Below are 55,133 nucleotides of genomic sequence, written 5' to 3'. Positions count from 1 at the left end.
CTCATTCCGCAGATCGGTCTCGGCCCGGATCCCGGCCTTGCGCAGTGTCTCGGCGACCTCCAGCGCGTAATCGTCAGCGTCCGAGATGATCGTGGTCACCACAACCTGACGCGGGGCGAGCCAGAGGGGCAGGCGTCCGGCGCTGTCCTCGATCAGGATGCCGAGGAACCGCTCGAACGACCCGAGGATCGCGCGGTGCAGCATCACCGGGCGGTGCTTCGCGCTGTCGGCGCCCACATAGGTGGCATCGAGGCGCTCGGGCAGGACGAAATCGACCTGAAGGGTGCCGCATTGCCAGTCACGGCCGATGGCGTCGGTCAGCACGAATTCCAGCTTCGGCCCGTAAAACGCGCCTTCGCCAGGGTTCAGCTCAAAGTCGTAGCCCGCGGCCTCGGTTGCGAGGCGCAGCGCCGATTCGGCCTTGTCCCAGGTCTCATCCGTACCCGCGCGCATCTCAGGGCGGTCGGAAAATTTCACCCGAAAGCTCTCGAATCCCAGATCGCGATAGACCGCTGCGAGCATCTCGATGAATTTCTTCGTCTCAGCCTCGATCTCGGTCTCTTCGCAGAAGATATGCGCGTCATCCTGGGTGAACCCGCGCACCCGCATGATGCCGTGCAGCGCGCCGGAGGGCTCGTACCGATTACACGCGCCAAATTCCGCCATCCTGATCGGCAGGTCGCGATAGGATTTCAGGCCCTGATTATAGACCTGCACGTGGCAAGGACAGTTCATGGGCTTGAGCGCATTTACCGCCTTTTCGCGGGCATGGTCTTCGTCCACTTCGACGATGAACATGTGCTCCTGATACTTTTCCCAGTGGCCGGAGGCTTCCCAGAGCTTGCGGTCCACGACCTGCGGGGTGTTCACCTCCACATAGCCATGGGCACGCTGCTGGCGGCGCATATAATCCTGAAGCGCGGTGTAGATGGTCCAGCCATTCGGGTGCCAGAAGATCTGCCCGGGTGCCTCTTCCTGCATGTGGAACAGGTCCATCTCACGGCCCAGACGCCGGTGGTCGCGCTTGGCGGCCTCTTCCAGCATGGTCAGATGGGCGTTCAGTTCCTTCTTGTTCTTGAACGCGACGCCATAGATCCGCTGGAGCATGGCCCGGTCGCTGTCGCCGCGCCAGTAGGCACCCGCGACGGACATAAGCTTGAACGCGTCCGGCTGGACCTGACCCGTGTGCTGGAGATGCGGCCCGCGGCAGAGATCCTGCCATTCGCCGTGCCAGTACATGCGCAGAGGCTCGTCGCCGGGGATCGCGTCGATAAGTTCGACCTTATAGGGTTCCCCATTGGCCTCGTAATGGGCGATGGCGCGGTCGCGCTCCCAGACCTCGGTGCGGACGGGGTCGCGGGCGGCGATGATCTCTTTCATCTTCGCCTCGATCTGTCCCAGATCCTCGGGGGTGAAGGGCTCTTGCCGGTCGAAATCATAGTACCAGCCATCCTTGATCACCGGGCCGATGGTGACCTTCACGTCGGGCCAGATTTCCTGCACGGCGCGGGCCATGATGTGGGCGAGATCGTGGCGGATAAGCTCATAGGCCTGCGCGTCATCATCCATGGTGTGGATGGCAATCTGAGCATCGCGCTCTATCGGCCATTGCAAGTCCCAGTGGGCGCCATCGACCGTGGCCGAGATCGCCTTTTTAGACAGGGACTTGGAGATAGATTCTGCGACCTCGGCAGGGGTCACGCCGGCATCAAAGCTGCGCGCATTGCCGTCGGGAAGGGTCAGGGAAATCTGGGCCATGGGCCATCTCCTCGTCTGTTTGGCGCCTACGAAACGCCCGGTTGCAAGATATGGAGATGCATTGGCGTGCGCGCGCGGAGGTGTCAACCGCGCATTGGCGTCCGGCCCGCCTGTGCTATCTGCTGGGCGGGGGAGGCGTCGAAATGGCGGTAACGCAAACAGATAAAGCGATATTCGGGCGGCTGACGCGGGGCAGCACGGGGCCGGGCGGGCTGAGCCCGGCAGCCGCCAGGGTCGAGCCTGCGTCATTCACACGGCACGTGACGTCCCTGACGATGACAAAGGTCGCAGACGGGTTGCTGGACCCCAAGCTGGTCCTGTCCTGGCTGCTGACTCATTTGGGGGCCGGTGCAGGATTTGTCGGGTTGCTGGTTCCGATTCGCGAGAGCCTCGCGCTCTTGCCGCAACTCTTCACCGCGCCTCTGATCCACGGGATGTCCGAGCGCAAATGGGCCTGGGCGCTGGGATCCATCGTTCAGGGGCTGGCTTGCCTCGTCATCGTTCTGGCGGCGCTGACCACGTCCGGAGCCACGGCAGGTGTGCTGATCTGCGGGGCGCTGGCGGTGCTGGCCACCGCGCGCTCGGTTTGTTCGGTCAGCTATAAGGACGTGCTGGGCAAGACCGTCGGCCAGTCGCGGCGCGGTGCCGTGACCGGCAGCGCCGCCTCGGTCGCCTCTGTGGGCGTCATCGTCTTTGCGTTAATGCTGACGGTGGCAGGAGAGGGACGTGCGGCGTTGGTCATCGGCGCGATTGCGCTGGCCGGGGTCCTGTGGATCGGCGCGGGGGCGATCTTTCTCACCATCGCCGAAGACCCGGAACCCGGCACCGCCGCGAAAACACCGTGGCAGCAATTGCGCCTCCTGACCGAAGACCGGCAGCTTCGGCTCTTTATCTGGACGCGGGGCCTCCTGACAGCGACCGCGCTGGCGCCGCCCTACCTGCTGGTGCTCACCCCCGCTGGTGGTGCGTTTTCGCATCTCGGGTCGCTGGTGCTGGCATCGGCCGCCGCTTCCTTCCTCAGCTCATACGTCTGGGGGCGGATGTCGGACCGCTCGTCGCGTCGGGTTCTCATTCTGTCGGGGGTTTCCGGTGCGCTCGCTCTGGCGGTCGCCCTGATCCTCCACGCGCTTGGTCTCACGCAGAGCTGGTGGGCGCTGCCGTTTGTGCTGTTCGCGCTGATGATTGCCTATCACGGGGTGCGACAAGGGCGCTCGACCTATCTGGTGGATATGGCTCCCGGGGATCAGCGTGCAGCATACACGGCGGTGTCGAATACGGTGATCGGCGTTGTGCTTATGGCCTCAGGCCTGTTCGGTGCCTTGGCGGCGTTGTTCGGACCGGCGGTGACCATCGCCGCGTTCACGCTCATGTCAGGTGCCGCGGCGTTCGTCGCCACGCGGCTTGACGAGGTCGAGTAGGCGCGAATAACTCGCCTTATGGCAGATTTCATCGAGACGAGCGCCGGACGGCGCATCGCGTATCACCGCAGCGAAGGGCAAGGCCCGTGGGTTGTGTTTCTGGGCGGCTTCAAGTCCGATATGACAGGCACCAAGGCCGTCCATCTGGAGGGCTGGGCGAGATCGCGCGGACAGGCTTTCCTGCGCTTCGACTATTCGGGGCATGGACAAAGCTCGGAGCGGTTCGAGGACGGCTGCATCGGCGATTGGGCCGAGGACGCGGTTGAGGCGATCAAGGCGCTGACCGAAGGGCCAGTGGTGCTGGTGGGGTCCTCCATGGGCGGCTGGATTTCGCTTCTCGCGCTGCGTCAGATTGACCGTGTGGTGGGGCTCGTGGGCATCGCAGCGGCGCCGGATTTCACCGAGGACAGCATCTGGCCGCGATTATCGGACGCCCAGCGTGCGACGGTCGAGCAGGAAGGCCAGATTGCCGTGCCGTCCGACTATGGTGAACCGATCATCATCACCCGGCACCTTATTGAAGATGGCCGCGAGAACCTCGTTCTGCGCAGCCCCGTGCGCGAGGTCGGGCCGGTGCGGCTCCTGCAAGGCACGGCGGATGCGGACGTATCGCGTGAAACGGCGCTGAAGCTCCTTGACCATCTGACCGGCGATGTGCGCCTGACGCTGGTCAAAGATGCCGATCACAGCTTCTCCTCGCCCGAGTGCCTCTCGATTATCGAGACCACCATCGAAGAGGTTCTGTCATGCGCTTGATCCGCCGGGTTTTGCTGCTTCTGATCGTTCTTGGTGCGGTCGCGTGGTTCGTACTTCCGCGCCCAACCATGGGACCAATTCCGGATCCAAATGGGATCGAACTGGCCTCGGATCTCGACAGCTACCTGGCGCAGGAAGAGCGGCGATATGATGACATGATCGGTGGCGTCTCCAAACGGATCCTCTGGGCCGAGGGGACGGGGAAAAAGACCGACTGGGCGGTCATCTATCTCCATGGCTTTTCGGCCACGTCTGAGGAGATCCGCCCGGTGCCAGACCGTGTCGCGCAAAATCTGAGAGCGAACCTCTATTATGCGCGGCTGCGGGGGCATGGCCGCGACGGCGACGCCATGGCAGAGGCAACGGCGGATGATTGGGGGCGCGACGTGGCTGAAGCTCTGGCTGTCGGACGGCGGATTGGCGAGAGGGTGGCGGTGATTTCCACCTCGACCGGCGGCACGCTGGCGGCCATCGCGGCGACCGAAGCCCCCAGCGCCGAGTTTCTCGACGCGCTGGTTATGGTCTCGCCCAATTTCAAACCGCAGAATCCTGTCGCTGCGCTCCTCACCTGGCCACTGTCCCATCTTTGGCTCTCGCTCATTGCGGGGGAAGAGCGCTCTTTCGAGCCGGTCAACGCGGCCCAAGGCCGTTACTGGACCGAGCGCTACCCGACCGTGGCAGCGATCCCGATGCAGGCGAGCGTCGATCGTCTGGCTAGGGCTGATCTGTCGAAGGCAAACATTCCCGCACTGGTCATCTACTCCTCGGCCGATGAAGTCGTGCGGTCCGATGTGATGCGCGACCGGATGACCGATTGGGGCGGAGAGATCGATTATATGCGGATCGCGCCGGGCAAGAACATCGATCCTTACAACCACGTTCTGGCCGGGGATATTCTTAGCCCGGATGAATCCTATCGGGTCGGTGAGCGCATCTCCGACTGGCTGAAGGGGCTGTAACGCCCCTTCGTTCGGCCTCCATCAGACTGGAATGGTGATCATGCCGCCAGACGGTTTTCTCGGCGTCTCGTTGTGGTTGCGCTTACCTTCACGGACGTGGCTTGAGCGATCCTTGTGGGCGCGACCCGCCGCATCATCCATGAAGTCGAGAACCAGAGGCCGGATGTTGTTCCGCCACGCTTTGCCAGCAAAGATACCGTAGTGACCGGCGCCTGGCTCCAGATGCACGCGCTTGTGCTTTTCCGGGAGATTTGACAGCAAGTCGATGGCGGCAACACATTGGCCAGGCGCGGAAATATCGTCCTTTTCGCCTTCGACAATCATCGTGCCGACGCTGGTCACCTTGGACATGTCTACGGGCTTGCCGTCGATGCTGAAGACGTTGCGGGCGATTTCACGGTTCTTGAAGATCCGCTCGACCGTCGAGAGGTAGAATTCCGCCGTCATGTCCATTACGGCCAGATATTCATCATAAAAGCGGTTGTGCTTATCGTGATCGCCGCCTTCACCCTTGGCCACGCGCAGGATCTGATCGGCAAACGCCTTGGCGTGCATTTCGGCGTTCATGGAGATGAAGGACGAGAGTTGCAGCAGCCCCGGATAAACCACCCGGCCTGCGCCCGCATATTTGAAGCCGACCCGCTGGATCACAAGTTTCTCCAGCTGGCCCATGGTCACGCGGCGACCGAAATCGGTGACCTCCGTGGGTTCGGCGTCGGGGTCCACCGGGCCGCCGATGAGAGTCATGGATTTCGGCTGCGACTCGGGCTCATACTGGGCGAGCCAGGAGACAGCCGCCAGCGTCAGAGGCACCGGCTGACACACCGCCAACACGTTGGTTTCAGGCCCAAGTTCGCGCATGAAATCGATGAGGTATCGCGCGTAATCCTCGATATCGAATTTGCCGGCGGAGACAGGAATGTCTCGGGCGTTATGCCAGTCGGTTATCCAGACCTCGCAGTCCGTTAGAAGCGACGCGACGGTGGTCCGCAGCAGCGTCGCATAATGGCCGGACATGGGGGCAACGATCAGAACCCGGCGTTCTTTCTCGGGACGCCCCAGCACCTTGAAACGGATCAGGTCGCCAAAGTCGCGTTCGACCACCTTTTCGATCTGGACCACGTGGTCACGCCCATCCTCGGCGACGACCGTGTTAATGTTCCAGTCCGGCTTGGCGACCATGCGACCATAAGCGCGCTCTGCCACCTCACCCCACGCAGAAATCATTTGAAATGCTGGATTTGCGACCAGCCCGTGAACCGGATAGGCGCCAAACGCCTTGGCCGACGCGCCGAGCCATTGATTGGTCACACGGAACGTTTCCATGAAATCATAGGCGAACATATTGTGCATGGGGGCCCTTTCCTCATGCCCCGGTTTTTTTTCCGGTGACATTCCGTTACGTTAAACCCAAAGAAAGAAGGTCGTTTCGCCTTCTTGCAGTTGCAGCATCACGCTGCCTTGCAGCATAAAATACACTCTGGAGATAACCATGGCAATAAAAGAAAACAAAAAAGCCTCTGATGTGGCAGGATGTTCCGAGGCCATGGTTCAGAATCTCTCAAAGCTTGAGTCGCTTTCGGCCCGACTCGCCGCAGTATTCGCCGCCAAGCGCGCCGTGCCGCAGGCGCTGCAAGGTCCGAGTCACGATCTCTATGTCAAGGCCGGGACCGCCTATCTGAGCGAGGCGATGACCAATCCCGGCAAGATTTTGCAGTCGCAGATCGATTTCTGGAGCAAGACGCTCACCCATTACGTGGAGGCACAGCAGAAGCTGTTGCAGGGGGATCTCGGCGCTGCGGCGGGCGCTGGCGTGGAGAATTGGGCGAACCATCCGCTGTTCGGGTTTCTGAAGGAGCAATATGTCCTTAATGCTGAACTCGTTCGCGAGGCGGTCGAGGGCATCGAAGGGCTTGATCCGAAGGACAAGAAGCGGCTGCAATTTTTCAGCCAGCAAATCGTTGATATGATGAGCCCGACCAATTTCCTTGGCACGAACCCGGAAGCGCTCGCCCGCGCGGTGGAAACGGACGGGCAAAGCCTTGTAGACGGGTTGGAAAATCTCGTCCGCGATCTGGAGCGGAACAAGGGCGAGCTGGTGGTGACCCTTGCGGATCCCGAGGCGTTCAAGGTCGGCAGCAACATCGCGACCACCCCCGGCAAGGTGGTGTATCGCAACCATCTCTTCGAGCTGATCCAGTACACGCCGATGACCGAGACGGTTCACACGACGCCGCTGGTGATCTTCCCGCCCTGGATCAACAAGTTCTACATCATGGACCTGAAGGAGAAGAACAGCCTGATCCGCTGGATCGTGGAGCAGGGCTTTACGTTGTTTGTCGTCAGCTGGAAGAACCCGGATGCGTCCTATGCCGGGATCGGCATGGATGACTATGTGCAAGACGGCTATCTGGAAGCGATCGCGCAGGTCAAAGAGATCACCGGCGAAAAGCAGGTCAACGCGGTGGGCTATTGTATCGCCGGGACGACCTTGTCTCTGGCGCTGGGTTTGCTGGAGAAGCGCGGCGATAAATCCATCAAATCCGCCACATTTTTCACGACTTTGACCGATTTTTCGGATCGCGGGGAGGTTGGCGTCTTCCTGGAAGATGATTTCGTCGACGGGATCGAGGCGGAAATTCAGCGTAAGGGGCTGCTTGAGAGCTTCTACATGAGCCGTACCTTCTCCTATCTGCGGGCCAATGACCTGATCTACAAGCCGGCCGTGCGGAGCTACATGATGGGCGAGACGCCGCCGGCCTTCGATCTGCTGTTCTGGAACGGCGACAGCACGAACCTGCCGGGAAAGATGGCCGTCGAATATCTCCGGGGACTGTGTCAGGAGGACAAGCTGCCGAATGAGGGCTTCACGATCTGCGGTGAGACGGTGACACTGAAGGATGTAAAGGTGCCGCTGATGGCGATTGCCTGCGAGACCGACCATATCGCGGCGTGGAAGTCGTCCTATCGGGGTGTGCAGCAGATGGGGTCGCGCTCAAAGACCTTCGTCCTCTCCGAATCGGGGCATATCGCCGGGATCATCAATCCACCGAGCAAAAAGAAATACGGCCATTACACGAATACCTCGTGGAAAGGCTCGCCTGAGGAATGGCAGGCCGAGGCTGATTTCCACGAAGGCAGTTGGTGGGGCCGTTGGGGCGACTGGCTGGCGAAGCGGTCTGGTAAACAGGTGTCCGCGCGTGAACCCGGCGCGAATCGCGAAATCCTTGGCGATGCTCCCGGGGCTTATGTGATCGAAAAGCCCGCTGTTTAGGTGCAATCAGGGCGGCGTTGCGCCGCCCTATTGTCTTCTTTAGGTTGAATTTTTCGCTCGGATGACGCCATGTGCGGTTTTCTGGCAATTTCTTTCCGACCCAGCGTCCCTGAAAATTATGCCGCAGTGCAGCAGAAATAAGTTGAAATGCTGCGACGCAGCAGCCATATAGGTGGTGTCGAAGGGGCACGCAGCACTCTGCGACCCAGTCAACACAGAATTTCAAGGAGTGCCATCATGGCCACGAAAACCAACACCGCCACCGACTACACCCAGATGTTCCAGGACATGCTGTCGAACCTTCCCATGGACATGGGCGGCATGCAGGACAGCCTGAAATCCTACGCTGCTTTCGGCGAGAAGATGTCGAAGGTGATGCTGGAAGCCGCCGAGAAGTCCACCGACATATCCGCCAAGTACACCAAAGACACCCTTGCCAAGCTGTCCGATGTGGCTGCCGTGCGTGAGGACATGTCCGAGTACTCCAAAGTGATCTCCGACTTCGCCACCGCCCAGTCCGAAGCCACCGCCGAGACCCTCGCCGCCTACGCCGAAGTGGCGAAGAAGGTGCAGATGGAAACCGTCGAGCTGATGCTGGCCGCCGGCAAGGACGTGTCCGAGGACCTGACCGCCGCTGCGAAGAAGGCCGCCAACGACGCGACCGCCGCCACCAAGCGTGCTGCGTCTGCGAAGTAATTCGTCGAATACCTACGTCGCTCACTCCTCCCTGGCGGCGTAAACACTGGGTGGGCCTTGGCCCACCCTTTCTTTTTCTGCACTGCGCGCATAGGCTGACCTCAGGCTGGTCATCTGGTGGAGGGTCGCATGGCTGAAGAAGAGAAACCGTTGCTGATCAAGCGCTACGCGAGCCGACGTCTCTACAACACGGAGACGAGCGATTATGTGACGCTCGAAGATATCTCGGGCTTTATTCGTGAGGGTCGCGAGGTGAAAATCGTCGATCTGAAATCCGGCGACGATCTGACCCGGCAATACCTCTTACAGATTGTCGCGGAACACGAATCTAAGGGCGAGAGCGTCCTGCCGGTGGGGGTTCTGACGGATCTCGTCAGATCCTACACGACGAAGGCCCAATCCTACATGCCGCAATTCCTGCAAATGAGTTTCGACATGTGGCGTGACAGTCAGGGCAAGATGATGGGCGCGGCTCTGAACCCGCTGAACCCGATGACGGCCATGCCCGGCTACGAGGCTTTGCGTGCGCAGCAAGAGGCGTTCCTGAAGGCTATGTGGGGTGGAGGCAAGACAGGCGCGCCTGCTGCCAAATCGGCCGCTCCGGAGGAGGCTGGCGCTGATCTCGACGACATCCGCAAGCAATTGGCCGAGATGCAGGCCAAACTGAACAAGATGGGCGGCTGAGGCGCTAGCGTTTCCGTTTGGGCAGAGACAGCATCCCGGCCGCCCAATCCAGCGCCTCATCTGCGTGGGACTGGCGCGTCGGAGGGATATGCTCTGGCTCGTTCAGCGTCGCCGTATGGAAATGTGTCTCTCCGGGCAGATCGGTGGTCTGATAGGCCAGCGGCGTGCCGCATGTCGTGCAGAAATAGCGTGTGACCCCCGTGGAGGAGGCATAACGCCCCGGCACCTGTCCGCGCCAGCGCCAGGCCGTATCGGGAAGAGCAAAGCTCGCGACCAGAGGTGCGCCGGTGGCGCGGCGGCAGCTCTCACAGTGACAGATATCCGAGTCGAAAACCCGCTCCAGATCGATATGGAAATGCGTTGCGCCGCAGAGGCAATGCCCATAGGTCGCCATCCCTCGCCTCCTCAGTCGCCCTCGAACGCGCAGAGCGCCTCGACCCGCAGCCCCATATCTTCGAGCCGCTTTCGGCCGCCCAGATCGGGCAGATCGATGATGAACGCGCAGCCAACGATCTCGGCCCCGAGCCGGCGGCAGAGCTTGACCCCGGCCTCTGCCGTGCCGCCGGTCGCCAGCAGGTCATCGACGATCAGTACCCGATCGCCCGGCTTCAGCGCGTCGGTATGAATCTCCATCACCGCCTCGCCATATTCGAGCTGATATTCCTCGTGGAGCGTCTCGCCGGGCAGCTTGCCCTTCTTGCGGATCGGGATGAAGCCCACGTTCAGCTGGTGCGCAATCGCCCCGCCCATGATGAATCCCCGGCTTTCCAGCGCCGCCACATGGTCAAAGCGCTGATCGGCGAAGGGATGCAGAAGCTGGTCGATGCACATGCGAAAGCCGCGCGGGTCGGCAAATAGCGTGGTCACATCTCGGAACATGATCCCCGGCTTTGGAAAGTCGGGGATGGTGCGGATGCAGTCGCGGACGGTTTTCTGGGCGTTGGGCACGGTCATCTCCGGTGTCATCTTTGCGGGCTGTCCTATCATGGATCTCGCGGGGGAACAGGGGATCAGAGGACCCGTCCCGCCACCGCGTCGAGTTTCGCCTCCAACGCTTGGTCGCGTTTGTCCGGGGCCGTCATGATGGCGAATTCCAGCGCCCGGTCGCAGCCATTGGGGCAATCCGGGTGCGCACCTGCCAGCGCGCGGGCCGTAGCGGCGACGAGGCGGCGGGCCTTTTCGGCGTTGCCTTTCAGCGTGGCGATGATTTCAGAGATATCGACGGAGCCGTGGTCGGGGTGCCAGCTGTCGTAATCGGTGATCATCGCGACCGAGGCGTAGCAGATCTCGGCTTCGCGCGCGAGCTTGGCTTCGGGCATGTTGGTCATGCCGATCACATCCGCCCCCCAGACCTCGCGATACATCTTCGACTCGGCGAGGCTGGAGAATTGAGGGCCCTCCATGGCCAGATAGGTGCCACCATCATGCACGGTGATCCCGAGCCCTGCGGAGGCCGAACCCACCGCCTGCCGCAGCCGGTCGCAGATCGGGTGGGCGACGGAGACATGGGCGACGCAGCCCGTGCCAAAAAACGACTTTTCGCGGGCGAAGGTGCGGTCGATGAACTGGTCGACCAGAACGAAATCCCCCGGCGCCATCTCCTCGCGGAAGGAACCGCAGGCGGAGACCGACAGGATGTCGGTGACGCCCAGCCGCTTCAGCGCGTCGATATTGGCGCGATAGGGGACCGTGGTGGGGCTGTGGACATGGCCGCGTCCGTGGCGGGGCAGGAATGCCATTTCGCAATCGCCCAGCCGCCCGGTGAGGACCTCATCCGAAGGATTGCCCCAGGGGCTGTCGACTTTTTGCCAGCGTGCGTCCTCCAGCCCATCGATCTCGTAGATGCCCGATCCGCCGATGATTCCCAGTCGCATGTGCCGCTCCGCCCTGCCGTAATGATCCGCACCAAAGGACCAGAACTTGGCGCCAAAGGAAAGGCTCGCGGGCGGGCAAACGCGCCATTTGCGCAACGCTCATGGCAGATATGCGCCGGGGCGGGTGGCACTTTGAGCGCTATCATGACACATGGGCGCGCAATCAAGACATTCGCGCGTCGCCCGACATGCGTCTCCCATCGCGGGACGCAGGACCGATCAGGCGTTGCGACCGAGGAGGAAACCGATGGCAAAAGCTCTGATGGCCATGCTTGGCGACACCATCCGGGGGCGCGGGATGACCAACGCCACCACCCCCCAACAAATGAAGACCGAACTCCTGTCGGGCCTCACCGTGGCGCTGGCACTGGTGCCCGAAGCAGTGGCCTTCGCCTTCGTTGCCGGGGTGGAGCCACTCGTTGGGCTTTACGCGGCCTTCATTGTCGGCCTGATCACCGCCGTCTTCGGCGGTCGTCCGGGGATGATCTCGGGCGCGACCGGGGCGCTGGCCGTGGTCATGGTCAGCCTCGTGGCCGAGCATGGGGTCGAGTATCTCTTTGCCACGGTGGTGCTGATGGGGATCATCCAGATCGCCGTCGGGATCCTGCGCTGGGGCAAGTTCATCCGCCTCGTGCCGCACCCTGTTATGCTGGGCTTTGTGAACGGTCTGGCGATCGTGATTTTCCTCGCTCAGCTCGGCCAGTTCAAGGTGCCGGGCACCGTCGAGGTCTCCGGTCACGGGGCAGGGGGTGGCGAATGGCTGCCCGCGCCTGAGCTGACGCTGATGCTGGTCCTCGTGGCGCTGACAATGGCGGTGATCTGGGGGCTGCCGAAGCTAACCCGCGCCATTCCGGCACCGCTGGCTGGCATCATGGTGACCGCCGCGCTGGTGATGATACTTGGCCTGAATACACCGGTTGTGGGCGATCTTGCCTCCATCGAAGGCGGCCTGCCGCAGTTCCACATTCCCATGGTTCCGCTGAACTGGGAGACCTTTCAGATCATCCTGCCCTATGCGGTCATCCTGTCGGCCATCGGCCTGATCGAAAGCCTCCTGACCCTGAACCTCGTCGGCGAAATCACCGGCGAGAGTGGTGGGGCCAGCCGCGAATGTGTGGCGCAGGGCATGGCCAACACCGTGACCGGGTTCTTCGGCGGCATGGGCGGCTGTGCGATGATCGGCCAGTCGATGATCAACGTGAAATCCGGTGGTCGCACGCGCTTGTCCGGGATCTCGGCGGCGCTGTTCCTGCTCCTGTTCATCGTCGTCGCAGCTCCGATCATCGAGTTGGTCCCGCTGGCTGCGCTGGTCGGCGTCATGTTCATGGTGGTGATCGGCACATTCGCCTGGAACTCGCTGAAGATCCTCTTCCGCGTGCCCCTCGTGGATGCGGCTGTAATCGTCATCGTGACCGGCGTGACCGTGGCCTACGACCTCGCGACTGCCGTTGTCGTCGGCGTCATCGTCTCGGCGCTGGAATATGCCTGGCAGAACGCCAAGCGCATCCACGCCCGCACCGAGATCAAGGAGGATGGCACCAAGGTCTATGCTGTCGAAGGGCCGCTCTTCTTCGGCTCCGCTGACGGGTTCGTCGAGCTTTTTGACCCTGCCAGCGATCCCGAGCGCGTGGTGGTGGATTTCGCGGGCAGCCGCGTCGCTGACCAGTCTGCCCTGACCGCTATCGAGAGCGTGGCCGCCAAGTACGAGGCAGCGGGCAAGGTGCTGGAGCTGCGCCATCTGAGCCGCGACTGCCACCGCCTCCTGAGCCGTGCGGGCCAGTTGGTCACCGATGCCGAGGACGATCCGGAATACGGTCTTGCCGTGGATTACGGTGTGCGCACCGGGATTCTCGCGGGCGGTCACTGACGCCTCAAGAGAAGGGCGGGATCCCATTGGAATTCCGCCCATTTTCAATCTAAAATTGTTTTAATTGACTCCATGTCGTCCTTGGGTGACCATTCCGTCATTCAAAAAAGGAGTTTGGACATGACGAAGATCGCGATTTCGACCTTTTGTGCCGGCCTGATGTTCGCCGGCGCTGCTCTGGCCGAGGATCCCAGAGTTGAGGTGCCCACCGGGAACAGCAATGCGGGCGGTCAGCCTGCGGCTCACGATTCCAGCGGCGCCGACTGGGGCGCTGCTGTGAGCGGGCTGGCAAAGGACGGCGGCATGGGTGACCACGCCAGCGGCGGCAAAGCCGGTGGCCCCGATGACTCGGATGACGTTGAAGAATAAGATCTGAACGTCCCGCGCGTGCCGGGGGTTACTCTCCCGGCCGCTTCATTTGAAACAGCTCTGTGACCGTCGAATAATCCTGATAGCCCAGCCGCGAGACGGGCGTATAGCTCAGCACATCGAAACGACCGTTCTTAATATATCGGTCGTCCATGTGGACCCCGGTCACCGTTCCGATCACGAGAAAATTGTTCTCGCCTTCCAGCGTCACAATCTGCGTCATGCGGCACTCCAAGGCCGCTGGTGCCTCGGCCACGCGAGAGCATGCGATGGTCTCACAAGGTGCGCGGGTGACGCCGGTCATGGTGAATTCGTCCATATCGCGGGGCCAGGGCCCGGAGCTCTGGTTCATCGGCTCGACCAGCGCCTGACTGACCACATTGGCGCAGAACACGCCGGTGTCGCGAATATTAGCCACGCTGTCTTTGGTGCCGTCGCGATCGGGTTTGGCCCCGGTCGAGGCAAAGATTACCTGCGGCGGGGTGTAGGCCACGGCGTTGAAAAATGAGTAGGGGGCAAGGTTCTCGGACCCGTCCGCTCCGCGCGTCGAGATCCACCCGATAGGTCGTGGGGAAACGATGGCGTTGAACGGAGTGTGCGGCAGGCCGTGGCCGTCTTCGGGTCGGTAGAACATGGCATCCCCTCGGTTCCATTGGAGTAATCGCTGATACCAAAGCCCACCGTTCCGCGCCAGCCTGCACGGGAACTGGTCTTTCGGTTTAGTTTTCGGCTAGAGGAGGCACGACACTCGTCCTCAGGAGGATCCACCCTAAGTGCTGCGGAAGAAGACAGCGGACCCATGTTCTCGATAGAGCGCCCGGAGGATTGGTGGGAGGTCGAGGCGCTCTATGATCTCTGCTTTGCGCCGGGGCGGGAAGCGCTGTCGTCCTACCGGCTGCGCGACGGGGTGGCGCCGGTGAGGGACCTGTGTCTGGTCGCCCGTGATGATACTGCGGCCGTCGGTGGCGCCATTCGGTACTGGCCAGTGCGGGTTGGGAAGGCGGGGGTGCTGCTCCTCGGTCCCGTGGCTGTGCATCCGACGCGGCAGGGGGAGGGGCTCGGCGCGCTGCTCATTCAGGAGAGCCTTGAGCGTGCTGCGGATCTTGGCCACGCGAGGATCATGCTGGTGGGAGATGCGCCATATTACAGGCGCTTCGGGTTTCGCCGCCTCGATGGGGTTGTGATGCCGCCGCCCACCAATCCTGAACGGGTTCTTGGTCTGGCGCTGAGGAAAAATGCCTGGGCCGGCGTGAAAGGGCAGGTGCAGCGCGCATCTGATCTTGCGCAGTAGGCTAGGTCGCCCCATGTTTCTGGCTATGAGCAAAGACGTTACACCGATTGAGGCCTTGCCTCCCCATATCGCCGACGAACTTGACCAGCTGGCCAAGCGGTTTCGGCAGGCCGACGGGGTCGGTATGCAGGTGCTCAGTCTTCTGGGCGGACAAGCCGAAGACCTGCTGGGCCGACTGCCGATGCCCGTGCGTCAGGCTCTGGACCGCAGCACGCGGATGGGACTCGAAGTTGCCTATGATGCGGCCTTTGCCAGTCGCGGTCGGTTGGCTGATCGCTCCGACTGGCTGAACACCGCCGCGGCGACTCTGATGGGCGCGGCAGGAGGGGCTGGGGGATTGCCCACGGCGGTCGCGGAATTGCCGGTTACGATTACCGTTCTGTTGCGGGCCATTCAGGGCATCGCAGCGGATCTCGGGTTTGACGTGGAGAACCCAGTGGTTCGGGCACAGTGTATGCAGATCTTCGCGGCGGCTGGTCCTCTTGCGCGCGATGATGGCACCGATCTGGCGTTCCTCTCAACGCGGGTGACGCTTACGGGTGCAGCTCTGCATGGGATCATCGCGCGGATCGCGCCGAAATTCGCCGCCGTGCTTGGACAGAAGCTTGCCGCGCAGACAGTCCCGATTATCGGCGCTGCGGCGGGAGCGGCGACGAATTACGCGTTCACAAGCTATTATCAGGAAATGGCGCGCGTTTATTTCGGCCTGCGCGCTCTGGCACGAGATAGCGATCTGGATGTGGAAACCCTGCTGCGAGAGTTCCAGTTACGCGTCCGGCCGGCCATTCTGGTCGAGTGAACCTTCGGAATCGCGTGAGGTCTGCAAAGGTGCTTGCCGATAGATTTCCCGCATCAAAATCAGGGCGATCTCTTCGCGTGTGACAGGAGGCCGGAGATCCCGGGTGATTGGCGCCTGGTCCTGAAATGCAGTTTGGGTGGTCATACTGTGCTCCTCGTCGGTTGAAAGCATGTGCTCCCATGCATCCGGTTTAGGGCAAGGATCTTGCGATAATCTGAATAAAGCGCGTTTATGATCAGCGGTCGAGCGGTCCGATATACTGTGTCAGGGCCGTCCGCATATTGCTCTCACCTGCGGCCCGCGCAGCATCCAACTGTGCACGGACGTCGTCGAGATTCGCTTGACGGAGCAGGTGCTTGACCGGCCCAATTGAGGTCGGGCGCATGGAGAGTTTGCGAACGCCACAGGCAGCGATAGCCAGTGCTTCAAGCGGTCGCCCGGCATCCTCTCCGCAAAAGCTCAGCGGTGTCCCTGCATCCTGGGCGCGTTTGCTGATCTGGCAGACGAATTCGAGGAAGGCGGTGCTCAGCGTATCGTATCGCCGGCGGACCCTCTCATTCTCACGGTCGGCGGCAAAGAAGAACTGCTTCAGATCGTTGCCGCCAATGGAGAGGAAATCCGCCTCTTTGAAGAACCGGTCGGGCGCAAAAGCGATAGAAGGGGTTTCGATCATCGCGCCGACCTGCACCCGCTCCGGCAGCGAATGCCCGAGGCGATGCTCATTGGCGAGCTCGGCATTCAGGATATCGCGGGCTTGATCGAATTCCTCGATCTGCGCGACGAAGGGGAACATGACCCAAAGAGGGCGACCTGCTGCCGCTCGGATGAGTGCCTGAAGCTGCATCCGCATCACGCCGCGCTTGTCCAGACCCACGCGGATTGCCCGCCAGCCGAGCGCCGGATTGGGCTCTTCTGGGCGTTTCATATAGGGCAGGACCTTGTCAGAGCCGATATCGAGCGTGCGGAAGAGGACCGGTTTACCATGAGCCGCATCCATGATCCGGCTGTAAACCCGTGCGAGATCCCCGCGTTTCGGGACGGAGCGGCTGGCAAGAAACTGCAACTCGGTTCGGAACAGCCCCACGCCTTCGGCGCCGGAACTGTCGATAGAGGGGAGATCGGCGATCAGCCCCGCATTCATGTGCAACTCGATGATCTGGCCACATGTCGTTTCTGCGGGCAGGTCGCGGAGGCCGACGAAGCGCTCCTGCGCTTTGGCCTTCATCGCGAGGCTGTCATGGAAGGCCGTCCGCACCGCATCGCCGGGCCGCAGGTGCACGCTGCCTTGTTCGCCATCGACCATGATGTGATCGCCGTTCAGGGCCTCGGTGACGATGCCCTTGGCACGAATGACCAGAGGAATCGCCAGCGCGCGCGCCACGATCGCGGCGTGGCTGCCGACAGAGCCTTGCTCCAGCACGATGCCCTTCAGCCGACGCCCGTACTCCATCAATTCGCCCGGACCGATATTGCGCGCCACGAGCACCGGGTTCACCGGGATTTCCGCGCCCGTGTCGGAGCCCTGTCCGGTCAGGATGCGCAACAGCCGCCGCGCAAGATCATCCAGATCCTGCATCCGCTCGCGGATATAGGGGTCCGGGGTCGATTCCAGCCGAGCGCGGGCTGTGGAGTGTTCCTTGTCCACGGCGGCCTCGGCGGAAAGGCCCAGTTCAATGGACTCACACATGCGTTTGACCCAGCTGCGAGAGCGGGCGAACATGCGGTAGGTCTCCAGAACCTCGCGGTCCTCTTTGCCGACCTGGGTCTTCGCCAGCATCGAATCCACATTGATGCGGAGCTGATCGACGGCCGCCTCCAGCCGGGCGCGTTCCTTTTCGGGGTCGTCATTCACCAGATTGGTAACCACCACACGGGGTTCGTGCAGCAACACATGGCCGTCCGCCAACCCTTCCTGAACAGACGTGCCCCGGATCAGGACCTGCTGGGTGTGGCGCTGGGCCATGGCCGCGCCTTCGCCCAAAAAGGCACCGAGTTCTGTCATCTCGGAAATGAGCATGGCCACGACCTGAATGCCGTAGACCTCGTCTTCGGAATAGCTGCGCGCCTCGCGGGACTGGACCACCAGCACCCCGAGCTTGTCCCCCTGCCGCTGCAAGGGGACGCCGAGGAAGGACGAAAACACCTCCTCGCCCGTCTCGGCCATGTAGCGGAATCCCTTTTGCGAGGGCGCGTCGGCGGCGTTGATGATGTCCCCGGTCAAGGCCACCCGGCCTACGAGCCCTTCGCCCAGCTTCAGGCGCGTCTGGTGCACAGCCTCGGCATTTAGGCCGTGGGTGGCGCAAAGCTCCAGCGTGTCATCATCCCGAAACAGGTAAATCGAGCAGACCTCAGTCTCCATGGACTCGGCAATGAGTCCGGTGACCATATCCAGCCGCGCCTGCCCGTCGCTCTTTTCGGCGAAGGTCTCATGCAGGCGCTTCAGGAGTTTTCTGCTCTCGCTTTCGCCACGATACGGCATATGCGCCCTTCTTTTTAGGCCTTTGTTCCCTTGGGAGCACCCTAACGGGCAATCACAGGCCTTTGCAAAGGGATAAAAGGACGCCCAAAAGGCTAGGCGTCGCCGGCTTTTTCCAGCTCGAACGCATCATGGAGGGTCTGCACCGCCAGTTCGAGATACTTGCGGTCCACCAGAACAGAGACCTTGATCTCTGAGGTGGTGATGACCTTGATGTTGATGTTGTCACCCATCAGGGCCTCGAACATCTTTGCCGCGACACCGGTATGGGAGCGCATGCCGATGCCCACCACGGAGATCTTGCAGACATCGCTGTCCACGACCAGATCGCCATAGGACAGCTCACCGCGATCGGTGGCATCCTTGATCGCCTTTTCGGCGCGGGCCACCTGATCCACAGGGCAGGAGAAGGTCATGTCCGTCTTGCCGCCCTCGGAGATGTTCTGGACGATCATGTCTACATTCACCCCTGCCTGTGCCAGCGGGACAAAAATGGCCGCTGCCACGCCGGGACGGTCATCCACGTTCACAAGGGTCATCTTCGCTTCGTCGCGGGAATAGGCGACGCCGTTCACAACATGGGATTCCATGATCTCATCCTCTGCACAGACCAGCGTGCCCGCCGTTTCACTGTATTCTTCAAAAGAGCTCAGGACACGCAGTTTGACGCCATAGCGCATGGCGAGTTCCACCGAGCGCGTCTGCAAAACCTTGGCACCCAGCGAGGCCAGCTCCAGCATTTCCTCAAAGGCGATCCGGTCAAGCTTGCGGGCCTTCGACGTGATGCGCGGGTCGGTGGTGTAGACGCCGTCCACATCCGTATAGATGTCGCAACGCACGGCATCGAAGGCTGCCGCAAAGGCCACTGCCGTGGTGTCCGAACCGCCCCGGCCCAGCGTGGTGATCCGACCCTCGGGGCTGATCCCCTGAAAGCCTGCGACCACCGCGACCTGCATGCCTTCGGCAAACTTCGCGTCGAGATTGTCGGTCGGGATCTCCTCGATCCGGGCCGAGCCATGGGCGCCGTTGGTTTTCAGCGGTACCTGCCAACCCTGCCAGGAGCGGGCCGGGATATCCATCTCCTGCAATGTCAGCGCCATGAGCCCGGCGGTCACATTCTCGCCCGAAGACACGACCGCGTCATATTCGCGCGCATCATAGAGCGGTGAGGTCTCATCGACCCAGCCCACCAGCTCGTTCGTTTTGCCGGACATGGCCGACACGATAACGATGACCTCATGGCCGTTGGCGACTTCGCGCGCCACACGCTTGGCCGCCCGCTTGATGCGGTCCAGATTGGCCACCGAGGTGCCGCCAAATTTCATCACGAGACGCGACATGATCGTCCCCTTGTTGATCCGAGCGCGTCTTAGGCAGGCCCGTCGGCAGGTGCAAGAGCGTCCGGCCGGTCAGAGTGCAAAGCTGCGGGACCGGGGATCCCATGTCACATCCAGCCGCCCTGCCAGGTAGGTGCAGGCTGCGTTCAGCCGCCGGTCGTTGAGGCTGCGCGACCACGACCTGAGCGGCAGGGCGGCCTGATCGAGAAACCCGTCGACCATCACCATCCGCCCCTTGGGATCGAGAACGATATTCCGCGGGTTCAGATCGGCGACCACTACGTGAAATTCGGACAGTGCGGCCACGAAACGGTTCAGCGGCGCGATCATCTCGGGCAGTTGCCCGCGCTTGACCCGGGATTTCAGCGTCGGCGCGAGCGTCCCATCGGGGCCCCGTACGGCCTGCCAGAGCGCACCGATGCCCTGTTGCGTGGCCAGATAGCCGTGGAACAGGGGCAGCGGCAGCTCCGCCGCCCGGTCGCCTGCCCGAAGATACCGGGTCTCCTGCATCGCTACCTCACGCGCCATCATCCGGTAGCGGCTCTGTGGTATCAGCCGACGTCGCAGACGTTTCAGCGGCTTCTGGTCCCGCTCTTCCGCCGTGTAGTCCTGAATTTTCAGCAGAACTCCATCGCCCATTCCCGGCACCAGATAAACCCGCCGCCGGGTCCCGGCGGTGACTGGGGTCAGGTCGTCAAGGTTAAGGAGCGTCGTCATAGGGCCGTCACCGTTGCTACCGGATCCGCTTACGGTGGACAGTTGAAAGTTTCCAGAAGAACGTCGGTCTTTAAGGGCGGTCGGAGCGGCTGACACAGCCGACCTGACCGCTGTATCTGGCTCCCTTGCCCAGCGGCTGGGCAAGGGAGGGGGTGTTATTTCGACATGCTCGCTTTGCGCTGCATGTCGATATCGGCCTCGACGGCTTCGACCGTCGCCGTCAGAGCATTGTAGACTTGCTCGCCGCCTTCCACATTGGCCTTGAACCACTCATAGACCGGCTGCGCGGCGTCAGCGAACTGGTCCATTTCATCGGGCGTCGGCACGTAGATATCGCCCCCGGCAGCGGCGAATTCTTCATAGGCGGCGATGGACTTGCGCTTGGGGCTGGCAAAGGTCGCCTGCTGAAGCTGGTAGAATCCGTCCACCACCACCGTTTGCAGATCCTCTGGCATGCCGTTGAACGCTTCGCCGTTCATGAACCACAGGGCGCCCATGTAGGCGTGGCCGTCGAGAGTGAGATATTTCAGACCGGCATCGGGAAATTTCATCCCCATGATGTCGGTGATGCCGTTTTTGGAGCCCTCGACCACGCCGGTTTGCAGCGATGTGAACAGCTCGGGCCACGGGATCGGGGTGGGGGCGGCGCCGAGGGCCTTGACCAGCTCCTGCGGCAGGTCGGCGACCACGGTGCGGATCTTTAGTCCGTCGAGATCGGCGGGGCTCTGGACGCGTTTCTGCGTATTGGCGAAGTTGCGCCAGCCGCCAGTATTGCCGATGGTCATCAGCTTGACCGCGCCGCCGGAGACGTCATCGACCATCTGCTGCATGGTGCTCACGAACTCGGTACCATTGGCGAGCGCCGCCTCGGCCACCCGGTCGCTGGTCATCACGTAGGGCAGGTCAAGGACCTGAACGAACGGGAAAATCCCCGATACACCGCCAGAAGTCGAGATGTAGACATCGATATTGCCGTCTGCCACGCCCTGCAAACACTCGGCCCCGTTCGAGCAGAGCTGCGTGCCCATGAAGATCTCGACGCCAATCTGGCCATTTGAGGCTTGCTCGACATAGCTCTTGAAGACCACGAGCCCGTCATAATCTTCGTCATTCTCGTTCGAGTTGGCCGTGGCGCGGATGGTGTAATCCTGTGCCAGCGCCGTGGTCGTCATCAGCGCCAGCGCGAGGCCCGCGCGGGTCAGGGTTTTCAGCATATTATCCTCCCAGTGGTTGTTCGGTTCTTGGTAAATTTCCACCTAGCCTATGCAAGTTCGCCGCTCAGGCAAAGCCCGTGATGCGAGGGATGAACATGGAAACGGCGGGGATGTAGGTGATCAGCCCGATGACAAAGACCTCGACCGCGAGGAAGGGCAGAATCGCCTTCGAAATGGTCTCGACCCGTTCGCCAGACACGGAGCTGGCCACGAACAGCACCAGGCCCATGGGCGGTGTGGCGAGGCCGACGGTGAGGTTGACGCTCATGATGATGGCGAAATGGATCGGGTCTACGCCGAGGCTGGTAAAGATCGGCCCGAGGATTGGTCCGAGAATAATGATGGCGGGTCCCGCGTCGAGGAACATGCCCACCGCGAAGAGCAACAGGTTGATCAAAAACAGCAGCGTCAGCGGGTTCTCCGACAGGCCAAGGATGAACTCCGCCATGATTTCGGGCGCGTGGGAGAGGGACACAACGGTCTTGAAGGCCATGGCTGCGCCGACGAGCAGCAGCACGACTGCCGAAGTCATGGCGGCGCGGCTCAGGACGTCGGGCAGGTCCCGGAATTTCAGGGTGCGCAGGACGAACAGGCCGATGATCAGCGCATAAGCCACGGCGATGGCGGCGGCTTCGGTGGGGGTGAAGATCCCCAGCAGGATGCCGCCCATGATAATGACCGGGGTCATCAAGGGGAAGAACGCCTTGAGGCTGGCCTGTCCGCGCTCTTTCCACGTGCTCTTGCGGGTGGCCACGGGGAAGTCGTAGCGATCTGCCATGACCTTGGTCACCAGCATCAGCCCCACGCCCACGAGAACACCCGGTACGATCCCGGCGAGGAACAGGGCCGCGACGGATTCCCCCATAACGTAGGCATAGATAATCATGATGCCCGAGGGGGGGATGATCGGGCCGATGACGCTGGAGGCCGCGGTTATCGCGGCGGCAAACCGGCGGGTGTAGCCTTGTTTCTCCATCGCCGGGATCAGCATGGAGCCCAGCGCGGAGGTGTCCGCCACCGCCGAGCCGGACAGCCCGGCAAATAGCATTGAGGACAACACGTTCACATGAGCCAGCCCGCCCCGCAGATGGCCCATCAGGGCTTGGGAAAATTCCACCAGCCGCTCGGTGATACCGCCGCGATTCATCAGCTCGCCCGCGAGCATGAAAAACGGGATCGCCATCAGAGGAAAGCTGTCCATCCCGTTATACAGGTTGCGGTAGAGGAGCGTCAGTTCCCGCTCCTGTCCACTGAGCCAGAGCAGAATGCCGGGCGCAGCCAGCAGGCAGAAAAACACCGGCAGTCCAAGCATGAGGAAGGTGAGGAAGACGGGGAGAAACCAGATCAGCATGGACTCACTCCGTCAGCAGGGTTGTGTCGGCGGGGGCGAGGGGCTTGAGATCCTGCGCGCCGAAGAGGATCAGAAGATCCCGCAGGATCAACTCGATATTGACGATGAACAGAAGGACGAAGCCCACAAAGATCGAACTCATCATCCACGAGCGCGGCACCCGGTACCATCCCTCTGGCGTGGGCAGCCAGAGCGAGGCGGTGGCGAAACGTCCGCCAAAGCCCGTTACTTCGGCCAGGCCGATCCACATTCCCACCCAGAGCACCACACCCGCGATAGTCAGCAGCACCAGCGCAAGGAGCGCCGCCGGGATGCGGGGGAGGGCCATGGGAAGCGTGTCAATGGCGACGAAGCCGCCCCGCCGGTAGGCGATGGGGGCCATCAGGCCGGTCAGCCACAACATGCAGAACCGCGCCGCTTCATCCGGCCAGGGCAGCGCGCTGTTCAGGACGTAGCGAAAGAACACCTGGATCAGGATTGCGAGCACCATCAGGGCGATGGCGACGACCGAAATCCAGCGACCCACAGGATGCACGAGGTCGTTAAAGCGCTCGAACGGCCAGAGCAGTGCTCTCAGTATCGCCATGGTCCCCCTCTCAAGCCTGCTCAGTGCTCTGAAAACGCGCCATATTTGCCTCCCGCGAAGACCAGCGGAGGGCCTTCCTGATGTTCCGCGTCGAGGATGCGGCCCAGCACGATGGAATGATCGCCTGCGTCATGCACCGCATAAGTCTCGCAGAGAAACCGCGCGAGGCAACCCTCGATCAGCGGGGTGCCTTCGGGACCTTCGTGCCAATGGAGTTGGTCGAACGGATTGCCGTCTCGCACAAAGAGCGAAGAGGTGTCCTTTTGCGCGGCGGCCATCACGTGGACGGCAAAGCGTGTGCACTCCGTGAACGGCCGATAGCGGCGTGAGGATTTCGCAGGCATCCACATGAGGAGCGGCGGGTCGAGGGAGACCGACGAAAACGAGTTCGCCGTGATCCCCAGCGGCCCCTCAGGGGTGCACGTGGTGATCACAGTTACGCCAGTGGCGTAGCGCCCGAAGGCTGCGCGCAACTCCTCGGGAGTGAACGGGACCATGTCGCTCATGGCACCTCATGTCCCAGCGCGTGGGTGTAGAGCTGATACCACGCCTCACGGTCCATGGGCACCTTCAGCGCGTCCGAGAGGCTGGCAATGCGGTCGAGGTTGTTGGTGCCCATCACCGGTACGATCCCGGCCGGATGCGCCAGCAGCCACGCCACAGCGACGGCGGCGCGGTCCACACGTGCCTCGCTTGCCATAGCATCCATGGCCTCGGTCAGCGGCCCCGATCCGGTCATCAGGCTGCCGCCGCCCAAAGGCGACCACGCCATGGGGCGGATGCGGCGTTCCTGAAGGTACGCCAGATCGCCATTGGTAAACGGCGCGATGCAATCGAGGCTCATCTCGATCTGGTTGGTGACCAGCGGCGTCTTCATCGCCGATTGCAGGAGCGTCCAGTCATGGAGCTTGAAATTCGACACGCCCACGCTGCGGATCTTTCCCTGCGCGACCAGCTCGTCAAGTATCTTGCCGGTCTCCTCGGGGTCCATGAACGGGTCGGGTCGGTGGACCAGTAACAGGTCGATCCGATCAATCCCCATAAGCCGCAGCGAGGTGTCCACCGAGCGCGCGATGTGGGCGCGGGAGGTGTTGTAGTGCTTGACCGCCGTATTCGCATGACGCCCGGCAGGTGCGACAATGTCGCATTTCGTGACGATCTCGATCCGGCGTTTCTGCTCAGGCTTCAGGGCGCGGCCCAGCACCTCCTCGGCCATATAGCCGCCATAGATATCAGCCTGATCGAGGGTGGTGATGCCCTGATCGAGACAGGCGTCGATCTTGGCACGCACTGTTTCGGGGGCGGTATCCACGCCCTCATCGGCGAGGCGCCACATGCCGTAGACGATGCGGCTGATCTCAAGGTCGGGCGAAAGGCGGACGCGGTCCATTACTTGCGGTCTCCGTTACCAAGCGGGGTGGCCGGGACGCCTTCGGGCACCCGACCGTAAACATGGGGAAGCGAACAGGTTTGCAGCTCCGGCAGGACACGCTGACCGAAATGGCGGCATTCGTCCAGATGCGGATAGCCCGACAGGATGAAAGCGCGCAGGCCCATCTTGCGGTAGGCCTCCAACTCGCTGAGGATCTGGTCGGTCGATCCCACCAGCGCCGCGCCACAGCCCGACCGGGCGCGGCCGATGCCGGTCCACAGGTGGGGCTCCACGTAGCCGAACTGATCTGCCAGTTCCCTGGCGCGGGCCTGATGGGACACCCCAAGCGAGGCCGAATCATGGGCGCGCTCGCGAATGAGCCGCCCGTATTCGTCATCCAGCGCGGCGGTCAGATGCTCGGCGTAGTCGCGCGCCTCGGCCTCCGTGTCTCGCACGATCACATGGACGCGCAGCCCGTAGTCGAGCGTCCGGCCATAGCGCTCGGCCACGGCGTGGACGGCCTTCATGCGCTCGGCGAGTTGCTCCTTGGGTTCGGGCCACATCAGATAGACGTCGCAATGTTCCCCGCACAGCTCCAGCGCCGCCGGGGAATACCCACCGAAATACAGGAGCGGCCCGCCGGTCTGGTAGGGCTTAGCTGGTGCGGTCGTCAGACCCTGAAAATTATAGATCTCGCCTTCGAAATTGATCTCGTCCCGCGTCCAGGCCTGTTTCAGGATCTGCACGACCTCACGCGAGCGTTGGTAGCGATAGGCGCTGTCGGCGGTCTCCCCGGGGAAATCGGAGGAGATGACGTTCAGGGTCAGCCTTCCATGCAGCATGTGATCGAGGGTCGCGACGGTCCGGGCCAGCATAATCGGCTGCATCTCGCCACAGCGAATCGCAGCCAGGAAGTTCATCCGCTCGGTCAGGGGGGCCATCCCGGCGACAAAACTCAGCGTATCCTGACCGACCTGATAGGAGGACGGGCACAGGATGTTGCGAAACCCCTGTGCCTCGGCCTCACGGGCGATGGTCGAACAGTGGCCAAAGCTCGACCGCAGATCCCCGTCGGGCACGCCGAGCTGGCGGTAGTCGTCGGAACACAGCGCGGCGAACCATGAAACCTCGGCAGCGTCGAGATCGGCGGATGTGACGGGAACAACGGTCATTGCGGGTCTCATGTTAGGGCTACAGGCTTGCGTAACAAGACGGTACGTGTAAATCAATCCTATATCAATTGACCCGGGGTCATCGGTGAGCGAACCTGTCTATCGCCAGATCAGCGACGATTTGCTGCGCCAGATTGGCACGGGGCAGCTGCTCGAGGGCGACCGCCTGCCGACCGAGCGGGAGCTGGCCAAGCTTTATGATGTGGCGGTGGGAACAGTGCGCAGAGGGCTCGAAGAGTTGCAGGCGCAGGGGCTTCTGGAGCGGCGTCAGGGCTCCGGTAATTACGTCTGCTCGGTGCGCGAGGCCGGGGGGCTCTATGGGTTTTTCCGTCTGGAAAAGCCCGGTGGCGGGGGGCTGCCGGGAGCGGAGGTGCTGTCTGTTGACGATGTGACCGCGCCGGACGGAGCGGCGTTTGCGCGCGCCCATCGCATTAGGCGACGGCGCCGTCTCGATGGCGAGGCCGTGGCGGTCGAAGAGATCTTCGTCGATGCCGCGTTGACGCCGGGTCTGGATTGCAAGGCTCTCGGGGCCTCGCTTTATCAAACCTATCTTGCTGGCTGGGGGCTCAGGATTGTCCGGATCGAGGATCGCTGCGCCGCGGGCGCCTTGCCGGCCTGGGGGGCGACGGCGCTGGAGCTGACCTCGGGACAGCCCATGGGTCAGGTTCTGCGCCGGGCCTGGGATCACGAGGGCCGGGAGGTCGAATATTCGGTGACATGGTTTGACCCCGAGCGGGCCCATCACGTCACACGCACGCGCTGAGGGAGGGCCGGAGATGGTCAAGCGTCTGACTTACGGGATGATCGGCTGCGGCATGATGGGGCAGGAGCACCTGCGCAACATCGCGCTGTTGGAGGGCGTGGAGGTCACGCGCTATCTGGAGCCGGATCCGGGGATGGCAGGGGCCACTGCGCGGTTGATCCCGAGGGCGATCCGGGCGGCGACCATCGGGGACATGCTGGGCCATGGGGATCTCGATGCGGTGATCATCGCCTCGCCCAATTATTTGCACGTGCCGCAGATCATGGAGATCGCGAACCACCGTTCCCTGCCTCTGCTGGTCGAAAAGCCGCTCTACACCACGCCCGAGCAGGCGGAGGCGTTGCAGGCCATAGGCTACCCTCAGCCGATCTGGGTTGCGATGGAATATCGCTACATGCCCGCTATCGCGGCCTTTCTGGAGCACGCCGACGCCGTCACCGGCGGTCCGGTGCAACTCGCGATTCGCGAGCACCGCTTTCCGTTTCTGGAAAAGGTCGGGGACTGGAATCGTTTCAACGCGTTTTCCGGCGGCACGTTCGTCGAAAAATGCTGCCATTTTTTCGACCTCATGCGCCTGATCCTTAAGTCCGAGCCGGTGCGGGTCATGGCCAGTGCCGGTCAGGCGGTGAACCATCGGGACGAGGATTACGCAGGCCGCGCGCCGGATATCCTTGATTCGGGCTTTGTGATCGTCGAGTTCGAAAATGGCTCCCGGGCCATGCTTGAACTCTGCATGTTCGCCGAAGGGTCCGGTTATCAGGAGGAGCTCTCCCTCGTCGGTCCGGCGGGGAAAATCGAGGCGCTGGTCCCCGGTCCGGTCCGCCACGCGCCTACGGGGCAGGTCCCCGTGGGCAAGGTCATCGTCAGCCCGCGTCAGGGCAGCGCACCGGTGACGACGGAATTTCCTGTCGATCCCAACCTTCTGGAGGCAGGCGATCATAACGGCGCCACGTTCTTTCAGCACCAGCGCTTTGCCGCGATGCTGCGGGGGCAGGGCGCGGTCGAAGTCACACTGGGCGACGGGGCCAGGGCGGTGGCCATGGGGCTGGCGGCTCAGCGCTCGGCGGAGACTGGACAGGCCGTCCGGCTCGACGATCTGTGAGCGCTTAGTCCTTCACCTTGGCGCGGCGATCCCTTACATGGGGATGAGTGACACGCGTGAAGGGACTTCTCATGCTCAACAATATCGGTCTTCCCGGCCTTCTACTCATCGCGATCGTCGTGCTGGTCCTGTTTGGCCGCGGCAAGATTTCCTCGCTGATGGGCGAAGTCGGCAAGGGCATCACCGCATTCAAGCGCGGCGTGAGCGAAGGCGGCGAAGAGGACAAATCCTCCAAGCAGATCGAGGCCAAGGACGAGGTCGCGGCCCCCGCCGTGCACACCTCCACCGCTGACACCGACAGCACCAAGAGCTGACGCCTTAGGCCGGAGGCCGCTGGATGTTCGACATCGGAATGACCGAATTGCTGGTCATCGGCGTCACGGCACTGATCGTCGTGGGGCCGAAGGACTTGCCGGGCATGTTTCGCGCCCTGGGCCGGTTCATGGGCAAGGCGCGTGCCATGGGGCGCGAGTTCCAGCGTGCCATGGAAGACGCGGCTGACGAGTCGGGCGTGCGCGATGCGGCCAATGAGCTGAAGGGGCTTTCGAACCCCAAACGCTACGGCATCGACAAGCTGAACGAGGCTGCGGATGCGTTCGAGAAATGGGACCCGATGACCTCCCCGGCGAAACCCGGCCCGGCGACCAAAGCCATGGCCGAGGATCGCGCCGCCCGGACCGAGAGCGCCAAGGCTGCAGCCGCAGAGCGCGCCGCCGCTCGTGATGCTGATCCGGTGCCGTCTGACGGTCCCGCGAAAACCACCGGCACGGCCGCTGCCTCGCCCCTCACCTCCGGAGACACATCCGAATGAGCGCCGCCGACCGCGACGAGATCGACGATTCCGCCGCCCCGCTGATCGAACATCTGGCCGAACTACGCACCCGACTGATCCGCGCCGTCTTGGCCTTTCTGGCGGGGATGGTGGTCTGCTTCACCGTCGCGACGCCGATTTTCAACTTCCTGACCGCGCCGCTCTGTCAAGTGCTCTCCGAGCGCGGGCAGGATTGCGACCTGATTTTCATCTCGCCGCAAGAAGGATTCTTCGTTGCGATCAAGGTCTCCCTGCTGGGCGGCCTGTTTCTGTCCTTTCCGATCATCGCGCACCAGCTCTGGCGGTTCGTGGCACCGGGGCTCTACAAATCGGAAAAGGGCGCCTTTTTGCCCTTCCTCATCGCGTCGCCCTTCATGTTCGTGGCTGGCGCGGCTTTCGCGTTCTACGTCGTCACGCCGCTGGCTTATGATTTCTTCCTTGGCTTCCAGCAGTTTGGTGCTGAAGGCGAGGCCGTGACGCCGGAAGAAAGCGCGCCGCTCTCGGTGGTGTTTCAGGGCTCGGCCCAAGAGTACCTGAACCTGACGATCAAGTTCATCGTTGCCTTCGGCCTCTGCTTTCAGTTGCCGGTGCTCCTGACCCTGATGGGCAAGGCCGGGCTGGTTTCTGCGCGGGGCCTTGGGGATATGCGGAAATTTGCCGTGGTGGGCATTCTGGTCCTCGCTGCGCTGGTGACTCCGCCGGATGTGATCACTCAAGTGATCCTCTTTGTCGTGGTCTACGGGCTCTATGAGGTGTCCATCTTCCTCGTCCGTCGGGTGGAGAAGAAGCGTGTCGAGGAGCTCCGCGCCGAAGGCATTCTGGGCGAGGACGAAGATCTCTACGACTTCGACGATCTGGGCGATGATGAGCCGGAGGACGAACCCGAAGACGAGACGAAGCGCCTGTGAGTGACCCGCTGATCCGCATCGCCGAGGCGCTGGAACGTCTCTCCCCGCCCCCCGGCGACATGCCTGATTTTGATGCGGCAGATGCGTTTCTCTGGCACACGGGACCGGGGCGGCTGGAGCCGGTTCCGCAGGTCTCACGGGTGTCGCTGGACCTGCTGGTCGGTATCGACCGGGCGCGGAATATCCTGCTGGAGAACACCCGACAGTTTGCCGCCGGCCTGCCCGCGAACAACGCGCTTCTCTGGGGCGCGCGGGGTATGGGGAAATCCAGCCTCGTCAAAGCCGTGCATGGCGCCCTTTGTGACGATCACCCGCTGAAGATTGTGGAGCTGGCGCGCGAGGATCTTCCCTCGGTGGCGGATCTGCTGACGGTCCTGCGTGCGGCGACGGGTTATCGGTTCCTGCTGTTCTGTGACGACCTGTCCTTTAGCCACGACGACCAGCACTACAAATCGCTCAAGGCGGTACTCGATGGCGGCATTGCCGGGCGTCCTGAGAATGTGCTGTTCTACGCGACCTCGAACCGGCGCCATCTGATGCCGCGGGATATGATCGAGAACGAGCGCAGCTCCGCGATCAACCCGTCGGAGGCTATCGAGGAAAAGGTGTCTCTGTCGGATCGGTTCGGCCTCTGGCTTGGCTTCCATCCCTGCGATCAGGACGAGTATCTCGCGATGATCCGCGGCTATTGTGAGGCTTATGGGGTCGAGGTCGATGATGAGACTCTGCGCGCCGAGGCGCTGGAATGGCAGGTTACGCGCGGGGCCCGTTCGGGCCGGGTCGCGTGGCAGTTCTTTACCGACCTCGCAGGACGAAAGGGTGTCCGTCTCTGAGGTCAGACCGGGAGGACGACATGCAGATTGACGGAATGGCGGCCATCGTCACGGGCGCGGCGTCGGGGCTCGGGGCCGCGACGGCGACCCGGCTTGCAGAGCTGGGCGCAAAGGTCGCGGTTTTCGACCTGAACGCGGAGGCGGCAGAGGCGCAGGCCAGTCAGATCGGCGGTTTGGGAATCGGGGTCGATGTCGCCTCCGAAGCGGGGGTCAAAGAGGCCATCGCGCGCGCGGCCGAAACTCATGGACCGGCCCGGATCCTCGTGAACTGCGCCGGGGTTGTGCCGGCGGGCAAGCTTGTCGGGCGCGATGGCAAGGGTTTGCCACTGGCGGAATTCACCCGCGGGATCGAGGTAAACCTGACTGGCACGGTGAACGTGATTACCCGCTTTGCCGAAGCCCTGACCGGCGTGGTACCGTTGGGCGAAGAGCGCGCGGTGATCGTGAACACGGCCAGCGTGGCAGCTTATGACGGGCAGATTGGGCAGGCCTCCTATGCGGCGTCAAAGGGCGCCGTTGCCGCTCTGACCCTGCCGCTGGCGCGCGAATTCGCCCGCGACGCCATCCGCGTCATGTGCATCGCACCGGGCCTGTTCCTGACTCCGATGCTCAAGGGCTTGCCGCAGGAAGTGCAGGACAGCCTCGGAGCGCAGGTGCCCTTTCCGCCGCGTCTGGGACGACCGGAGGAATACGCACAGCTCGTCGAATCGATCCTGCGCAATCCGATGCTCAATGGCGAGGTCATCCGGCTCGACGGCGCCATCCGGATGGCGCCGCGCTGAGACGCAGGGCCGCCGTGCGACCTCCGGTCGTCTTTGTGTTCCCAAATACCCAAATCCGGGCCTTTCCCCCCGACCCTGCCGCCCAATTCGGCGGGTCGGTTAGCACGGCGGTTCGGTTCCGGGTCTGGCGCCTCAGTCGAGATACTTCGAGGGATCTGCGCTCTCGAACCCTTCACGCACCTCGAAATGCACGACGGACGGGCTCTGGCGCCGGACTTTGGCGATGGTCTGGCCACGCTTTACCGTATCGCCTTTAGACACGGTGATTCCCTCGACACCTGCATAGACGGTGAGCAGGTTGCCGGCATGGCGCAGAACGAGGATCGGCACCTGATCGGTGTCGCGGGTGATCGCGGCGACGGTGCCGCTTGCGGCGGCCTTCACCGCAGCTCCAGCGGGCGCGGCAATGTCGATGCCGTCATTCTTGCCCTTGGAGTAAGCGCGCACAACATCGCCCTGTACCGGATAAATCAGTCTGGATCCGCTGGCCGACGCCGATGTGGTGTTTTGCGCCAGATTGGCAGGCTTCGGCGTGTCTTTTGGCGGTGCCTGGGTGGCGTTTTCTGCCGGAAGAGGAGCCGCCGCCGAAGGAGGCACCGGGGCGACGGTGCCCTGTCCGGGCTGTGTCGTGCGGTTGGCGACAGGCGCAGCCACCGGGATCAGCAGATACGATCCCCGGCGCACGGTCATGTTGCTGTCGAGGCTGTTCCACTCGGCCAGCGCCCTGACCGGAACATTGTATTTACGGGCGATAGAGAACGCGGTTTCGCCGGCCTGGACCTGATGGCGCACGGGCTCGCGCGCCTTCACCGGCTGGACAGGAGCACCGTTGATCGCCGCCTGCGCCCGGTCTTCGAGCGATGTCGTCGCGACCGGCTCGGCCACGCGGATCGGACCAGCGACCGGCGCGCCGGTTGCGGGCGATGGCTCGGACACGCGGCGGGGCAGGGCGATCACCTCGCCGGGGCGCAGTGCCTGGTTCTCCGGCACGCCGTTATAACTCGCCAGCTCACGGGCCGGCAGTCCCACGCGTGCCGCGATCGTTTGCACCGTATCGCCCCGTCGGGCCACGGCCACCTGATAGGTTGGGTAGGAAATCACACCGCGATTGTCGGGGCTTGGCCGCGCGGCCACCGCCTGCTCGACCGCCGGGGTGGTGTCGAAGGCGTCGCCCAGGTTATCGCGCAGGTCGATGTCAAACCCCTCGGTCGTGTCGCTACACCCGGTCACCACGAGACCGGCAAGCGCGACGGGCCAGATCGAACGGATCATCTGCTCTTCCTCTTTGCCTGTGGCGGCGCGTCTCTGCGCGCTTCGCCGGAGTTGTTATCGTCGGATCAGTCCAGTTCCACCCCTTCGAGGAGGGGCACGAAGCGGACGGTCTCCAGCTCTTCGTAATCATAGCCTGTGTCGTGTCGGGTGACCTTGACCAGCGTTTGCACATGGTCAGACTGCCCGACGGGCACGACCATGCTACCGCCAACCCGCAACTGCGCCAAGAGCGGACCCGGCGGGTCCTCGGCAGCGGCGGTCACGAGAATGCGATCAAACGGGGCCTGTTCGGGCAATCCGCGCCCGCCATCGGCGGCCAGCACGGTGACATTGGCGATGCCGAGCTGGTCGAGTACGGTCTGAGCCGAGCGGGCCAGGGGCCGGTGCCGGTCCACAGTGTAGACCCGACGACACAGGTGGCTGAGGATCGCGGCCTGATAGCCAGAGCCCGTGCCCACCTCCAGCACCTTGTCGCGCGTCTGCACGTCCAGCGCCTGCGTCATCAGTCCGACGATGGACGGCTGCGAGATGGTCTGGCCGCAGGCGATGGGCAGGGGCGTGTCCTCATAGGCGCGCGCCTCAAAGACGCCACCGACAAAGAGCTGCCGGTCAACCTTTTCCATCGCCGTCAACACACGGGGATCGCGCACGCCGCGCGAGCGCAGCGTGAACAGGAACTGCATCCGGGCTTCGGCGTCGTAGCTCATTCGAGCGTGTCTCTAAGGCGGTCCACGAGGTCATGGGCGGTCAGATCGCAGCGCATGGGCGTGACGGAGATGCGGTCTTCCATATTCGCGGCCACATCCGTTCCGGGCGCAGTGCGCTCGTTCTGAGGGCCGCCGGTGACATAGAGGAACCGCCGCCCCGAAGGCGAGATATGGGGGGCAACCGCGTGCCCGGCCTTCGTCCGCCAGCCCTGGGTCGTGACGGCGAGCCCCTGGGTTTCGACGGCGGGGCAGGGGGGGAAGTTCACGTTGTAAAACAAACGGTAATCCGCGCTGTCCCAGATTCCATGATCGAGGATCTTACGCACGGTTGCGGTGCCGTGAAGGGTAGCAGGCTCGAACGGGTCGTCGAGATCCTTGTTGCGGGGGCCGTAGAACTGGCTGAGCGCGATGGCGGGCAAGCCTTGCAGGGCCGCCTCCATGGCCGCGCCAATGGTCCCGGAATAGAGTACGTTTTCGCCCGCATTATTGCCCCGATTCACGCCGGACAGCACCAGATCAGGCCGTTCGGGCATGATGTCATGGACCCCGGCCAGCACACAATCGGCGGGAGAGCCTTCGACCGCGTAACGGCGCTCTTCCAGTTTGCTGACGAGGGTGGGGCGGGTGTAGGAGATGCAGTGCCCGACGCCTGACTGCTCAAAGGCCGGGGCGATGGTCCAGACCTCGCCCTCTGGCCCCGCGATCTCGCGCGCGATGCGGTCGAGGACTTTCAGCCCCGGTGCGGTGATGCCGTCGTCATTGGTGATGAGTAAGCGCATGAGAACCCCTTTGGCCCTCTCTAGGGGAGGGGGGATTTACGGGCAAGCGGCTCTGTCAGGTCGTGGCGAGGCGTTGCAGTTGAGACTCGCCTCAGCGCGCTCCGGCAAAGGGACGGATGGCGAGCCCGGCCCCCTCCAGCCGTTCGCGCAGGCGGCGCGCGAGGGCCACGGCGGTGGGCTCATCCCCATGGACACAGATCGTGTCGATCCGGGCGGCGATGCGATTGCCTCCGGCGGTGAGAATCGCGCCTGCGTCAAGCATATCAAGAATCCGGTCGGCGGCCTCATCGGCATCGTGGATCATCGCGCCGGGTTGACCGCGCGGGATCAGCGTGCCGTCTTCGGCGTAGCCGCGATCGGCAAAGATCTCGCCCGCATAGGCGGCGCCCAGATCCCGGGCGACCTGTTCCATGACCGTTCCGCTAAGGACGACGAGGATAATCTCCGGGTCAATGTCCAGCGCGGCCTTATAAGCCGCCCGCGACAACGCCTCATCTGTCATCGCCATGTTGGAGAGCGCGCCGTGGAGCTTGAGATGCCGGATCCGTCCACCTGCGGCCTGCGCCATCGCCTGCGCCGCGCCAAGCTGATATTGGACCATCCGCCCGACGCTCTCGGGAGGCATAGCCATCTTGCGTCGTCCAAAGCCCTGCAGGTCGGGAAAACCCGGATGCGCCCCGAGACCCACCCCGTGGGCCTGTGCCGCAGCCATGGTACGGGCCATCACATCCCAGTCTCCCGCGTGGAACCCGCATGCGATATTGGCTGAACTGACGATGCCGAGCAGGCTCTCATCATCGCCCATCCGCCAATCGCCAAAGGCTTCGCCCATATCGGCATTCAGATCGATTTCGCGCATATACCTCTCCCGCCCGCAACGTTCGGAAGCTATCCCCTGCGCAGGATTCAAATGCAATCGCTCAGGATGGCGTGGGTATCCGTCCAAACCCGATGGAGTGTCTCGGAACCGGGATCTTCGCCCTTCTGGTAGCTGCGCTCCATGCCCTGAAGCGTGGCCACCAGATCGGTTGCTCCGAAAATCGCAGCGCTGCCGGCCATGTTGTGCATATGGCGGGCCAGACTGTCCGGCTCGTCGCCAGAACGGAGTTTTGTGCCAAGTGTATCGTCCATTTCTTGACTGAACCGCTGGAACAGGTCGACGATTGAGCCGCCGACAACTGTTCGCATCTCCTCGAGGTGGTCCAGATCAACGAGCACGGCCTCGCTGTCATCGTCCTCCTCCCAGCTGTCAATTCGTTCGTTAGCGCGCTCAGTGCCGGAAAAATGCCGCGCCATCATGGCACGCACTTTTTCCCGATTCAGCGGCTTGGTGAGGACATCGTTCAGGCCGTCTTTAAGAAACTGCTCGACCTCGGAGGGCAGGACATTGGCGGTCAGGGCGATGATCGGCGTTGACATGTTCGGACCGTCCGAGCCGCGAATGCGCTGCGTCGCCATCCGTCCGTCCATTTCGGGCATCGAGATGTCCATGAAAATCAGATCGAACTGCTCTGCGGCGGCAGCTTCGACCCCTTGCTTGCCGTTGCTGGCAAAGCTGACCGTGTGACCGTCTTCCCGAAGCAGGTCCCCGATTACTTGCTGATTGATGGTGTTGTCTTCGACCACAAGAATTTGTTTGGGCTCGACGACGTTAATCTGCGCCGGAGCCTCCTTGCCGATGGGGAGCTCGGCGGGCCGGGCAATCGGGCGGACGGGCAGGCGGAGCCGAAATGTGCTGCCCTCGCCCAGGTTGCTCTCGACGCTCACCGTTCCGCCAAGGCCGGTGATGAACCGCTTGACGATCCCAAGTCCCAAACCGGTCCCGCCGGCAAACCGATCATAAAGCTCACCAGTGGTGACGAAATCGGAGAAGATCGACTCGAGCTTATCGGGGGGAATGCCAACGCCGGTATCTATGACACGGATTTCAAGCATCGACTGGTCGTCGTCCACACTAGTCTGTTCCAGTTCCAGCGTTATTGTGCCGTCGCGTGTGAACTTCACCGCGTTGCCCACCAGATTGATGAGGACGTGCTGCAGCCGTTCTCCATCAATCTCGATCCAATCGACGTCATCGCCGACCCACCTCCAATTCAGGGTCGTCCCTTGGATGCTTGCGAGCGCCTCCTGGCCGTCCATGATCTCACGGACCATTCCCGGCAGGTGCACGGGATACGCCGCGCGAACATCTGCGCCCGAGTCGTATCTGGTGATGTCCAGGACGTTGTTGACTTGCTGAAGCAGGATCTTGCCGGACACCTCCATATTGCCGATGAGTTTGCGCTCTTGCGGGCCCATCGACCGATCCTGAAGCAGGGAGAGATTGCCGAGGAGACCGTTCAGCGGCGTTCGGATCTCGTGGCTCATCAATGCCAAAAACTCTGATTTCGCACGCTCGCCCGCCAATGCCTGATCCCGGGCTTGCCGAAGAGACAGTTCAGCTTGCTGGCGGCGCGAAATATCGCGCATGAATGCAACGTAGATGCGGCCCATATCCGTGGCCACCGACTGGATCGACATCTCACATGGAAAAATATGGCCATCGGCATGCCGTCCCCGACGCCGGATGCGACCTAGTCCCACGAGCTTTGGAGGCGTTTCCATGGGCCTGCCATCTTCATGCCGCTCGGCCAGCAATGTGCCCATGGGCATCGAGACGGCCCGGTCCGCCGAAAGGCCAAACGTCTCCTCGGCCGCAGCGTTGAACTCGATGATGTGCCAGTGTTCGTCAGCCACCACCACGGCATCAAGTGATGTTCCGACGATCATGTTCATCCGCTGGCTGGTCCGCGCGAGTTGCCGCTTCTCCCGGTTCCGCAGCATGTTCATACGGGTCAGATACCCTGAGATCAGGATCAACAATCCAACCAGCGCAGCCAACACAAGCGCGAGCCGAAAGAGAACAAGTGCCACCGCATCCCGTTCGGCCTCGGCGGCCACCGCCAACCTGTCGAGACCGTTGACCGCCAGACTGCGGATGGCCGGATGCACTTCGCGCGCACGGCCAAGCAAAACATCGATATTATTGGCCAATTCGAGATCTGTGCCATCTATGACAGGGATGGTTTCAGACAGAAACAGCTCAATTTGCGTCAGCGTTTGCCTGAACTCCGTGTGCGATCTCAGCCAGGCGTAGGTCGGCGCGGTAGCGAGCGTATCGATCCGACTATACAGCACATCGAATTGCTGGCGCAGGGGCGCCATATTTTCGTCGCTCGATCCTTCGGTGTGTTCGATAGCCTCGATGAGTTCGAGATACTCAACCTCGGCCTGGGCCAGTCCCCAAAGGAGATTGTCGGACGACGCAGTGCCCAGTTTGCTCAGCTTTTCTGTCACGTCACGCGTCATTGTAATAACGCCGACCAGCAAGGCCAGGCCCAAGGTCACAACGATAATGACCTGGAGCGTCCGTCCACGTCCGGTCTGTAAGGATGGCGCGTCCGCCTGATATTCTATCCGCTGCGGCATGTTGAATTCAGGTCAGATCCATAAAATTTCATAACTGAATGACCATGTACTAAACCAAACGGTATTACCAAGTCACTTAATCGCATAGGAGTTGCTTACTTCGTGTCGGTATCTTGCGCTACTGCGATATGATCCGCAAAATTTTCTTGGACGCCCTGTCCTTTTGGGGAGGGTATGTTCTAACGTGGTGTAGAGGTTACACTAACGAAAGAGTGATTTTCCGCATTTCGTATGGGTTCTCTTTAGGGAAGCGGAAACTTTGTAGTGTAACGATGGCCAAGTATCGGTCAGCCTGACGTCTGAGACGCGCGGGTCAGCAAAGCGGGATCAAATATGATGTCTTTTAATACAGCAGGGTGTTTGAAAACATGCGTGTTCTGATCGCCGATGACCATGATCTGTTGCGCGACACGCTGGTAGCGTTTCTTGCAAATGAGGGGATCGAAACACTGACGGCCGCTTCTTTCGGGGAGGCCATGCAGATTGCCGATTCGGCTACTGGGCTCGATCTTGTTCTGCTTGATTTCAAGATGCCCGGGATGTCAGGACTGGAGGGCGTGCGCAAAGCGCTGGAAAAAGGGTTGCGTGTTGCCGTCATCTCCGGCGAGGCCAATCGCAGCACGGCAGAGCAGGCGCTGGCCTTGGGCGCAATCGGTTTCGTGCCAAAGACCATGCCTGCGAAGTCGATGATCAGCGCGATTCGGTACATGGTCACCGGCGAGAAGTTTGCGCCGGTTGAGTTCATGATCGAGTCGAGCGGCAACTCGGACCATCCGATCGTGCAGAAGCTGAGTGCCCGTGAGTTGCAGGTCCTTGAGGGCCTGACCGAAGGCAAGTCCAACAAGGAAATCGCCCGAGATCTCGATCTGAGCGAGCCGACGGTCAAGCTGCATATCAAGACCATGTATCGCAAGGTAGGCGTCGCCAACCGCACCCAGGCGGCGATGCTGGCGAAGGAAGAGGGTATCTTCTAAGATTCCCCTCCCTCGACGCGGGACTACTCGGAATGTCCCGCTTCTCCCAGCCTGACATTGGACGAGGATTCGGCGTTGGCCGAACTCAGATCCAACGCCGCGAGGATGAAATGCGCGCCGAAGCCGATCACGATGACGGCGGCGAAACCAGCAAGCATGGCCTTCATAGGGCGTACTCCGTGAAATCTCTGGGTCAGGGCCGCCCGCGTTATTCGGCGGGCGTACCGGAGGAAGCGTCGGCGGTTTTCTTCTTTTCGTACCAGATGGAATGGTGCTGCTCGGCCCAGGCTTCGTCCACCTGTCCATCTCCCATGGCGTCAAAGGCGCCTTCCATGCCCAGCGTGCCAATGTAGATGTGGCCGAGGATGATCGCCATCATGACAAAGGCGACAATGGCGTGCCACGACTGGGCAAGTTGCATCTCTTCCTGCGGCGCGAGCTCACGGGGCAGAGGATCAAGACCAAACAGACCCGGCAGTCCCAGATCATTTATGATCCCGAAGGTCTTGGCGAAGAGGGGCAGCTCAAAGGGAAAGAGCAGCGAAAGACCCGACAGGGACAGCGAGCCCCCGAGCAGGATGACCGACCAGAAGATGATCTTTTGGCCCGCGTTGAATTTCTTGGCCGGAGGGTGCTTGTCCCCGAAGAGACCACCGCCTTCGGCAACCCATTTCAGGTCTAGCCGGTCGGGAATATTGTGTGCGACCCAAAGTACGAACACCACGACGAGTGACAGCATGAAGGCCCAGGACACATTGTCGTGGATGTATTTAGTGCCCTCCAGAAGGCTGGCATTGGCGTCCTTTCCAAAGGTCGGCGCGATGAACTTGCGGCCGATGAGGGACAGGATCCCGGTGATCCCCAAGAGGATAAAGGACCCCGCCAGCACCCAGTGTGACATGCGCTCAAAGAACGCAAAGCGCAGGATCGTTGTGCCTGTCTTCCCTCCCTGGATGGGGACGCGGCCACGGAGCAGGTAGAAAAGGGCTAGCAGGATCAGCATCCCGCCGAGCGCCCAGAGGCCATAGGTCACCAGCGGGCCTTCGCGGAAGGACAGCCAGCGCATACCGCCATCCTGAATGAGCACCCGCGCCGTGTCGCCGCCCGCAGATACCGAGACAGAATCATGCCCGTAGCGCAGGGCACGCCAGATCTCACTGTCGCTCTCGCCACCGCGGGGGGCGAGCTGGCCGGGGAGGTTCTCGGTCGGCGCGTCGCCAATCTCGCTGCGGCGGAAACTGTCATCGATCTTCTGCTGGTTTTGCCGCGCAAGGATATCCTCAAGCGTCTGCGCTCCGCCGGTCGCTGCGCGCGGATCGAACCCCTCCATCTCCGGATTGGCAATTTCGGCATTCATGGCGCCTTCGACCGCGCCTTCGCCGCCATCTGCGGTCTGCGCGGCGACCCCGGTCACGGAGAGAAGCGAGACCAGCAGGATAAAGAACAACTGTTTCATAGACGTCACGACCCTCCCACAGAAAAGACGAAAGAGGGCGCAAACCCGCGCCCCCGTCCCGGATTTAGAAGGCGTCAGCCGCCTTTGCGCTCATAGGCGGTGCCCCAACCCCAGGCGCCCGAGCCAAAGCCGCGCGCCACCACACGCTCGCGGTAGATGTCGGAGACTTCGTCCCCGTCACCCGCGAGCAGCGCCTTGGTCGAGCACATCTCGGCGCAGATCGGAAGCTTGCCCTCGGCCAGACGGTTGCGTCCGTATTTCTGGAACTCAGCCTCGGAGTTGTTCTCCTCGGGGCCGCCCGCGCAGAAGGTGCATTTGTCCATCTTGCCGCGAGAGCCGAAATTGCCGGCCTGCGGATATTGCGGCGCGCCAAAGGGGCAGGCGTAGAAGCAATAGCCGCAGCCGATGCACAGGTCCTTGGAGTGGTGAACGATGCCATCCTCGGTCTGGTAGAAGCAGTCCACCGGACAGACCGCCATACAGGGCGCGTCCGAACAGTGCATGCAGGCCACCGAGATCGAGCGTTCACCCGGTTTGCCGTCCTGAATGGTCACGACCCGGCGGCGATTGATGCCCCACGGGATCTCGTGCTCGTTCTTACAGGCCGTCACGCAGGCATTGCACTCGATGCAGCGTTCGGCGTCGCAGAGAAACTTTGCTCTTGCCATCGTCTTTCCTCCTTACGCCGGCATGATCTTGCAGAGAGTCGCTTTGGTCTCCTGCATTTGCGTGACGCTGTCATAGCCATAGGTCTGTGCTGTGTTGGTGCTTTCGCCCAGCACGTAGGGGTCGGCGCCTTCGGGGTATTTGCCCCGCCGGTCCTCACCCTCGAAATGGCCGCCGAAATGGAAGGGCATGAAGGCCACGCCTTCGCCCACCCGCTCGGTCACCATGGCCATGACTTTGACCTTGCCGCCCTCGGGACCTTCGACCCAGACCTGCGCGCCATCCCGAACACCGATATTATTGGCGTCGCGCGGGTTGATCTCGACGAACATGTCCTGCTGGAGCTCTGCCAGCCACGGGTTCGAGCGCGTTTCGTCCCCGCCGCCCTCATATTCGACCAGACGGCCGGAGGTGAGGATGATTGGGTAATCCTGGCTGAAATCCTTGTCCTGGATCGATTTGTAGAGCGTCGGCAGGCGGTAGAATTTCCGGTCGTCATAGGTCGGATAATCCGCCACCAGATCGCGCCGGTCCGTGTAGAGCGGCTCACGGTGGACAGGCACCGGATCGGGGAAGGTCCAGACGACGCAGCGAGCCTTGGCGTTGCCGTAGGGGGCGCAGCCATGCTTGATAGCCACCCGCTGGATGCCGCCCGACAGGTCGGTTTTCCAGTTGGTGTTCGGCCCGGCGACGGCGTCAATCGCCTGACGTTCCTCGTCGGTCAGATCGCCGTCCCAGCCCAGATCCATGAGCATCTGCATGGTGAATTCGGGATAACCGTCCTGAATTTCCGCGCCGGGGTTCGAGACGCCTTCGGCCAGCAGGTTCTCACCCTCCCGTTCCACACCAAACCGCGCGCGGAAGGGCAGGCCGCCCTTCGCCACCGGCGTGTTGATGTCGTAGAGATTGGCGGAGCCCGTATGCTTCATCTCGGGCGTGCCCCAGCAGGGCCATGGCAGACCGTAAAATTCACCATCCGCCGGACCACCATTTGCCCGCAGGGTCGTGCGGTCGAAGGTATGCTGGTTTTCCATGTGCATCTTCAGACGCTCAGGGCTCTGGCCCGTGTAGCCGACGGTCCACATGCCGCGATTGAACTCGCGGGTGATGTCCTCGACCACCGGTGTGATGCCGTCGTCCTCAAGCTCGATGTTGCGGAACAGCCGGTCGTGGAAGCCAAATTTCTTCGCGAAATGGCCGATGATCTCGTGATCGGGCTTGCTCTCGAAGATCGGGTCCACCACTTGCTCGCGCCACTGAATCGAGCGATTGGAGGCGGTCACAGAACCCGTCGTTTCGAACTGTGTACAGGCGGGCAGAAGGTACAGGTTGTCCGTCCGGTCCTGCATCACCGCCGAAACGGTGGGATGGGGGTCGATCACGACCATCAGGTCGAGCATCTCCATGGCTTGCTTCATCTCGCGACCACGGGTCTGCGAGTTGGGCGCGTGGCCCCACAAAACCATGCCCCGCACCTTGTCCGGGTTGTCCATGTTGGCGGGATCTTCGAGGACGCCGTCGATCCAGCGCGAGACGGGAATGCCGTTCTCGTTCTGGAGCGACTTCTCCTTGCCATCATCGCCGGTGATCTTGGCGAAACGACCGTCCAGCCAGTCCTTTTCCTCGCCCCAGACCCGCGCCCAGTGGGCCCAGGCGCCATCCGCGAGGCCATAATAGCCGGGCAGGGTGTGGGACAGAACGCCCAGATCGGTCGCGCCTTGCACGTTGTCATGGCCACGGAAGATGTTCGTGCCGCCGCCGGCAACACCCATATTCCCAAGAGCCAACTGCAGGATGCAATAGGCGCGGGTGTTGTTGTTGCCGGTGGTGTGCTGGGTGCCGCCCATGCACCAGATCACGGTGCCGGGGCGGTTATTGGCCAGCGTGCGGGCCACCCGCTCCAGCTGGCTGCCGGGCACGCCGGTGACGCGTTCAACCTCTTCCGGGGTCCACTTGGCAACTTCGGGGCGGATTTGGTCCATGCCCCAGACGCGGGTGCGGATGAACTCCTCATCCTCCCAGCCATTTTCAAAGATATGCCACAGGATGCCCCAAACCAGCGCCACGTCCGAGCCGGGCCGCAGGCGGACATACTCATCCGCATGGGCGGCTGTGCGGGTAAAGCGCGGGTCGCAGACGATGAGCGGCGCGTTGTTCTCTTCCTTGGCCTTCAGCAGGTGCTGGAGCGAGACGGGGTGCGCCTCGGCGGGGTTACCTCCGATGATGAAGATCGCACGGCTGTTATGGATGTCGTTGTAGCTGTTGGTCATGGCGCCGTAGCCCCATGTATTCGCCACACCGGCCACGGTCGTCGAGTGACAGATCCGCGCCTGATGGTCGACGTTGTTCGTCCCCCAATAGGCGGCGAACTTGCGGAACAGGTAGGCCTGCTCGTTGTTATGCTTGGCGGAGCCGAGCCAGTAGACGCTGTCCGGGCCGCTCTCGTCGCGGATCTTCATCATCTGGTCGCCGATCTCGTTGATCGCCTGCTCCCAGGAAATGCGTTTCCACTCGCCGCCTTCCATCTTCATCGGGTATTTCAGCCGCCGCTCACCTTTAGTGATCTCGCGGACCGCGGCACCTTTGGCGCAGTGGGCACCGAGGTTGAACGGGCTGTCCCAGCCGGGTTCCTGACCGATCCAGACGCCGTTGGAAACTTCTGCCATCACCGTGCAGCCCACAGAGCAATGGGTGCAGACCGATTTCTTCGTCTCCACATTGCCCATTGCGTGGGCTTCTGCCTTGGCTTGCGTGACCGTGCCGCCCGTTGCTGCGATAGCCGAGAGCCCGCCAATGGCCAGCCCCGAGCCGCGCAGGAAAGCCCGCCGATCCACCGAAGCCCGCCCGACATCGGCGAGGATGCTTCCCCGCTGCCGCCGCCGGCTCGTTCCGTTCGTCTTTTTCCTCAGCATCCGTCTGTTCCTCCCTGCCTGCGACCGAAATCGCGCGCCCGGTTTGTCATGGCTCCGCTTTGAACACCCCTCATCAGGGACTCAGAAGCGCGCCGCTTTGTAATAGGCGCGGGTCTGCGCCGTGTCCTGAAGACGCGCGTTGTAGTGGTCGGTCTCCGTCTCAGAGGCCTCGGCCTCGGTTCCGGCGGTTGCAGCCACAAGAGCCGCCGCAGGGGCCGCGCTGCCCGCCAATTTCAGAAAATTACGCCGGTTGGTGCTGTCTTTTTCCGTCATTCCGAGGGTCTCCCTTCGTTCCTGTCAAGGACGGCCGAGCCGTCCGGTTCCCTGCGGGTCTCACGCCCCGCCATTTTTGTCCTGCCCATCAAGGCGGAACCCCTCCGCCTCAATCGCCACAAACAGCCGCCCGAGACGACCGACTGGCGCATAGAACTGCGCGGTCTTGGCCTCTTCGAGATCGGCAAAGAAGTGACCCGCCCATGGGGCGATGTGCCGGGCAAAGAACTCTTTCTGCTCCGATAGTGTCGCAGGCGGTCCAAAGCGACCCACGATCATCGCGCCCATCGACTCCATAAGGCTGGCGATGCTGTCCTCGGGTTCGAACACCGTGTCGGCCCGCGCAAGTCCGAGCCGCGCCATGTCCTGCCGCACCAGCGCCAGCGGCTTTTCGTGCAAAAAACCAGTGAGATAGTAGCTTGCAAAAGGCAGCAGCTCGCCCCGTCCAAGCCCGATAAACAGCGCGGTGAACTCGCGTTCCACCTTCGCCGGGGTGGTTTTGCGCGCCTCGGCGGTCAGGGCTGCGATGGCCGCACCGATCTCGGTGTCATCGCCCGTCAGGCCCGCTGTCTGATCGATCAGCATCTGATCCGCCGGACGCGCGAGCAACAGCCCCAGAAAATTGTAGAGATCCGCACGGGCGCGATCCACGTCATCAATAGCGTGTTGAGGCATCGCGGTCATGCGGGCGCTCCTGTCGGATCATCGAAGTGGAACCGCATCCGCCGGGGCGGGGGCGTCGCTGCGTCAGCGTCCGGGGCCGCGAATTGGGCGACCACAACCGGCTCTGCCTGTTCCGGCGCAACCTCGGAGGGGAGATCCTCCGGTGGCGCATCCTGCGCAGTCTCGACGCGCTCGGCGCGCTCTGCCTCCAGCGCTTCGATCCGTTTGAACATGCCCCGACCGACCTCGTAGGCGGTCTGCAAGGCGGGCATCACGGTCGCGGCATCGGTGTAATCGTCCGCGTAATCCAACAAGCCATCGGGCCGGAACTGCGCCGGGTTCAACCGCCAAAGCCGCCGGATCGCGCGTTGCTTCAACCGTTGGGGCAAGGGATGCGCCAAAAAACCGCGAATCGCTTCGGCGCTATCAAGCGCTTCAGGTTCGGGCAATTCCAGCCGCGCGAGGATCTCCGCATCCGGTTCAGCGTCCAGCGCGGCCTGCGCATGCTGATCGCGCTGCGCCGACTCCTCGGCGGACACTGCGCGCTCTTCCGCGGCGACAGCGCTCTTGCGGCGCGACCAGAAATCTGTGCGGGTCGCCGTCATCCGAGCCGCGCCTTTTGCAGACCGGGTGAGGCGTAGACATCGCTGGCCTTGGCCACACGCGGGTCGCCTAACCCGTCCTGCCGTGCATCGGTCCGCAATCGGTCCCGGCGGCGTTTGACGAAGGGCTCTTCGGCGTGGTGTGTGGCGATGAAATCCCTGACCCAGGCAATCACGCTGTCCGGCATCGGGAGCTTCTCCACGATGTCATCGCCGTTATCCGCGTAATCCTGCGCTTCGTAGGGAGATGCTGTCACGAGAACCGGCTCAGGCGCGGCGTTGGGGGTACTGATGCGCAGCACACAAAACAAACTCGGCACCGTCTCACAGAGCGCCATGGCGTAGGCTTCTGTATCGGCCCCATGCAGCTCCAGTGTGAGCGTCGCCGCGTGGAAGTCGATCACATCTCCGTCCCGTCGCAGTTCGCGCCAGCTCGCGTCACCTGCGCCTGGCAAAATGCCGACAGCCTGCCAGACCTGAGTGGCCCAACGGGTCACACCGGGTTTGCGGCGGACCAGAATGCCCACCGGCATGGACCCATAGCGAGCTGGGTTGCGGTACACGTTCCTCCTCCTCCCGGGATACGCGGCGAGACCGTTGATCGATCCTCGATAAGGTATCCGTTTTGCTTTCCGCTTACATCTTGATGGGGAATTATAGCGCTTGGCAAGTCTCTGGCGAGCTATCGCGACGTTTTTGCAGCCCAGAGGTGTGCGTAGGGTGGCATCGCGCTCTGGAAGTTGTCTAATGCCCCTTTTCGCTCGTCGTCTTTAGGTCGCGCCGGTCCAAAATCGATTGAGCCTCCGGTGGGATCGCGCTTAGGCTCCGGCGAGCCGGGCTGACCGGCGCGGCAAACGGGGGGAATTATGGCGCGAATTTGGGTGACGTGCGACTGCGCAGGAACGCAGACAATCGATGCGGACCGCCTCGGCGCTGCCACGGGTGAGACTGTCCGCCCGCCGTGTTCTGCCCTTTGTACCGACCAGATCGGGATCGCCGCCAAGGCGCTGGAGCAGGGCGATGCGGTGATTTGCTGCGCGCAGGAGCGCCGTGCTTTCGAGGATCTGGCCGAGGAGATCGGCGCCCCGGCCCCGGCCACGGTGGATCTGCGCGACAGGGCCGGGTGGGGCGATGGCGCGGATGCGACGCCGAAGATGGCCGCGCTGATGGCTGAGGCGCTGCTGCCCGCGCCGGTAGAGAAGACCATCGATGTAGAGAGCGAAGGTCTGTGCCTGATCCTCGGCGCGCCGGAGGTGGCGCTTTCTGCGGCGGAGGCGCTGAAGGACCATCTGGGCGTCACAGTTCTCCTCGACGCTCCCTCCGAGATTCCCGAAAGCCGGGATTTCGACGTGGTGGCCGGGCGGCTGCACGGTGCGACAGGCGCTCTGGGGCGATTCGAGGTTCGGATCGATGCGCTGAGGCAGGTGATCCCCGGCGGTCGTGGGGCACTTGGCTGGAGCAACCCGCGCGATGGCGGGCGGTCCGAGTGCGATGTGATCCTCGATCTGACCGGGGGAACGCCGCTTTTCCCGGCCCATGAAAAGCGCGACGGCTACCTGCGCGCCGATCCCGCCCGTCCCGAGGCTGTGGCGGCCGCGGTACTGGCCGCGTCGCACATGACGGGAACGTTCGAGAAGACGCTGCATGTCAGAACCGAGCCGCTCCTCTGCGCCCATGCGCGGGCTGAACAGACGGGCTGCACGCGCTGCCTCGATCTTTGCCCGACCGGCGCGATCCTGCCTGCGGGGGATCATGTGACCATCGATCCCCATATCTGCGCAGGTTGCGGAGTGTGCTCGGCGGTCTGTCCCTCGGGTGCCGTGAGCTTCGACGCGCCACCGGTGGATCACACTATGCTCCGGGTTCAGACGCTGGCGAGGAGCTGCCTCGCCGCCGGGGGCACCGCGCCGCGTCTGCTTGTCCATGACGCCCATGGGGCCGAGATGATCCGCCTCGCAGCGCGGCACTTCAAAGGCCTGCCCGCTGACGTGATCCCGCTGGACATGGTCTCCCTCGGGGCCTTTGGTCATGCCGAAGCGGTGGCGGCGGTGGCGGCGGGGTTTGCCAGCGTGGACTGGCTGCCGGGACCTGCTGTGGATCTGGACGCCCTGACGGCTCAGGCGGAGCTGGCCGCCGCCATCGCCGGCGCGGATCGGGTGCGGGTAATCAGCACCACCGATCCCGAAGCGCTTTGCGATGACCTGCGGCATGGCGCCCCGGACCCGGTCAAGGAGCCGGTGCGCCCATTGGGCAGCCGCCGTCAGATCACCCGGCAGGGCGCGCGGGCGCTGCACCCTGAGGACACGGTTCTGCCCCTTCCCGAAGGCGCGCCCTATGGGGCTGTACTGGTGGACACCGATGCCTGCACGCTTTGCCTGTCCTGCGCGGCGCTGTGCCCGTCCGGGGCGCTGGGCGATAATCCCGACCGGCCCGAGTTGCGCTTTCAGGAGGATGCGTGTCTGCAATGTGGTCTCTGCGCGACGATCTGCCCCGAAAACGCTATCACGCTGGAGCCGCGGCTGGACCTGTCTCAGGCGGCGCTCGGCCAACGGGTGCTGCATGCCGAGGAGCCCTTTGCCTGCATCGAATGTGGTGCGGAGTTCGGGGTGCGCTCGACCATCGAGCGGATCACTGAAAAGCTCAGCAGCCACGGGGCTTTTCAGGGTGAGCGGCTCAGGATGATCCAGATGTGCGACACCTGTCGTGTCAGCGCCGAGATTCTGTCCCGCGACGATCCCGATAAGCTCGGCGAGCGGCCAAAGCCCCGCACCACCGCCGATTACCTGTCAAAACGCCGCGATCATTGAGAGACCGGGGGCGGTTCCGCTCCGCCTCCGGACAGCCTATATCGGGGCAAACGCCGTACACAGCGGTGCACAGAGGCTCAGGCAAGGAGACCCTCCCATGAGTGACGATTTCAACATGTCCATGCGCAAATTCCTCAAACAGGTGGGCGTCACCTCCCAGCAGGCCATCGAGGAGGCCATGCGAGGGGCTGAGACGGGCGGCAAACGCTATCTAGCCAAGGCGGTCATCACCATCGAAGAGCTAGATCTCCGGCATGAAGTGTCCGGCGAGATCAGCGGACAGGAGTAAACCATGAGCCGTGAAGCCGTCATTGAGGCGCTGAAATCCGTCAAGGGGCCCGATGGGTTCGATATCGTCTCGGCGGGCACCGTGCGGGCCTTGCAGGTCGAAGAGGGCAAGGTGCGCTTTGTCATGGAGATCGACCCGGCGCAGGCCGAAGCCTACGGGCCGGTGCAGGCGCAGGCCGAGGCAGCGGCAGGGGCCGTCGAGGGGATCTCGGGCGTGTCCGTGGTCCTGACCGGTCACAGCAACGCCGCGCCCCCGGATCTGAAACCCAAACGTGCGGCTGAGCCCAAGGGCCCGGAGAAAATTCCCGGCGTGGCGCGGATCATCGCGGTCGCCTCGGGCAAGGGCGGTGTGGGCAAATCCACCCTCTCGGCCAATCTGGCCTGCGCGCTGGCGCAACAGGGGCGGAAGGTGGGGCTCCTCGATGCCGATGTCTACGGGCCGTCGCAGCCCCGGATGATGGGTGTCACCGGGCGTCCCGCATCCCCCGATGGCAAGACCATCCTGCCCATGCGCAACCACGGCGTCACCATGATGTCCATCGGCCTGATGGTGAACGAGGATCAGGCGGTGATCTGGCGTGGGCCGATGCTCATGGGTGCGCTGCAGCAGATGATGATGCAAGTGCAATGGAGGGCGCTGGATGTGCTGATCGTGGACCTGCCGCCGGGGACCGGTGACGTGCAGATGACGTTGAGCCAGAAGGCGCAGGTTGACGGCGCCATCGTCGTCTCGACCCCGCAGGACGTGGCGCTGCTGGACGCGCGCAAGGGGATCGACATGTTCGATAAACTGAACGTTCCTCTCCTCGGGCTGGTGGAGAATATGAGCACCCACGTCTGCTCCAATTGCGGCCATGAAGAGCATATCTTCGGCCATGGTGGCGTAGCGGCGGAGGCAGAAAAGCTGGGCGTGCCGCTCCTCGCCGAAGTCCCCCTTGACCTGAAGATCCGGCTGGCTTCCGATGGGGGTGTGCCGGTGGTGGTCTCGGCCCCCGACAGCCGGCAGGCGAAGGCCTATCAGGACATCGCGGCGGCGCTGGTGGCGCGCGGCGCGGCGTGATCCCGCTGGGTCCCCTCGATCTGCCGCCGCTCCTCTGGAGCGAGGCGGCAGAGGCCAGCGCCCGGGGCCATGCGCTGGCCCGGGCCGCAGAGGGATGCGAAGCCGGGATGGTGACGGCGTGCTCGGATGGCGACCTGCTGGAGGCTGCGCTGGTTCTGGCCCCGGAGGTCCCGCTGGCCGAGGCGGCGGCGATGCTACCGCTCTGCGCCGTCGGCTTGCAAAATGCGCTCGGCGCGCTGGCCCCGCCTGAGGTCGCGGTGCATCTCGACTGGTCGGGTGCTGTGCGGCTGAATGGCGGGATCTGTGGAGGGTTGAACCTTACCGCCTCAACCGCGGATCCAAACGTCGAGCCCGACTGGCTCGTGGTTGGTCTGCACCTTGATCTGCGGCCGCAGACCGACGCGCCGGGTCTCACGCCGGAGCGGACGACTCTCTGGGCCGAAGGCTGCGGCGATATTGCACCCGCTGATCTCGTCTCCGCCTGGGCCCGGCATACGCTGTGGTGGATCACCCGCTGGGAAGACCCCGAGGGCGCGCGGGCGCTGCACACCGAATGGGCGGGGCTAACCCATGGGTCTGGAGACCCGCTGAGCGTTTCGGGGCAAACTGGCACCTATCTCGGTGTGGATGAGCGGTTCGGACTGCTCCTGAAACAGGGGCCGGATACCCGCCTGATCCCGTTGACCGATCTGTTGGAGGACGCACCATGAAACTCGCCCGGGCGATCCATTTCGACGAAAGCGACCAGCGGGTCTACGCGTCACCTGCGCGCACTGGGGAATGGTGCATCTCCGGCGGGTTCGAGTTCTCCAACTGGGGTGAGGCTGAACTGGTTGGCAAAGCGCGGCAGGCCTTTGCCAACGGCTGGCTGGGGCTGGAAACCGGGGGGCGGGTGACCTTTGTGGCGGTTACGGTATTGGAGCCGTCGGAATTGGAAGAGCTGACCGATCTTCTGGCCCGGCATTTCGTCACCTGGTACGGCGCGCCGTCGCCTGAAGCCGCCCGACCGGTCGCCGAAGAAGAACTGCGACAAATGCAGGCGCTCTGCGACGATCACGAGCCGAACACGCTTCTGACTGTCGCGCGCGAACTGACCGAGGCCGGGGTGCGCGAGAGCTACCGATATATCTCCCCGCGCGGGGCTGAGCTCGATATGGTGGCTGTGCATGGCAGCCTCGACGAGTGAGGCTTACTCGGCGTTGAAGGTGAAGAGCTGTTCGCCTTCGATCTCGTAGCCGTCGATGAGCACCTTCGCTCGGTCGGAGGTCAGCCAGCCCTCCAGCGCCATGGCCGCGTCCTCTTTGACATGGGGGTGGTGTTCGGGGTTCACGGGCAGGTAGGCATACTGGTTGAACAGCACCGGGTCGCCGGAAAAGAGCAACGCCAGATCGCCTTTATTGCCGAAATTCAGCCAGCTTGCGCGGTCCGACAGGATGTAGGCACCCAGCCCCGACGCGGTGTTCAGCGCCGCGCCCATGCCCGCGCCCACGGGTTTGTACCACGCGCCGAGATCACCGGCATCCATGCCGGCCTCGGCCCAGAGCGCCTGTTCCTTTTTGTGGGTGCCGCTGTCATCGCCGCGACTAATGAAAGGTGCTTTGGCCTCCGCGATCCGGGCCAGAGCTTCCGCCGCATTCTTGGCGGTTCCGATTCCTGCGGGGTCCTCGCCGGGGCCGATCAGGACAAAATCGTTATACATGATCTCCCGCCGGTGGGTGCTATAGCCCTCGGCCACAAAGGCGTCTTCGGCTGCCCGGGAATGGACGAGGATCGCGTCCACATCCCCTGCTTCGCCGAGCCTGATCGCCTGACCGGTGCCCACGACGAGGAGTTGCACCTCCAGATCCAGATCTTCGCGGATCTCGGGCAAGAGGACTTCTGCCAGACCTGAATTGTGAAAAGACGTGGTCACCGCGAGGCGCAGAGTCTCGGCGGCCAGCGCGGGCAGGGCTGTCAGGCTCACGAGCAGGGAGAACAGCAGGCGGGCGATCATTCAATGATATCTCCTCTGAGAAATGCCGCAGCCTCGGGTGTGCCGGGCGCGTCGAAAAAGGCCAGGGCCGCCGCGGTCTCGTGTACCCGTCCATGGAGCAGGAACACGACCTCGGTGGCGAGCCTGCGGGCCTGTCCCATGTCGTGTGTCGACAGGATCAGACGTGTCCCTGCGATGCTGGCCTCGGTCAGGATCGTTTCGATCTCGCGGGTGGACCGGCCATCCAGCGCGGCAGTCGGCTCGTCGAGGAACAGCACCTCCGGGCGGGTGATCAGGGCACGGGCCAGCGCCAGCTTTTGCCGTTCGCCGCCGCTCAGCACGGTGGCTTGGCGGTCGGGCATTCCGCCCAGACCCACGCGACCGGCCCAGTCCAGCGCCTCGGCCCGGGCGTTTTTGCGGGACTGACCCCGCAGGCGCAGCGGGTAGGCGATATTGTCGAGAACGGAGCGGCGCAGGACCACCGGTGTCTGAAAGACAAAGGCGATCTCATGGCGCACCTCCGCCAGAGGGCGCGCCCAGGAAATCTCGCCCCCGGCCAGCCGTTCGGTGCCATGCATGAGCCGCAGCAGGGTCGTCTTGCCAGCGCCGTTGGGCCCAATCACCACGGTGGCGCCGGGGCTGTTGAGGGTCAGATCGACAGGGCCGACCAGCCGCTTGCCCCGGCGGCGAGCCTCGGCGCCAGAGAGGCGGAGGGGCAGGATAGCACTCACCAGCGCGCCTCCCGCTCGGTCCGTGTCAGGGCGTGGATGGCGAAGTTGATCGTCACCGCCAGTGCGATCAGTACAAAGCCAAGTGCCAGCGCGAGGGCGAAATCGCCCTTGCCCGTCTCCAGCGCGATGGCGGTGGTCAGGACACGGGTCGCGTGCTCGATATTGCCGCCGACGATCATGATCGCGCCGACCTCACCGATGGCCCGGCCAAAGCCCGCCAGCATCGCGGTCAGCAGCGCGCGCCGCGCGTCCCACAGTAGCGTCGCCATTTTCTGCGTCTGGGTCACGTTCATCGAAATCAGCAGGTCGTGATACTCGCTCCACAGATCGCGCAAGGACTGGTGGGCGATACTGGCAATGAGGGGCACGATGATGATCACCTGAGCGATGATCATCGCGCCGGGCGTGAACAGCAGGCCAAGCGCACCGAGCGGTCCCGAGCGCGACAGGATCACGTAGACCACGAGCCCGACGACTACGGGCGGCAGGCTCATCATCGCGTTCAGGATTGCGATCACCGCCCGCCGCCATCGGAACCGCCGGACGGCCAGGAGGGCGGCGAGGGGCAGGGCGATGAGGCCCGCAATGACCAGTGCCGTCAGCGTCACCCGCAGGGAGCGCAGCGCGATCTCCAGTAGATCGCCATCCAGCGTGATCAGCAGCATGAGTGCCTGCCTGATGCCCTCCCACAACTCCGAAATAACGCGGCCTCCCCGATGTCTCCCCGGAGTGATCGCCTGTGGGCGCGTGGGATTCCAGTCGAAACTGCGCCGCCGTCCGGTGTTGTGCAAAGGGTACGGACAGCTTTGCGGGCGCGGCGGTTGCAATCGGGTCTCGCGCGGGCGGGGAAACCTCGCTAGAGGCGCTGTTAGCGGTAGATATAAAGTCAGAGACGGAGGTGATATGCGCGAATGGTGGCGGGATGCGGTGATCTATCAGATCTATCCGCGCTCATTTCAGGATACGACCGGCTCCGGCCTTGGGGATCTGCAAGGGATCCGGCAGCGCCTGCCCCATGTGGCGGCGCTGGGCGTGGATGGGATCTGGCTGTCGCCGATCTTCATGTCGCCGCAGAAGGACATGGGGTATGACGTGTCCGACTACCTCGACGTGGACCCGATCTTTGGCACGCTCGACGATTTCGACGCGCTGATCGCCACGGCGCACGATCTGGGGCTGAAAGTGATCACTGATCAGGTGCTTAGCCACACATCTGACCAGCACCCGTGGTTCAAGGAAAGCCGCGCCAGCCGCGACAATCCGCGCGCCGATTGGTATGTCTGGGCCGACCCGTTGCCCGATGGCTCGCCGCCGACCAACTGGCACAGCCATTTCGGCGGTCCGGCGTGGGAGTTCGACGCTGGCCGGCGGCAGTATTACCTGCACCATTTCCTGACGTCTCAGCCCGACCTCAATTATCACAACGCGGATGTGCAGGACGCGATTCTGGAGACCTGCAAGTTCTGGCTCGACCGGGGACTCGACGGCTTTCGCCTCGATACAGTGAATTACTATTTTCACGACGCCGATTTGCGCTCGAACCCGCCCGCCGAGGCGACGTCGCAGGTCATGGCGACCGATCTCTACGGGATGCAGTCGAACATCTACAATAAGAGTCGCCCCGAAAATATCGCTTTCCTTGAGCGGCTCCGTGCACTGACCGATCAATATGCCGACCGGATGATGGTGGGTGAAGTGGGTGAAGGCGGCGAACGTGCCATCGAGCTGATGGGCGAATACACGTCCGGCACGGGTCGGCTGCATATGTGTTATTCCTTTGCGCTTCTGGGCGAGGATTTCACCGCCGCCCATTTCCGCCGCTGCATCGAGGGCTTTCGCAAGGGCGCGCCGGATGGCCATCCGTATTGGTCCTTCTCCAACCACGACGTGCCGCGTCATCCCTCCCGCTGGGCCGAGCACGCCGTCAGTCATGACCACATGGCACGGCTGACAGCTTCAATGCTGATGGCCTTTCCGGGGACCATCGGCATCTATCAAGGCGAAGAGCTGGGGCAGGAAGAGACAGTCATGGAGTTCCATGAGCTGACCGATCCGCCCGCGATTCGCTTCTGGCCCGCGGTGAAGGGCCGGGACGGGTGCCGGACGCCCATGACCTGGGAACATGACGCGCCCAACGCTGGCTTTTCCACCGCGACGCCCTGGCTGCCGGTGAAGGCGCCGCAGATCGCGCGCTCGGTGGACCTGCAGGAGGCTGGGAATGACACGGTGCTGCACCACTACCGGGAGGTGATCGCCTGGCGCCGCGCCAGCGCTGCGCTGACCCGGGGGGATATGACCTTCCTCGACCTGCCCGAGCCCATCCTTGCCTTCCGCCGCGCCAGTGACGATGAGGTGCTGACCTGTGTGTTCAACCTGTCGAAAGACCCTGTGGTGCTGACGTTGGATACGGTGGCGGAAAAAACCGGCCCGGGACTGGCGCGGCTCGACGGAGCGACGCTGGAGCTGCCGGGGAATGGTTATGCTTACCTGCGCCACGACGGAGAGCTGAGCCTGACCGCAGACGCTTGACGGGCGCCGCGCGAGGCGCAAGAGAAGGGTCATGGTTCCCGAAGACAGACTTGCGCAGATCATTGACCGCTTTGAGTATCTCGAAGCGGCCATGGCCGAGGCGGGGGGCGACATGGTCGCCCTCGGTCGCGAATATGCAGAGCTGCGCCCGGTGGTGGAGATCGCCCGCCAGTGGCGCAGCCTCACCAACGAAATTGCCGATGCGCAGGGGATGCTGGACGACCCCGAAATGCGCGATCTGGCGCAGGAGGAGCTGCCCGGTCTTGAGGCGCGCCGCGAGGCGCTCGAAGCGGAGTTGCAGATCGCGCTCCTGCCTCGCGATGCCGCGGACAGCCGTCCCGCGATCCTTGAAATCCGTCCCGGCACTGGTGGCGAGGAAGCGGCGCTGTTCGCCGCAGACCTCATGCGGATGTATCAGCGCTACGCCGAAGGGCAGGGCTGGCGGTTCGAGGTGATCGAGCAGCAGGAGTCCGAGCTCGGCGGTATTCGCGAACTGGTGGTGAATGTGCGGGGCGAAGGCGTCTTTGCCCGGCTGAAATTCGAGTCCGGCGTCCATCGGGTCCAGAGGGTTCCGGCCACCGAATCAGGAGGGCGCATTCACACCTCTGCGGCCACTGTGGCGGTGCTGCCCGAGGCCGAAGAGATCGACGTGACCATCGATCCCGGCGACATCCGCATCGACACCATGCGCGCCAGCGGGGCGGGGGGACAGCATGTGAACACGACCGATTCCGCAGTACGGATCACCCACCTGCCCACCGGGATCGTTGTCACCTCATCGGAGAAATCCCAGCACCGTAACCGC

The 55,133-nt window shown here is 63.0% G+C and carries 56 protein-coding genes (2 of these 56 running past the window's edge); 25 read left to right on the top strand and 31 right to left on the bottom strand.

The features are described from left to right. Positions 1-1,758, bottom strand: partial view of a threonine--tRNA ligase gene (gene thrS, locus FEV53_RS02505; RefSeq protein ID WP_142833247.1) — the 5' portion only. Its footprint begins 189 nt before the window's first position; only the first 1,758 of its 1,947 coding nucleotides appear in the window; it begins with the start codon at positions 1,756-1,758; its stop codon lies off the left edge, out of view. Positions 1,759-1,901: 143 nt separating this feature from the next. Between thrS and FEV53_RS02500 the strand changes: the two genes are divergently transcribed. Genes FEV53_RS02500 through FEV53_RS02490 form a run of 3 tightly spaced genes read left to right on the top strand, consistent with a single transcriptional unit; the run spans position 1,902 to position 4,891 of the window. Continuing rightward, positions 1,902-3,176, top strand: coding sequence for an MFS transporter (locus FEV53_RS02500; RefSeq protein ID WP_142833246.1), 1,275 nt, complete (start codon positions 1,902-1,904; stop codon positions 3,174-3,176). An 18-nt stretch (positions 3,177-3,194) separates the two neighbouring features. Further along, positions 3,195-3,932, top strand: a complete 738-nt coding sequence (locus FEV53_RS02495) for an alpha/beta hydrolase (RefSeq protein WP_142833245.1) — start codon at positions 3,195-3,197, stop codon at positions 3,930-3,932. Continuing rightward, positions 3,923-4,891, top strand: coding sequence for an alpha/beta hydrolase (locus FEV53_RS02490; RefSeq protein ID WP_142833244.1), 969 nt, complete (start codon positions 3,923-3,925; stop codon positions 4,889-4,891). Before FEV53_RS02495 ends, FEV53_RS02490 begins: the two co-directional genes overlap by 10 nt. A gap of 21 nt (positions 4,892-4,912) precedes the next feature. Here FEV53_RS02490 and phaZ read toward each other — a convergent pair whose 3' ends face one another. Beyond that, the gene (gene phaZ, locus FEV53_RS02485; protein WP_142833243.1) at positions 4,913-6,244 is read right to left on the bottom strand and encodes a polyhydroxyalkanoate depolymerase; all 1,332 of its coding nucleotides are present in this window, start codon (positions 6,242-6,244) and stop codon (positions 4,913-4,915) included. 139 nt (positions 6,245-6,383) lie between these two features. On the opposite strand from phaZ, the gene FEV53_RS02480 reads away from it, so the two are divergent. The 3 genes from FEV53_RS02480 to phaR all read left to right on the top strand — a co-directional run bounded on the left by FEV53_RS02480 (position 6,384) and on the right by phaR (position 9,545). Further along, a complete protein-coding gene (locus FEV53_RS02480; protein ID WP_142833242.1) occupies positions 6,384-8,165 on the top strand; it encodes a PHA/PHB synthase family protein in 1,782 nt (593 codons plus the stop codon). A 237-nt stretch (positions 8,166-8,402) separates the two neighbouring features. Then, positions 8,403-8,861: a Phasin gene (locus tag FEV53_RS02475; RefSeq protein WP_142833241.1), complete on the top strand. Its 459-nt coding sequence runs from the start codon at positions 8,403-8,405 to the stop codon at positions 8,859-8,861. Positions 8,862-8,990: 129 nt separating this feature from the next. Next, positions 8,991-9,545 carry a polyhydroxyalkanoate synthesis repressor PhaR gene (gene phaR / locus FEV53_RS02470; RefSeq protein WP_142833240.1) on the top strand — a complete coding sequence of 185 codons (555 nt, stop codon included), beginning with the start codon at positions 8,991-8,993 and terminating at the stop codon, positions 9,543-9,545. Between the two features lie 4 nt (positions 9,546-9,549). Here phaR and FEV53_RS02465 read toward each other — a convergent pair whose 3' ends face one another. The 3 genes from FEV53_RS02465 to FEV53_RS02455 are packed head-to-tail and all read right to left on the bottom strand — an operon-like array spanning position 9,550 to position 11,419. Then, a complete protein-coding gene (locus FEV53_RS02465; RefSeq protein WP_142833239.1) occupies positions 9,550-9,939 on the bottom strand; it encodes a GFA family protein in 390 nt (129 codons plus the stop codon). An 11-nt stretch (positions 9,940-9,950) separates the two neighbouring features. Further along, a complete protein-coding gene (locus tag FEV53_RS02460) occupies positions 9,951-10,499 on the bottom strand; it encodes an adenine phosphoribosyltransferase (protein WP_142833238.1) in 549 nt (182 codons plus the stop codon). 56 nt (positions 10,500-10,555) lie between these two features. Continuing rightward, entirely contained in the window at positions 10,556-11,419 is an 864-nt protein-coding gene (locus FEV53_RS02455; RefSeq protein WP_142833237.1) for an S-methyl-5'-thioadenosine phosphorylase, read from the bottom strand. A gap of 247 nt (positions 11,420-11,666) precedes the next feature. On the opposite strand from FEV53_RS02455, the gene FEV53_RS02450 reads away from it, so the two are divergent. Beyond that, positions 11,667-13,286 (top strand): SulP family inorganic anion transporter, encoded by a 1,620-nt coding sequence (locus FEV53_RS02450; protein WP_142833236.1) that lies wholly within the window; start codon positions 11,667-11,669, stop codon positions 13,284-13,286. Positions 13,287-13,406: 120 nt separating this feature from the next. After that, positions 13,407-13,655, top strand: coding sequence for a hypothetical protein (locus tag FEV53_RS02445; protein ID WP_142833235.1), 249 nt, complete (start codon positions 13,407-13,409; stop codon positions 13,653-13,655). A gap of 28 nt (positions 13,656-13,683) precedes the next feature. On the opposite strand, the gene FEV53_RS02440 is transcribed toward FEV53_RS02445, so the two are convergent. Then, on the bottom strand, positions 13,684-14,289 hold the full coding sequence (locus FEV53_RS02440) for a flavin reductase family protein (RefSeq protein WP_142833234.1): 606 nt from the start codon (positions 14,287-14,289) through the stop codon (positions 13,684-13,686). A gap of 165 nt (positions 14,290-14,454) precedes the next feature. Between FEV53_RS02440 and FEV53_RS02435 the strand changes: the two genes are divergently transcribed. Then, positions 14,455-14,946, top strand: a complete 492-nt coding sequence (locus FEV53_RS02435) for a GNAT family N-acetyltransferase (protein ID WP_142833233.1) — start codon at positions 14,455-14,457, stop codon at positions 14,944-14,946. Positions 14,947-14,971: 25 nt separating this feature from the next. Beyond that, positions 14,972-15,745: an EcsC family protein gene (locus tag FEV53_RS02430; RefSeq protein WP_142833232.1), complete on the top strand. Its 774-nt coding sequence runs from the start codon at positions 14,972-14,974 to the stop codon at positions 15,743-15,745. A 235-nt stretch (positions 15,746-15,980) separates the two neighbouring features. Here the strand turns inward: FEV53_RS02430 and ptsP are convergent, their stop codons facing one another. From ptsP to FEV53_RS02385, 9 genes are all read right to left on the bottom strand, one after another. Continuing rightward, complete coding sequence (ptsP, locus tag FEV53_RS02425; protein WP_142833231.1) at positions 15,981-18,224, bottom strand: phosphoenolpyruvate--protein phosphotransferase; 2,244 nt, start codon at positions 18,222-18,224, stop codon at positions 15,981-15,983. Positions 18,225-18,316: 92 nt separating this feature from the next. Next, on the bottom strand, positions 18,317-19,561 hold the full coding sequence (locus FEV53_RS02420) for an aspartate kinase (RefSeq protein WP_142833230.1): 1,245 nt from the start codon (positions 19,559-19,561) through the stop codon (positions 18,317-18,319). Positions 19,562-19,630: 69 nt separating this feature from the next. Further along, a complete protein-coding gene (locus FEV53_RS02415) occupies positions 19,631-20,275 on the bottom strand; it encodes a YrbL family protein (RefSeq protein WP_142833229.1) in 645 nt (214 codons plus the stop codon). 155 nt (positions 20,276-20,430) lie between these two features. Next, positions 20,431-21,489 (bottom strand): TRAP transporter substrate-binding protein, encoded by a 1,059-nt coding sequence (locus FEV53_RS02410; RefSeq protein WP_142833228.1) that lies wholly within the window; start codon positions 21,487-21,489, stop codon positions 20,431-20,433. Between the two features lie 64 nt (positions 21,490-21,553). Next, positions 21,554-22,840 carry a TRAP transporter large permease gene (locus FEV53_RS02405; protein ID WP_142833227.1) on the bottom strand — a complete coding sequence of 429 codons (1,287 nt, stop codon included), beginning with the start codon at positions 22,838-22,840 and terminating at the stop codon, positions 21,554-21,556. A 4-nt stretch (positions 22,841-22,844) separates the two neighbouring features. After that, positions 22,845-23,426: a TRAP transporter small permease gene (locus FEV53_RS02400; protein ID WP_142833226.1), complete on the bottom strand. Its 582-nt coding sequence runs from the start codon at positions 23,424-23,426 to the stop codon at positions 22,845-22,847. A gap of 20 nt (positions 23,427-23,446) precedes the next feature. After that, the gene (locus FEV53_RS02395) at positions 23,447-23,932 is read right to left on the bottom strand and encodes a flavin reductase family protein (RefSeq protein WP_142833225.1); all 486 of its coding nucleotides are present in this window, start codon (positions 23,930-23,932) and stop codon (positions 23,447-23,449) included. Continuing rightward, complete coding sequence (locus tag FEV53_RS02390) at positions 23,929-24,816, bottom strand: aldo/keto reductase (protein ID WP_142833224.1); 888 nt, start codon at positions 24,814-24,816, stop codon at positions 23,929-23,931. The genes FEV53_RS02395 and FEV53_RS02390 overlap by 4 nt, the downstream gene beginning before the upstream one ends. Then, positions 24,816-25,970 carry an LLM class flavin-dependent oxidoreductase gene (locus tag FEV53_RS02385; RefSeq protein WP_142833223.1) on the bottom strand — a complete coding sequence of 385 codons (1,155 nt, stop codon included), beginning with the start codon at positions 25,968-25,970 and terminating at the stop codon, positions 24,816-24,818. Before FEV53_RS02385 ends, FEV53_RS02390 begins: the two co-directional genes overlap by 1 nt. An 85-nt stretch (positions 25,971-26,055) precedes the next feature. Between FEV53_RS02385 and FEV53_RS02380 the strand changes: the two genes are divergently transcribed. From FEV53_RS02380 to FEV53_RS02350, 7 genes are all read left to right on the top strand, one after another. Further along, positions 26,056-26,733 carry a GntR family transcriptional regulator gene (locus FEV53_RS02380; RefSeq protein ID WP_142833222.1) on the top strand — a complete coding sequence of 226 codons (678 nt, stop codon included), beginning with the start codon at positions 26,056-26,058 and terminating at the stop codon, positions 26,731-26,733. A gap of 13 nt (positions 26,734-26,746) precedes the next feature. Then, the gene (locus tag FEV53_RS02375; protein ID WP_142833221.1) at positions 26,747-27,835 is read left to right on the top strand and encodes a Gfo/Idh/MocA family protein; all 1,089 of its coding nucleotides are present in this window, start codon (positions 26,747-26,749) and stop codon (positions 27,833-27,835) included. 71 nt (positions 27,836-27,906) lie between these two features. Then, positions 27,907-28,149 (top strand): twin-arginine translocase TatA/TatE family subunit, encoded by a 243-nt coding sequence (locus FEV53_RS02370; RefSeq protein WP_142833220.1) that lies wholly within the window; start codon positions 27,907-27,909, stop codon positions 28,147-28,149. A gap of 23 nt (positions 28,150-28,172) precedes the next feature. Next, the gene (gene tatB, locus FEV53_RS02365) at positions 28,173-28,646 is read left to right on the top strand and encodes a Sec-independent protein translocase protein TatB (RefSeq protein WP_142833219.1); all 474 of its coding nucleotides are present in this window, start codon (positions 28,173-28,175) and stop codon (positions 28,644-28,646) included. Continuing rightward, a complete protein-coding gene (gene tatC / locus FEV53_RS02360) occupies positions 28,643-29,554 on the top strand; it encodes a twin-arginine translocase subunit TatC (protein WP_142833218.1) in 912 nt (303 codons plus the stop codon). The genes tatB and tatC overlap by 4 nt, the downstream gene beginning before the upstream one ends. Next, positions 29,551-30,387 (top strand): ATP-binding protein, encoded by an 837-nt coding sequence (locus FEV53_RS02355; RefSeq protein ID WP_142833217.1) that lies wholly within the window; start codon positions 29,551-29,553, stop codon positions 30,385-30,387. Before tatC ends, FEV53_RS02355 begins: the two co-directional genes overlap by 4 nt. 20 nt (positions 30,388-30,407) lie before the next feature. Beyond that, on the top strand, positions 30,408-31,169 hold the full coding sequence (locus FEV53_RS02350) for an SDR family NAD(P)-dependent oxidoreductase (RefSeq protein ID WP_142833216.1): 762 nt from the start codon (positions 30,408-30,410) through the stop codon (positions 31,167-31,169). A 132-nt stretch (positions 31,170-31,301) separates the two neighbouring features. Here the strand turns inward: FEV53_RS02350 and FEV53_RS02345 are convergent, their stop codons facing one another. From FEV53_RS02345 to FEV53_RS02325, 5 genes are all read right to left on the bottom strand, one after another. Then, entirely contained in the window at positions 31,302-32,441 is a 1,140-nt protein-coding gene (locus tag FEV53_RS02345; protein WP_142833215.1) for a M23 family metallopeptidase, read from the bottom strand. A gap of 65 nt (positions 32,442-32,506) precedes the next feature. Next, positions 32,507-33,148 (bottom strand): protein-L-isoaspartate(D-aspartate) O-methyltransferase, encoded by a 642-nt coding sequence (locus tag FEV53_RS02340; protein WP_142833214.1) that lies wholly within the window; start codon positions 33,146-33,148, stop codon positions 32,507-32,509. Then, positions 33,145-33,927, bottom strand: coding sequence for a 5'/3'-nucleotidase SurE (gene surE, locus FEV53_RS02335; RefSeq protein WP_142833213.1), 783 nt, complete (start codon positions 33,925-33,927; stop codon positions 33,145-33,147). Before surE ends, FEV53_RS02340 begins: the two co-directional genes overlap by 4 nt. A 91-nt stretch (positions 33,928-34,018) precedes the next feature. Continuing rightward, entirely contained in the window at positions 34,019-34,786 is a 768-nt protein-coding gene (locus FEV53_RS02330) for a LamB/YcsF family protein (RefSeq protein WP_142833212.1), read from the bottom strand. 47 nt (positions 34,787-34,833) lie between these two features. Beyond that, positions 34,834-37,395, bottom strand: coding sequence for a hybrid sensor histidine kinase/response regulator (locus FEV53_RS02325; protein WP_142833211.1), 2,562 nt, complete (start codon positions 37,393-37,395; stop codon positions 34,834-34,836). A gap of 368 nt (positions 37,396-37,763) precedes the next feature. On the opposite strand from FEV53_RS02325, the gene FEV53_RS02320 reads away from it, so the two are divergent. Next, positions 37,764-38,369 carry a response regulator transcription factor gene (locus FEV53_RS02320; protein WP_142833210.1) on the top strand — a complete coding sequence of 202 codons (606 nt, stop codon included), beginning with the start codon at positions 37,764-37,766 and terminating at the stop codon, positions 38,367-38,369. Positions 38,370-38,392: 23 nt separating this feature from the next. Here the strand turns inward: FEV53_RS02320 and FEV53_RS20740 are convergent, their stop codons facing one another. The 8 genes from FEV53_RS20740 to FEV53_RS02285 form a co-directional block, all read right to left on the bottom strand. Continuing rightward, positions 38,393-38,536: a hypothetical protein gene (locus tag FEV53_RS20740; protein WP_185962066.1), complete on the bottom strand. Its 144-nt coding sequence runs from the start codon at positions 38,534-38,536 to the stop codon at positions 38,393-38,395. Positions 38,537-38,577: 41 nt separating this feature from the next. Continuing rightward, a complete protein-coding gene (locus tag FEV53_RS02315) occupies positions 38,578-39,825 on the bottom strand; it encodes a formate dehydrogenase subunit gamma (RefSeq protein WP_142833209.1) in 1,248 nt (415 codons plus the stop codon). Positions 39,826-39,899: 74 nt separating this feature from the next. Beyond that, positions 39,900-40,493: a formate dehydrogenase FDH3 subunit beta gene (gene fdh3B / locus FEV53_RS02310; protein WP_142833208.1), complete on the bottom strand. Its 594-nt coding sequence runs from the start codon at positions 40,491-40,493 to the stop codon at positions 39,900-39,902. A 12-nt stretch (positions 40,494-40,505) separates the two neighbouring features. Next, complete coding sequence (locus FEV53_RS02305; RefSeq protein ID WP_142833207.1) at positions 40,506-43,403, bottom strand: formate dehydrogenase subunit alpha; 2,898 nt, start codon at positions 43,401-43,403, stop codon at positions 40,506-40,508. 81 nt (positions 43,404-43,484) lie between these two features. Beyond that, positions 43,485-43,676 (bottom strand): twin-arginine translocation signal domain-containing protein, encoded by a 192-nt coding sequence (locus FEV53_RS02300; RefSeq protein WP_142833206.1) that lies wholly within the window; start codon positions 43,674-43,676, stop codon positions 43,485-43,487. A 60-nt stretch (positions 43,677-43,736) separates the two neighbouring features. Then, the gene (locus tag FEV53_RS02295) at positions 43,737-44,360 is read right to left on the bottom strand and encodes a TorD/DmsD family molecular chaperone (RefSeq protein ID WP_142833205.1); all 624 of its coding nucleotides are present in this window, start codon (positions 44,358-44,360) and stop codon (positions 43,737-43,739) included. Beyond that, positions 44,357-44,944 (bottom strand): DUF3306 domain-containing protein, encoded by a 588-nt coding sequence (locus FEV53_RS02290; protein ID WP_142833204.1) that lies wholly within the window; start codon positions 44,942-44,944, stop codon positions 44,357-44,359. The genes FEV53_RS02295 and FEV53_RS02290 overlap by 4 nt, the downstream gene beginning before the upstream one ends. Beyond that, complete coding sequence (locus FEV53_RS02285) at positions 44,941-45,504, bottom strand: DUF3305 domain-containing protein (RefSeq protein WP_342778258.1); 564 nt, start codon at positions 45,502-45,504, stop codon at positions 44,941-44,943. The genes FEV53_RS02290 and FEV53_RS02285 overlap by 4 nt, the downstream gene beginning before the upstream one ends. A gap of 303 nt (positions 45,505-45,807) precedes the next feature. Here FEV53_RS02285 and FEV53_RS02280 point away from each other — a divergent pair, with 303 nt between their 5' ends. From FEV53_RS02280 to FEV53_RS02260, 5 genes are all read left to right on the top strand, one after another. Then, positions 45,808-47,748: a 4Fe-4S binding protein gene (locus FEV53_RS02280; protein WP_142833203.1), complete on the top strand. Its 1,941-nt coding sequence runs from the start codon at positions 45,808-45,810 to the stop codon at positions 47,746-47,748. A gap of 97 nt (positions 47,749-47,845) precedes the next feature. Continuing rightward, entirely contained in the window at positions 47,846-48,037 is a 192-nt protein-coding gene (locus FEV53_RS02275; protein ID WP_142833202.1) for a DUF6494 family protein, read from the top strand. Positions 48,038-48,040: 3 nt separating this feature from the next. Beyond that, a complete protein-coding gene (locus FEV53_RS02270) occupies positions 48,041-49,096 on the top strand; it encodes an Mrp/NBP35 family ATP-binding protein (protein ID WP_142833201.1) in 1,056 nt (351 codons plus the stop codon). Continuing rightward, positions 49,093-49,806 (top strand): biotin/lipoate--protein ligase family protein, encoded by a 714-nt coding sequence (locus FEV53_RS02265; protein WP_142833200.1) that lies wholly within the window; start codon positions 49,093-49,095, stop codon positions 49,804-49,806. Before FEV53_RS02270 ends, FEV53_RS02265 begins: the two co-directional genes overlap by 4 nt. Then, complete coding sequence (locus tag FEV53_RS02260; RefSeq protein WP_142833199.1) at positions 49,803-50,282, top strand: DUF6505 family protein; 480 nt, start codon at positions 49,803-49,805, stop codon at positions 50,280-50,282. Before FEV53_RS02265 ends, FEV53_RS02260 begins: the two co-directional genes overlap by 4 nt. A 3-nt stretch (positions 50,283-50,285) precedes the next feature. On the opposite strand, the gene FEV53_RS02255 is transcribed toward FEV53_RS02260, so the two are convergent. The 3 genes from FEV53_RS02255 to FEV53_RS02245 are packed head-to-tail and all read right to left on the bottom strand — an operon-like array spanning position 50,286 to position 52,500. Next, positions 50,286-51,089, bottom strand: coding sequence for an ABC transporter substrate-binding protein (locus FEV53_RS02255; protein ID WP_142833198.1), 804 nt, complete (start codon positions 51,087-51,089; stop codon positions 50,286-50,288). Further along, the gene (locus tag FEV53_RS02250) at positions 51,086-51,799 is read right to left on the bottom strand and encodes an ATP-binding cassette domain-containing protein (RefSeq protein WP_142833197.1); all 714 of its coding nucleotides are present in this window, start codon (positions 51,797-51,799) and stop codon (positions 51,086-51,088) included. Before FEV53_RS02250 ends, FEV53_RS02255 begins: the two co-directional genes overlap by 4 nt. Next, a complete protein-coding gene (locus FEV53_RS02245) occupies positions 51,796-52,500 on the bottom strand; it encodes an ABC transporter permease (RefSeq protein ID WP_142833315.1) in 705 nt (234 codons plus the stop codon). Before FEV53_RS02245 ends, FEV53_RS02250 begins: the two co-directional genes overlap by 4 nt. Positions 52,501-52,702: 202 nt before the next feature. On the opposite strand from FEV53_RS02245, the gene FEV53_RS02240 reads away from it, so the two are divergent. Together FEV53_RS02240 and prfA are read left to right on the top strand one after the other, a co-directional pair. Beyond that, entirely contained in the window at positions 52,703-54,328 is a 1,626-nt protein-coding gene (locus FEV53_RS02240) for an alpha-glucosidase family protein (protein ID WP_142833196.1), read from the top strand. A gap of 31 nt (positions 54,329-54,359) precedes the next feature. Then, positions 54,360-55,133 carry the 5' portion of a peptide chain release factor 1 gene (prfA, locus tag FEV53_RS02235; RefSeq protein WP_142833195.1) on the top strand. 276 nt of this gene lie beyond the right edge of the window, so only the first 774 of its 1,050 coding nucleotides appear in the window; the start codon lies at positions 54,360-54,362; its stop codon lies off the right edge, out of view.

The sequence above is a fragment of the Palleronia caenipelagi genome (genome assembly GCF_007004065.1).
GTDB lineage: Bacteria > Pseudomonadota > Alphaproteobacteria > Rhodobacterales > Rhodobacteraceae > Palleronia > Palleronia caenipelagi.
This window is presented reverse-complemented; position numbering and strand designations above follow the sequence as displayed.

What these genes read in the sequence shown, in the direction of transcription:
- FEV53_RS02480 (WP_142833242.1), top strand. Translation starts at nt 6,384, where the DNA reads ATGGCAATAAAAGAAAACAAAAAAGCCTCTGATGTGGCAGGATGTTCC.
- FEV53_RS02475 (WP_142833241.1), top strand. Translation starts at nt 8,403, where the DNA reads ATGGCCACGAAAACCAACACCGCCACCGACTACACCCAGATGTTCCAG.
- FEV53_RS02460 (WP_142833238.1), bottom strand. Translation starts at nt 10,499, where the DNA reads ATGACCGTGCCCAACGCCCAGAAAACCGTCCGCGACTGCATCCGCACC.
- FEV53_RS02260 (WP_142833199.1), top strand. Translation starts at nt 49,803, where the DNA reads ATGAAACTCGCCCGGGCGATCCATTTCGACGAAAGCGACCAGCGGGTC.
- FEV53_RS02450 (WP_142833236.1), top strand. Translation starts at nt 11,667, where the DNA reads ATGGCAAAAGCTCTGATGGCCATGCTTGGCGACACCATCCGGGGGCGC.
- FEV53_RS02340 (WP_142833214.1), bottom strand. Translation starts at nt 33,148, where the DNA reads ATGAGCTACGACGCCGAAGCCCGGATGCAGTTCCTGTTCACGCTGCGC.
- FEV53_RS02420 (WP_142833230.1), bottom strand. Translation starts at nt 19,561, where the DNA reads ATGTCGCGTCTCGTGATGAAATTTGGCGGCACCTCGGTGGCCAATCTG.
- FEV53_RS02500 (WP_142833246.1), top strand. Translation starts at nt 1,902, where the DNA reads ATGGCGGTAACGCAAACAGATAAAGCGATATTCGGGCGGCTGACGCGG.
- FEV53_RS02320 (WP_142833210.1), top strand. Translation starts at nt 37,764, where the DNA reads ATGCGTGTTCTGATCGCCGATGACCATGATCTGTTGCGCGACACGCTG.
- tatC (WP_142833218.1), top strand. Translation starts at nt 28,643, where the DNA reads ATGAGCGCCGCCGACCGCGACGAGATCGACGATTCCGCCGCCCCGCTG.
- FEV53_RS02400 (WP_142833226.1), bottom strand. Translation starts at nt 23,426, where the DNA reads ATGGCGATACTGAGAGCACTGCTCTGGCCGTTCGAGCGCTTTAACGAC.
- FEV53_RS02350 (WP_142833216.1), top strand. Translation starts at nt 30,408, where the DNA reads ATGCAGATTGACGGAATGGCGGCCATCGTCACGGGCGCGGCGTCGGGG.
- surE (WP_142833213.1), bottom strand. Translation starts at nt 33,927, where the DNA reads ATGCGCTTACTCATCACCAATGACGACGGCATCACCGCACCGGGGCTG.
- FEV53_RS02495 (WP_142833245.1), top strand. Translation starts at nt 3,195, where the DNA reads ATGGCAGATTTCATCGAGACGAGCGCCGGACGGCGCATCGCGTATCAC.
- FEV53_RS02405 (WP_142833227.1), bottom strand. Translation starts at nt 22,840, where the DNA reads ATGCTGATCTGGTTTCTCCCCGTCTTCCTCACCTTCCTCATGCTTGGA.
- FEV53_RS02315 (WP_142833209.1), bottom strand. Translation starts at nt 39,825, where the DNA reads ATGAAACAGTTGTTCTTTATCCTGCTGGTCTCGCTTCTCTCCGTGACC.
- FEV53_RS02375 (WP_142833221.1), top strand. Translation starts at nt 26,747, where the DNA reads ATGGTCAAGCGTCTGACTTACGGGATGATCGGCTGCGGCATGATGGGG.
- FEV53_RS02290 (WP_142833204.1), bottom strand. Translation starts at nt 44,944, where the DNA reads ATGACGGCGACCCGCACAGATTTCTGGTCGCGCCGCAAGAGCGCTGTC.
- fdh3B (WP_142833208.1), bottom strand. Translation starts at nt 40,493, where the DNA reads ATGGCAAGAGCAAAGTTTCTCTGCGACGCCGAACGCTGCATCGAGTGC.
- FEV53_RS02445 (WP_142833235.1), top strand. Translation starts at nt 13,407, where the DNA reads ATGACGAAGATCGCGATTTCGACCTTTTGTGCCGGCCTGATGTTCGCC.
- FEV53_RS02410 (WP_142833228.1), bottom strand. Translation starts at nt 21,489, where the DNA reads ATGCTGAAAACCCTGACCCGCGCGGGCCTCGCGCTGGCGCTGATGACG.
- phaR (WP_142833240.1), top strand. Translation starts at nt 8,991, where the DNA reads ATGGCTGAAGAAGAGAAACCGTTGCTGATCAAGCGCTACGCGAGCCGA.
- FEV53_RS02240 (WP_142833196.1), top strand. Translation starts at nt 52,703, where the DNA reads ATGCGCGAATGGTGGCGGGATGCGGTGATCTATCAGATCTATCCGCGC.
- FEV53_RS02435 (WP_142833233.1), top strand. Translation starts at nt 14,455, where the DNA reads ATGTTCTCGATAGAGCGCCCGGAGGATTGGTGGGAGGTCGAGGCGCTC.
- FEV53_RS02270 (WP_142833201.1), top strand. Translation starts at nt 48,041, where the DNA reads ATGAGCCGTGAAGCCGTCATTGAGGCGCTGAAATCCGTCAAGGGGCCC.
- FEV53_RS02300 (WP_142833206.1), bottom strand. Translation starts at nt 43,676, where the DNA reads ATGACGGAAAAAGACAGCACCAACCGGCGTAATTTTCTGAAATTGGCG.
- FEV53_RS02280 (WP_142833203.1), top strand. Translation starts at nt 45,808, where the DNA reads ATGGCGCGAATTTGGGTGACGTGCGACTGCGCAGGAACGCAGACAATC.
- ptsP (WP_142833231.1), bottom strand. Translation starts at nt 18,224, where the DNA reads ATGCCGTATCGTGGCGAAAGCGAGAGCAGAAAACTCCTGAAGCGCCTG.
- FEV53_RS20740 (WP_185962066.1), bottom strand. Translation starts at nt 38,536, where the DNA reads ATGAAGGCCATGCTTGCTGGTTTCGCCGCCGTCATCGTGATCGGCTTC.
- FEV53_RS02390 (WP_142833224.1), bottom strand. Translation starts at nt 24,816, where the DNA reads ATGGACCGCGTCCGCCTTTCGCCCGACCTTGAGATCAGCCGCATCGTC.
- FEV53_RS02415 (WP_142833229.1), bottom strand. Translation starts at nt 20,275, where the DNA reads ATGACGACGCTCCTTAACCTTGACGACCTGACCCCAGTCACCGCCGGG.
- FEV53_RS02455 (WP_142833237.1), bottom strand. Translation starts at nt 11,419, where the DNA reads ATGCGACTGGGAATCATCGGCGGATCGGGCATCTACGAGATCGATGGG.
- FEV53_RS02255 (WP_142833198.1), bottom strand. Translation starts at nt 51,089, where the DNA reads ATGATCGCCCGCCTGCTGTTCTCCCTGCTCGTGAGCCTGACAGCCCTG.
- FEV53_RS02325 (WP_142833211.1), bottom strand. Translation starts at nt 37,395, where the DNA reads ATGCCGCAGCGGATAGAATATCAGGCGGACGCGCCATCCTTACAGACC.
- FEV53_RS02305 (WP_142833207.1), bottom strand. Translation starts at nt 43,403, where the DNA reads ATGCTGAGGAAAAAGACGAACGGAACGAGCCGGCGGCGGCAGCGGGGA.
- FEV53_RS02370 (WP_142833220.1), top strand. Translation starts at nt 27,907, where the DNA reads ATGCTCAACAATATCGGTCTTCCCGGCCTTCTACTCATCGCGATCGTC.
- FEV53_RS02330 (WP_142833212.1), bottom strand. Translation starts at nt 34,786, where the DNA reads ATGCGCGAAATCGATCTGAATGCCGATATGGGCGAAGCCTTTGGCGAT.
- FEV53_RS02345 (WP_142833215.1), bottom strand. Translation starts at nt 32,441, where the DNA reads ATGATCCGTTCGATCTGGCCCGTCGCGCTTGCCGGTCTCGTGGTGACC.
- FEV53_RS02295 (WP_142833205.1), bottom strand. Translation starts at nt 44,360, where the DNA reads ATGACCGCGATGCCTCAACACGCTATTGATGACGTGGATCGCGCCCGT.
- FEV53_RS02440 (WP_142833234.1), bottom strand. Translation starts at nt 14,289, where the DNA reads ATGTTCTACCGACCCGAAGACGGCCACGGCCTGCCGCACACTCCGTTC.
- FEV53_RS02275 (WP_142833202.1), top strand. Translation starts at nt 47,846, where the DNA reads ATGAGTGACGATTTCAACATGTCCATGCGCAAATTCCTCAAACAGGTG.
- FEV53_RS02465 (WP_142833239.1), bottom strand. Translation starts at nt 9,939, where the DNA reads ATGGCGACCTATGGGCATTGCCTCTGCGGCGCAACGCATTTCCATATC.
- FEV53_RS02395 (WP_142833225.1), bottom strand. Translation starts at nt 23,932, where the DNA reads ATGAGCGACATGGTCCCGTTCACTCCCGAGGAGTTGCGCGCAGCCTTC.
- FEV53_RS02430 (WP_142833232.1), top strand. Translation starts at nt 14,972, where the DNA reads ATGAGCAAAGACGTTACACCGATTGAGGCCTTGCCTCCCCATATCGCC.
- tatB (WP_142833219.1), top strand. Translation starts at nt 28,173, where the DNA reads ATGTTCGACATCGGAATGACCGAATTGCTGGTCATCGGCGTCACGGCA.
- FEV53_RS02490 (WP_142833244.1), top strand. Translation starts at nt 3,923, where the DNA reads ATGCGCTTGATCCGCCGGGTTTTGCTGCTTCTGATCGTTCTTGGTGCG.
- phaZ (WP_142833243.1), bottom strand. Translation starts at nt 6,244, where the DNA reads ATGCACAATATGTTCGCCTATGATTTCATGGAAACGTTCCGTGTGACC.
- FEV53_RS02385 (WP_142833223.1), bottom strand. Translation starts at nt 25,970, where the DNA reads ATGACCGTTGTTCCCGTCACATCCGCCGATCTCGACGCTGCCGAGGTT.